Raw genomic sequence first — 57,671 nt, 5'->3', positions numbered from 1 at the left:
TGTTTTTGTCCCAGAACTCAATCTGAGACAACCTCGCCAATACACTTTATCAACAAGCCCACAAGCAGATTATTTACGTATTTCAGTGAAACGTGAAGATGCGAAAGGTGAGCTTGCCGAAGGCTGGGTATCAAATACATTACATAGTTTAGCGGAAGGTTCTGAAATCGAAGTTTCTGCTCCTACAGGTAACTTTTATCTGATAGATAGTAAAAAACGTAATGTATTTATCAGTGGTGGTGTAGGTTTAACCCCAATGATTGCTATGCTGAATCAATTGGTTACTTTAGATATGCCACAACCAGTAACGTTTATACATGCATGTCGTAGCAGTCAAGTTCATGCTATGAAACAACATATTCATGATCTTAAAGCTAAATTCCCTCGTCTAAGCACATTTACGGCGTATGAATTTCCACATGATGGGGATGTATTCGGTGTGGATTATGAAGCAGCTGGTCGTTTAGATTTAGCATCTATGGATGCAGCACTATTGCCAACAACTGCTGATTATTATTTATGTGGTCCGATGCCATTTATGGCTGAACAACACAAAGCACTTGTTGCACGAGGCATTCCTGCTGAAAATATTCATAGCGAAGCATTTGGCACAGGTGGTGTAAAACTTAGCTAATTGATGCTGCGTTTTGTATAAGGCTAGCCTATGATAGACTAGCCTTTTCTATTTATCGCAATAGATTGAGTGAAACAATGCAACTCAATAAATTTACAGATTATGCACTCAGAATCCTGATGTATGTCGCTCGCCCGAGCGAGATACCTTACACTATTGCTGATATTGCAAAAGATTTGCATGTTTCACAAAACCACCTCGTTAAAATTGTACATTTCATGGGTAAACAACAATGGATTGTTACTACACGAGGCAAAGGCGGTGGAATTCGATTAAATCCCTCAGCACGGACACTTCGACTTGGTGAAATTGTCCGTGTTTTACAAGGTCATCAGCAAATTGTGGAATGCAATAGCCCCCCTTGCGTCTTGCGCTCTCAATGTGGTCTGAAAGGCATTCTCGATCAAGCACTTGAAAGCTTTTATCATAGCTTAGATCAATATACTTTGGGTGAAGTGGTTCAACACGGCATACTCCCATCTTCCACTCGATCAGATATTACATTCTTAGAACTGGTCCAAAAAGCTTAGATTTAGGATGAAGATTCGCACGAATCCAATACATCCTTTATAATGCTTATTGCTATTCAAATTCAAAAGTAAGCTTCTATGCACCGTAGTGAAAAATCGAAAGACACCAAAGCTAGACTCGCACCTAAAGAAAAAATCAGTTATGAGAAAAAGACTGATCCTGCATTAACCGCTTATGCAGTACAGTCTTTGAATTGGTTACGCCAAGCTGAATTTTTAATGAGTGCACCAAAACTTGCTTTGTGCGTTGAAGATACAGGCTATGAGATTGCATTTGCAGGTCGTTCAAATGCGGGAAAATCGAGTGCGATTAATGCCTTAACTAATAAAAAGCAATTGGCACGTGCTTCAAAAAGACCAGGTCGTACCCAAATGATCAACTTTTTTAGCTTGGGTAACCCTGATCAACGTTTGGTAGACTTACCTGGTTATGGCTATGCCGCTGTACCAGAAGCAATGAAAATTGTTTGGCAAAAAGAACTAGAAAATTATTTGATTCATCGCAAAAGCTTACAAGGCTTAGTTTTATTGATGGATATCCGCCATCCTTTACAACACTTTGATTTAATGATGTTGGAATGGGCGCATTCTCGTCATTTATTTGTTCATATTCTTCTCACTAAAGCGGATAAACTGAATCGAGGTCCAGCAAATAAAACCTTGCTCGACGTTAAACAACAATTGAAAAAAATGAAGCTCGACTTCTCAATACAACTATTCTCTTCTCTTAACCGAATTGGTCTAGAGGAATTAGCGAGCGTTATGGGTGGTCGTTTAAATTACACACTTGATCAAACGGTGGAATTTGACCTCGATCAAATCCCAGAAGCATCAGAAATTGACGATAAAGAATAAATTATGCATTTCATGCAACTTGATGCATAAAATAATTTTTAATTGTCCTGAATTGCTAAACACAAACACTAGGTAGTTTTCATATACTGCTTAGTGTTGGTTCATTGCACTATCGATTAGGACTAAAGATGAAATTACTATCATTTGTGAAGAACAAAGTTCTTGGTTCTTCGATTGACTATAAAATTCTCCCTCGAAAAGTAAAATTTGATTGGGAAAAACCCCTGTAGATTGGATTCCAAATCAACCTTTTGCTAGCTATTTTATTAACGAAATTAATAATATTTTGCCTGCTGGTGAGTTCTGGTTTTGCCGTTTGTACAACAAAGTACTTCCCGAAATCACTGATGAAAAATTAAAAGAAGATGTACAAGCTTTTATTCGTCAAGAAGCGATGCATGCTGTTGCTCATACCTCTGCGAATAAAGAATATCTCAACCAACGCAACATCGATATTCAACGCAACTTAGGCATCATGGATTTCTTATTTACCAAAGCTTTAGCTGATAAGCCTTTTGGTAAAGAAGTTCCTAAAATATTAGATCATCAATGGGATTTATTCCGTCTAGGTGTGATTGCAACCGTTGAGAACATGACGTGTGTTCTTGGTAAATACGCACTCTACAACAAACGTTGGGAAGAACTTGGTGCTGATCCTGAGATGATCGATTTAATTAAATGGCATGGTTCTGAAGAAATCGAGCACCGTACCGTTGCATTTGATCTTTATCGTCATTTAGGTGGTAGCTATATTGCACGTTACTACCTCAGCGTTGCGGTAATCGTTCTGGTACTTGGTTTGTGGGTAGATGGTGCTGCTCACATCATGAGCCAAGACCCTCGTTTTGCAGATAAAAAACCAAGTATATTCAAACCATGGATATGGTTAGAATGGTATAAGATTGGTCGTAAAGACAATCAAATTCTTCCAAATCCAATCTGGCTAGTATCACAACAAATTGATTATTTGATGCCTTGGTATGATCCTGTGAAAGAAGGAAGTACCCAAGATGCTGTGAATTATTTAAATAATTCACCTGCTGCTAAGCGTGCACTACAACATGCTGCATAAGTGAAGAGAAAGAAAAAGCAGGAGTTTTCTCCTGCTTTTTTTATGTCCGTACAACTCGATTAACTTGGCTCTATTTCCGTTTGCTTTGCATAACGATCGACAACCACACTGATCATCATATCTCCCTGTACATTAACTACCGTTCGAACGGTATCCAGCAACCGATCTATCGGCAGTAAAATTGCAATCGCTTCCGCAGGTAAACCAACTGATTGCAACACCATTATCATCGTTACCATGCCCGCACTTGGAATCCCTGGCGCACCTAATGATGCAATCATTGCGGTGAGACAGACAATAAACTGTTGGGTTAGGGTTAAATCCAAACCCATTAAATTGGCAATAAAAAGTGCAGCTGCAGCCTCATAAAGTGCGGTACCGTCCATATTTAACTGCGTACCCAAAGGAATTACAAAGCCTGCCGTTTGCGGTCTTACCCCTAAATTCTCTTGTGCGCAACGCATACTCAGTGGCATGGTCGCTGAACTAGAGCTTGTTGCAAATGCCGTCACCAATGCAGCTCGCGCACCTCTGAAGAACGTCAGAGGATTCATTTTTCCAAAAATCCAAAGCAGTGTAGGTAAAACCACTAAGCCATGAAAAATCGTTGTCCCAGTCACCACGAATGCAAACTCAGCAAGACGACTTAATACAGATAAATCCTCAGTCGCAATCAACTTCGCCAATAATGCAAAAATCCCAAGTGGCGCGAGTTTCATTACCCAACTGACAAGCATCATCATCATTTCAAAGAATTGTTGGCTGAGTTGACGAACTGTATTAAAACGCTCACCACCTTTAACGAGAGCAACGCCTAAGAAAAGTGCAAAAACCACAACAGCGAGTACATTCCCTTCACTAAATGCTTTAAAAGGATTGATTAAGGTATTTTGAATAAAATTGGTAAGAAAACTAGAAGGTGTAAGCGTATCAGGCGTTTGATGATTTTGCATTGCTGACTGAAAAAGTGTGATATCAACCCCCTTCCCAACATCAAAAAGATGTGCACAGCCAATCCCTAAGATCAATGCAAGCGTTGTAGTAGTCATACAACTCAAGGCGGTAATCTTCCAAACTCGACCAAACTCCCCTCCAGCTTGTAAATTTGAAACCCCTACAACGATAGAACTAAATATCAAAGGGATCAGCAACATCTTTAACAAACCAATAAAAATGCTACTTAAAATACCTAAAACATATAACGTTGTTTGAGCAAAATCAGCCTGAGGATAGCTAGTCAATAAAAGTCCTAACCCTACTCCCGCGATAGCTGCAATTAAAATTTGGGTATTTAAATTCATTGTGCGTATTAAAAATGAATGCAGTACAGCTACTATGGCATGCTCAAATCTAAGAATCGAGCAATTTTTTGTCACAAGCTTATGACAAAAAAGCCATCATAATGATGGCTTTAATACGATTTCATGCAGAATAATTTCACATTATTGCGTTTCTATTTCTCTGAGCCGAATCAAACCTTCTTGTACTGTACTACAGACTAATTGTCCGTTTTGCCACATTTTTCCAAAGTTCAAGCCACGAGAACTTGCACTAATCGTTGCCTCCATGTCATACAACATCCAATCATCTGCACGCAGAGGTCGATGGAAATAAATCGTATGATCAATACTGGCACATTGTAGATTTGGGGAAATCCAAGACAGACCATGAGGACGCAATGCTGTTGTCATCAAGGTAAAGTCAGAATAAAACGCAACAATCGCTTGATGAAGTGAAATTTCATCAATGTTCGATGGGATTCGATCATGAGTACGAATATAGTGTGCGTAAAAAGGAGCTTCTGGCTGAGGTTGAAACGGATTCATAGGCTGAATTGGTTTAATTTCAACATGACGTTCGCGCATAAAGCTGGCGCGAACATTTTCAGGCACGAAATTCAACATACTTTCTTTCAGTTCTTTTTCTGATTTCAGTGCTTCTGGAGCTGGATACTCAGGCTCTTTATGTTGATAGTTCAAACCTTCTTCAGGATTGGCAAAAGATACCATCGCTGAAAAAATTGTACGCCCATGTTGAATTGCTCGCACTTGACGACTTGCAAAACTTTTTCCATCACGCAATGGATCAACTTCATAAATAATGGGTGCATTTACATCCCCACCATATAAAAAGTAAGCATGCAACGAATGTGCAGGACGATCTGTAGTATACGAAGCAGCTCTTAATGCTTGACCAAGAACCTGTCCACCGAATACTCGTTTACCAACCAAATTGCGGCTGTTACCCCGAAAGATATGATCTTCTATTCTTTCTAAGGTCAAAAGTTCAACAAGTTCTTGAGTCAAAGCATTCATGTAATAACCTTCCAACATCAATCAGGAGAGATCAACGAATTGTTATATTAGTTGATGATTTTGATTGTGCCACAAATTCCAATAAAGATGCTCAGGATAAAATGATTTGTCCGTCACATTAATCCTTATTTATAACCGCTAAAAATACGATTTTTAACGATAAAATCTACCAAATACGCTATATTTTGTCAGAAAATAGCATATCGTTTTATGTAAGAATATCGCAGAATGTCGTGTTCATCATGGCTATATGTCAGGATTATTATTTAGGAGTCTGTAATGTCCAAGACTGGATTTGGTCAAATGTATCGTCAACTTTCGAGTAAGTTACTTGACCTTGTGGTTACCCCACATGTTCTTGGTGAAGTTCCTACAGAATCCACCAAAACAGAGCAGGATACAACCGATTCAAATAAAATTGTATGCTATGTTTTACAAAACTATTCACGCAGTAATGCGCTTGTTGTCGATGGTGAAACTCGTCGCCTTCATCTGAAACCTGCACTAGACCCATTGAGTTTTGGGTCATATCAGGAAAAGAACTCAGTATTATTCCTTCATCATAACGAAAATAATTACTTTAATACTCAAACTTTTCCTAGCAAACTTTTACATCTCATTGAAGCCCTCGAAAAACATCCTGAAACTGAAATAGAACTCGTGCCTGTTACGGTATTATGGGGACGTGCGCCTGATAAAGAAGATTCTTGGTTCAAATTACTATTTTCAGATACTTGGGCAACACCAGGTACTGTTAAACAACTTATGAATATCGGCTTACATGGTCGCCAGTCTTATTTGGAATTCCATGAGCCTCAATCATTGAGAGAGTTGGTAGATTATGCCAAGACCAACCACCCAAATCTCTCTCCTGCGACTTATATCGCTAGCTCATTAGATACTTATTTAGATCAGCAACGTGAAGTTGTTTTGGGCCCTGACTTGTCGGATCGTCGTAACGTCATGCAGTCAGTGGTCAAATCTCGTGATGTTCAAGATGCAATCCGTCGTGAAAGTATTCAACACAAAATCAGTATGCTCGAAGCTGAACGACGTGCTATCGGATACGTTAATGAAATCGTATCCGACTACTCAGCTTCAGCCGTTCGTTTTGCTGATATGGCATTAACCCGTTTGTGGACACAACTTTACGATGGTGTCGAAGTTCATAACTTCAGTACAGTTCGTGAACTCGCAAAAGACTATGAAATCATTTACACACCGTGTCACCGCAGTCATATCGACTACTTATTATTGTCATACGTGATTTATAAACGTGGCTTGATGATCCCGTATATTGCTGCTGGCGACAACCTCAATCTTCCATTTGTAGGTCAATTACTTCGTGGCGGTGGTGCATTCTTTATTCGTCGTTCTTTCCGCGGTAATGCACTATATACATCTGTATTTAAAGAATATCTTTACAGCATTTTGTCGCGCAACACCCCGATTGAATACTTTATTGAAGGTGGACGTTCACGAACGGGACGCCTATTGCCACCTAAAACAGGTATGTTAGCCATGACGATTCATGGTCATCTACGTGGACGTGCCAAACCAATTGTATTCGTGCCAACCTATATCGGTTACGAACGCTTGATGGAAGGTTCAACTTACGTTGGCGAGATGCAAGGTAAGCCTAAAGAAGCAGAATCTATTTTTGGTATCTTAAAAACCTTACGCAAAATCGAACGTATTTTTGGTAAGGTACATGTGAATTTTGGTGAGCCTGTTTTCTTAGATGATATTTTGAAGCAGCATCAAGCAGAAAATATCCAAATCGAGAAAAATGATGCACCTATTCCAGCTGAAATTTCGAAAGTCGTTTCTAGCTCAGCAAATCTAATCTTAGAAAATATTAACCGTGCGGTTGTCATTAACCCTGTTTCATTATTATCTCTGATCTTATTGGCAACGCCGAAGCATACGCTTGATGAAGAAATTTGTGCTAAGCAACTTGATATTTATCGTGATTTAGCGACTCAACATCCTTATGATGAACGCACTCAAGTGACTTCATTATCTGGCAAAGAAATTATTGCCTATGGCTTGAAATTAAAACTGATCAAACGTGTTCACCATGTGCTTGGTGATATTATCGCGATCGAAGACAATCAAGCGGTATTGTTGACTTACTTCCGTAATAACATTTTGCATGCTTTTGTTTTACCTTCACTTGTTGCATCTTTAGTGGAACACAACGGAAAGATCAATAAATTAGATTTAAGTAATGTAATTCGTACTTTGTATCCATTCTTAAAAGCTGAATTGTTTATGAAGTGGCAAGCTTCTGAGTTGCAACAACATATCGACAGCTATGTAAATGCTTTGGTTCAAATTGGTTTAATTTTCCAAGACCATGACGGTAACTTATTTAGCCCTACTCCAAACAGTGAAGAGCACCAAAAATTACTGACCTTGGCAATGCCAGTAAAACAAAGTCTTGAACGTTATTATATGACGTTGGCACTGATCACACAGCGAGGTTCAGGCAATATCTCAACCAAACAAGTTGAGGAGTTAAGCCACTTATTAGGTCAGCGCTTATCGGTGTTATATGAATTCAATTCGCCAGAATTCTTTGATAAGGCACTATTCCAAAGCTTTATTAAAGTTCTGACTCAGCAAAACTATATTCGCAACAACGAGCAAGGCTTCATCGAATATGATGATAACTTTAGTGAAATGGCTGCAGGTGCTCAGCTGGTTCTAGATGAAACCACTTTACAGATGCTGCAACATATTACTACGTTTAGTGATGAAGAATTAGCTGCCGCCTTGGAAGCAATGGCTTCTCAGCAAGCGAAACGCCGTCTAAAACGTAAGAAATCATAATCTCAACGTTCATCTCGAAACAAAAAAGCCAAATCTAAGATTTGGCTTTTTTATCTGTGTCATTTGCGACATTCAAGATATTTTGGGTCATCGATACATCGAAGTCGTTTAATCAATTCTACAAAAAAAGCATCGTAGTATCCTTGTTCAACATATCGATTACGGATTTTCGCAACCAATGCTTCATAACCTTGTTTCTCAAAGTCTGAAATATCCGCCCAGTAATAAGCAGGCAAGTGATTTTCCCATTGAATCGCCTGTGCGGCCAATACATTACTATTTTTGACAAACCATGTACGAACATGATGCCCAAAATTTGCAGGATATGATTTTGGTTTAATCACAATATTCCTTGCAAAATAAGCAACTGGGAAATTCACAACCTGTGTTGCTTCACCAAACTCTTTCTTGAGATTGTAAGGCAAAATTCCATAAGCAGGCGCTGCTAGAATATCAATCTTATGTTGTTTAAATAAATCAATTGCATTTGAAAAATCAACATAAGTCGCTTTAGCAGCAACACTTTGGACTAAAGCTTGTTGTGGTGGGTTATCTTCTAGAATCCCTATGCGCTTGTTTTTGAGTTGGGATACTTTACTGATCTGTTGAGTATTCATGATCATATATGCCGTTCCGATTGGAATCATACCAACCACTTCATACTTCGAACTGATCATTCTTTTTGCAACATTCGAATTATTCATGAGTTGCAAAAACATTCGTGCAACACGATTATTCGAAATTAAGCCAATTCCACCAGTGCTTCCCATAAATGAGTTGTAGCGGTAGGTATTAAAGTTTGATGCGACTAAACCTGTACATTTATTTTGCTCAAAAGCCTGAATCGCATCTTTTTCAATTTTAAAATAACTGAATTTTAATTGAACTTGGCTTTGCATGGCATGCAAACGTATATCTTGCAGACGACGGCTGATATCGCCTTTGGAACTCAATGGCTCAAACACACACCAAACCTGCTCACCAGCCCAGCTTGTTGTTCCCATAAATAACAGCAAAATTAAATAAATTATTTTTCTCATATACAACCTTCAACGCCTCACTGCAAACTACGTGCAAACTTAGGCAGTTCCTTAACGGAATGTGTTGGTAAGTATCTATCAAGATTCATACCAACTCTTCAATCATGATCGCAGTTTAATCTAATTATTTTTCATTAATATGTACGAACAGCGCGGCTTCATAGTCATTAAAGCAAATCAAATGGTCAAATTCAAAACCAGTTTTAGCAATTCGAGTCGCATAAATACGCTTTCCAGTGTGCTGTTCAGACTCCAATTTCAATGCTGTCAAACCTAATTTTCGCTGAAACCAAAGCAAAATTTCATGCATCGCTATAGGTCTATTATTACTGAGAATATAACTTGATTCAGGACTTTCCAAAGTCGCCAACAAAGCTAAAAATCGAGCTAAATCATTTATATGAATACGATTACTAAAGTGAATCGTCGGATAGCTCTGTGTACGCTGGGCAAGCTTTTTTAAACGCTCAACGGATACACCATAAATACCTGTTGGACGAACAATCACAGCCTGTTGTGGATAGTAGGATTGCCATAATAACTCCATTTTTCGTAATAGCTTACCTTGTTCATCTATTGGACGTATATCAGACTCATCATCCACAAGCTCTCCTGAGTTTTCACCATAAACGCGTGTTGAAGAGACGATAATGATCCGTTTGACAGGATGATGTTGTAAAGCTTTAGCAATTGGTTCCACACTATCGACATAGATATGTTGATAAGCATCAATTCCACTTTCACTTGGTGAAAGAATCACATACACCACATCAATTGGTTCAAATTCACTTAAATCAAGATGATGGGCATCTTGAATATGGTGTGTTGCGTAATGATCTGTTTTTTCAGTACGGCTAATTGTGCTAATGTGGTGACCTTGCTCAAATAAATGTTTAGCGACACGCTGAGATGTTTTACCATAACCAATAAATAAAATATGCATACCGATCCTTGACCAAAAAATGACTTCAGTCCAGCAATTACAAGGCGTTGGTGCTGCCGCAGCAAGCCTACTAGAAAAGCTCCATATTTTTAGCACGGATGATCTACTGTTTCATCTTCCGCGTGACTATGAAGATCGTAGCACTATTATTCCAATGAATCAGCTGGTTGTTGGACGTAGTTATTTGCTTGAGGGGGAAGTTAAATCTATTGATTTCCCACCAGGAAAAAAGAAATCCTTTGCTGCATTGCTACAAGATGATTTTGGCAAAGTCACCTTACGCTTTTATCATATTTATAAAGGTTTAACGGATCGTATAAAACCAGGTGCTCGTTTAAGAATCTTTGGTGAAGTGCGTATCGGTGCACGAGGCTTAGAACTTTATCATCCTGAAATACAAGTTATTCAACAACATACCGCATTACCCAAAACTCAGTTAACAGCGATATATCCAAGCACTGAAGGTCTAACACAACCTAAGTTGCGTGAATATGTTCGCCAAGCACTGGAACATCATAGCGATGCTTTACCTGAATTACTGCCCGCCAAATACAGTAATGGCTACGAATTAAAAGAAGCTCTGCACTATATTCACGAACCACCGATTGATGCCAATATGGTACAACTCAATCAAGGCTCACATCCTGCACAGCAACGATTGATTTTTGAAGAACTGGTCGCGCATCAAATCAGCTTACTTACACGTCGTGCTTATATTCGACAAATAGCAGCACCTCGCTTTAGCAGCAGCAAAGTTTTAGCAAAGCGCCTTTTAGATGCCCTGCCTTTCCAGATGACCAACGCACAAAAAAGGGTTTCTAAAGAAATTCTACATGATCTGAAGCAAGAACAACCCATGCTGCGTTTAGTTCAAGGAGATGTGGGTGCAGGTAAGACATTGGTTGCAGCCGTTGCAGCATGCCATGCTTTAGAAGCTGAATGGCAAGTGGCGCTGATGGCACCCACCGAAATCTTGGCTGAACAACACTATTTAAATTTCAAACGTTGGTTTGAGCCTTTAGGCATAAAAGTAGCTTGGCTCTCAGGTAAACAAAAAGGTAAAGCACGAACTTTAGCAGAGCAGGAAATTAAAGAAGGTCACTCACAACTCGTTGTCGGAACGCATGCCCTATTCCAAGACAATGTAGAATTCTCGAAGTTAGGCTTAGTGATTATTGATGAACAACACCGCTTTGGGGTAGATCAACGACTTGCATTACGCAATAAAGGCGTTGATCAATTTACACCACATCAATTAGTGATGACAGCGACCCCTATTCCACGCACACTCGCAATGAGTGCTTATGGTGATTTAGATACCTCAATCATTGACGAGCTACCACCTGGACGAACCCCGATTCAAACTGTCACGATTCCTCTTGATCGTCGAGAAGAGGTTTTACAACGTATCGCCAGCAACTGTCGTGAAGGTAAACAAGCCTACTGGGTTTGCACTTTAGTTGAACAATCTGAAACCTTGGATGCCCAAGCAGCAGAAGCAACTTTTCAAGAAATTAAAGAACGCTTCCCTGATCTAAATGTGGGATTAGTACACGGCAAAATGAAAGCTGATGAAAAGCAAGCTGTCATGCAAGCCTTTAAAGACAACCAGTCACAACTTTTGATTGCCACCACAGTGATTGAAGTGGGTGTCGATGTGCCCAATGCATCCATTATGGTGATTGAAAATGCGGAACGACTTGGACTTTCTCAATTACATCAGTTACGTGGTCGAGTTGGTCGCGGTGCAACAGCTAGTTTTTGTGCCCTACTCTACAAAACGCCACTATCACAAAATGGACAAGAACGTCTTTCCATCTTGCGTGAAAGCAACGATGGCTTTGTGATCGCTGAAAAAGATTTGGAAATACGTGGTCCAGGTGAATTACTAGGTACCAAGCAAACTGGTGATATGGGGTTTCGTGTCGCACGCTTAGAACGTGATGACCATTTGCTCACCCAAGCACATTATGTTGCTGAACAATTACTCAAAGATTATCCACAACATGCTGAAGGACTATTAAAACGCTGGCTACCTGAAGCACCTCGATACGCTTATGTTTAAATTATTGAGCCGAGGAGCACAACAAGTTGCTGATTATTTCACAGCATGTCACTTATGCGATATTGGTGTCAGAGCACACCATGGTGTTTGTCAAAGTTGCTGGCAACAATTACCATGGTTAAAACATAAAATCGAACGACATCAGCAAGATATACTTGTTGCCTGTCATTATGAATATCCGATCAGCCAACTCATTCAACAATTTAAATACGAGCAACAGTTACATCATCTTCGATTACTTAGCGGACTATTACTGGAACTTAAGCTGCCAAAAGTACATGCCATCGTACCAATGCCTATTTCAAATGATCGACTGATGGAAAGAGGTTTCAATCAATCACTTTTAATCGCTAAGGAACTGAGCAAAGTATTGAATATTCCAGTATGGCAGCCCGTGCAACGACTAGCCCAACATTCTCAAAAAGGTTTAAGCCGCTTAGAGCGACTGGAAAATATAGAAGATCAATTTGTCGCTAAAACACATCTTCAATTGATTTATAGAAAAGTGCTGATTATTGATGATGTCGTGACCACAGGCAGCTCTATCAATGCCCTCAGTCTAGTATTAAAACAGTTGGGGTGCCAACATATATACTCAGCCTGTTTAGCCGCTGGTGGTGTTAAACAGGCAAATCATGATGTTATTGCTTAAGACACCAAGGAATGACAACCTCGGTAGTTAATGGTGCAAGCAAAATAGACTCTTCATGTAAATCAATCCATTTCATTTCCGCGATTTCAGCCGCAATTTCAGGTTGTTGATGGAGTTCGACAACAAACAGATGGCTAATTAATTGATGATCAGGTTCATTTGCTGTTGCTGTCTCATATCGCCCCAAATACTGCTTGATGTCACAAGTAGACCCAATCTCTTCTAAAATTTCGCGCTGAATTGCTATTTCAGGCGCTTCATTGGGTTCAAGCTTTCCGCCAACTTGCATAAACACACGCGTGTTCTTTTTTCTTACCAATAACAACTCATTTTTGTCATTCATGATAATGGCAGCAGCGACAGTGATTGTTTTCAAAGGTTATCCTCAAGCTTGAATTTCATTGCGAGACGTCCATTTCGGAACTGCGGGTTGATATTTCTGAAATGCCGCTAAAATATCATGAATATTATCAGACACAATCAAGGTATCTACAAATCGAGCTTGGCTAAAACCATGCTCAACTGAAGTTTGTAACATTTTAATCAGATCATCATAAAAGCCATTAATATTTAAAAATGCACAAGGCTTTTGGTGAATCCCTAATTGATTCCATGTCCACTGCTCGAAAATTTCTTCCAAAGTCCCTGCACCGCCAGGTAATGCAATAAAACCATCTGCCAATTCAGCCATCTTGGTTTTTCGTTCATGCATATCTTTCACAACATATAGTTCGCTAAGTTCAGCATGCGCAAGCTCACGATCAACCAAAGCTTCAGGAATAACACCAATCACTTTGCCACCTGCTTCAAGCGCACTATTGGCAACCACACCCATTAAGCCAGAACGACCACCACCATAAACAAGGGTCAAACCTTGTTCAGCAATTATTTGACCTGTTGCTTGAGTGATTTGTTCATAAACCACATCATTACCGAGAGAAGAACCGCAAAAAACACATATAGAATTCATACAATTAAAACCGTTTTATATAACTGTCATGCTGATAAAGTAGGCTATGAAACAAGATTTTTGACAAAATAGCGTTTAGGCAAGTGTTTTTAGTTCAATCCTTGTCTAAAATACACGCTGACTTTCATAAACTGCGCGAGGAAAAAAGACATGCTTGAAGCCTTTTATGCCACAGAGCGCGGTAGTCTAGAAGATGCAACGATCAATGGGAGTTTTGATCTGCATCCTGAATTAGTTTGGATTGATTTAATCGCTCCATCACAAGAAGAACAACAATGGGTACTTGATGCTTATGAGCGCAACTTACCTACTCTTAAATCACTTGAAGACATTTCCTCATCCGCACGATTTTACCGTGATGATGATGGTATTTTGCATATCAGCACATATTTTTTAACAAAGAATAAAAATTATCAGGTAGATGGTGATACTGACGACTCATTACATATGCTTGCAATGGTACAAACCGTCGCATTTATTTTGCATAAAGATCGTTTATTTACCATGCGTGGTGAGAAGCTCGTCGCTTTCCGTGCATTCCGTGCCCGTGCGCGTCGCAATGACTATGATATGGACTATAAAGATCCGACGTGGATCTTATTAGGGTTACTAGAAGCAAAGCTTGATGAACTTGCGGATATCTTAGAAGATATCCACAAAGACTTAGAAAGATACTCCACAGAAGTACTCAATAATCATCATCGTGAAAAGATCTTAGATCTAGATGACATGATTACACGCCTAGCACAACAAGAAGATATGCTTGGAAAAGCACAATTATGTTTGATTGATTTGCGTCGAGTTCTTACCTTTTTATCTCGCCCGCGTGCATTAGGCAGTCATATCTATGATGCAGATATTCGAGAATTAAGCGAGGATGTACGCTCACTGGTCGAGCACGATGCTTTCTTATTCCAAAAAGTACGATTCTTACTCGATACCACTTCTGGGTTCATTAACACTGAACAGAATGACACGATTCGTCGATTCTCTATTTTACCAAGTATGCTTGCACCACCTATGCTGATTGCAAGTATTTATGGGATGAATACAGATGAATTACCATTTGCTCACGGAAGTTTAAGCTTTCTCATCGTCGCTGGCATATTAATGGCTTTCTTAGTACTACCAATGGTCTACTTCAGATGGAAGAAATGGATATAAAATGAAAGGGTTATTCCTTTGTATAGGCATAACTCTTTCGATACCCACAACTTTTGCCTGCGCACCGCTTTCCCCTAATGATGTGTTTATTGCCCGCGTTAAGTCTGTTCAGAAGATCAATTCAATTAATCATACTAAATTTAAATTACAGCACCCTGACTTTGTATTTAAAAATTTGTTATCTAAAATCATTTCACCAAGACCTAAAGAATGGATGAGTGATTTTCCAATTAAAACGATAAAAACGAATGACTTAATTATGGGCTTAGCATACCCATCAAATCATAATACATCCCAAAAATATCAAATTGTTTCTTTAGCATTATTAGATTGCAAAGAAAATACCATATCGATTGATCTTCCTATTGCACCATTTACCGCATGGAATAGAAGAATTAAAGGCTGTAATAATGAATCATCTATCAGATTACTAGATGGTTTTTTAGAACATGACGAAAGCTTTTATTTAAAAAAACTACATCAAAAATATCCAACTTGCGAAGCTCTTTTTTCAGCTTATCCCAAATAATACCAATAAAAAAGAGAGCTAAAATAGCTCTCTTTTTCTAATCCACAAAATCAATTAAATTAACTTCAAGTCATCTTGTAGATGGCAAGCTTGGATGATCTTTAACATCTTTTCAGAAACATTTTTAAAATGTAATCCTTTACTCTCTGGAGTTTGACGTAACCATTGCACCAAAACAGCCAAAGATAAAGTATTACCATTTTCAAGCTGAGCAAGGTCAACAACTAAAGGAAAACTTTGATGTTGCTGAATATATGCTAAACCTGATTGATAAACTTGCTCTGCATTTTCAAAATCAATCGTCTTAGGAACGACGAGTTGTTGGTCGATATATTGAATCACCCGTCACCTACTTATTTTTTATTTACAGCTGCATCAGCATCTGGTTTAAAGGTCGCAATCGCTTTATCAATATTTCCACCATTGCGCTGAACTGTAGCAGCAAACTGGTTACGGAATTGTAAGCCTAGATCAATACCAGAAACATTGATATTACGCACTTTCCATTGATCTCCTTTGTCCGTTAATTGGAATGACACAGGGATCTTCTCACCATTATGCATAAAGTCTAAAGTCACCACAGGATTTTTGCTGTTAGTCGACTTAAACGGACGCATTGTATAACTTTCATTAGTATATTTCGCGAAAGCACCACCATAGTTTTCGATAATCACTTCACGGAAGTTTTTCTCAAATTGAGCACGTTGTGCAGCATTCGTGTATTGGTTATTTGCATAAGTACCCAATACGATACGAGTAAATGCTTGCGAATCTACATATGGATCAAGATTTTGACGGATAATCGTTCTGACCAAAGCTGGATTGTTTTGCAACTTCGGTTTATCAGCTTTCAAACGAGTAATTAAACCATCTGCAACACGTTTTACGAAATCAGGTGGGGTCTCTTTTGGCGCTGCAAAAGCGGCACTCGCAAGCATTGTCGATAATACGCTTGCTGTCAGTGTCTGTTTCAATAATGTATTCACTTCAATCTCCTAACCTGAATTACTCAACAAACGAAGGTTCTGCATCATCCGTAGCAGGTTGAGAAGCTGAACTTTCTGTTGATGAGCTTGATGTGGATTTACCCGCACCACCAGTAATAAATTTACTGATTAAATCTTCTAAATCCATTGTGCCTTGAGTGTTTGAAACGACGTCACCACGTTTCAAGTAGTTGACACCACCACCTGGTACGACTTTCAAATATTTTTCACCCAATAAGCCATTGGTTGCTACCATTATATAAGCATCTTCGTCCAGACTCGTGATGGAGGTCATGTTACCGATCAGTTGCTGTTCCATTTCTTTTTGTTTCGCAGCATCAGCTTGTTGATAATCAGAGCTATAGCGTAATTCCTCAAGTGCATTCTTCTGAACTTCTTTTAACTGCTCAGCATTAAAGCTCGTTAACTTACCATCTAATTCGAATTTCACAGTCGCTAAACGTGTGATTGGATCTAATGTAATAGATTCAACACGACCAATCGTTACACCACTCATCGTAACTTTTGCACGTGGTTTTAAACCATTCACATTGTCAAACTGCGCTGTCATGCTGTAGCTATCACGTAAATTTGTGCCAACTAAACCACTGACTTTCATTGCAAGAAAAAATAGAGCGATACCGAAGATAATGACAAAAATACCTACGGCCAGCTCACTAGTACGTGATTTCATTAAATCCCTCCGAACATGACCGCAGTCAACACGAAATCAAAACCTAATACACAAAGTGAAGAATACACGACCGTTCTCGTCATCGACGTCGCAATACCTTCTGGAGTTGGATCGCAGGCATAACCTTGATATACCGCTACCCATGTACAAATCAATGCGAACACTACGCTTTTGATAATGCCATTAACAACATCATGTCCAAATTGCACACTACTTTGCATTCCACCCCAAAATGAACCTTCGTCCACTCCGAGGAAATCAACACCAACTAATTTTCCACCGACAATACCAATTGCAGCAAAAATGACAGTCAGCATCGGTAAACTTACAATACCTGCCCATAAACGTGGTGAAACGATTTGCTTTAACGGATCAACACCAATCATTTCCATACTGGCAAGCTGTTCGCTCTGTTTCATCGAACCGATTTCAGCAGTAAGCGCCGAACCAGCACGTCCTGCAAATAATAATGCAGCGACTACAGGTGCAAGCTCACGAAGTAATGTCAAAGACACCATCGTCCCTAACATTGCTTCACTACCGACATTCACCAAAATCGAATAGCCTTGTAAACCCAGTACCAAACCAATGAATAAACCAGAGACAGAGATAATCAATAATGACATCACTCCGACACGGTACATTTGGTAGATAAAACGCTGAAATCCGCCTTTGGATGGCATTGAAAATAAAATCTGAATCAACATTAGTGACGCTGCACCAATGCCTTTCACCCGCTCAATAACGAGTCTACCTAACCAGGCAATCGTATTCATGGACGAACCTCGTTATCTAAATAAGCTTGATGAGTAAATTGATATTCGACAGGTCCTTCAGCTGATCCTGTTAAAAATTGGCGCACAAATGGTGAAGCATGATTTTCTAATTGTTCAGGTGTACCTTCACCCTGAATTTTACCTTCAGCAACAACATAAATATAATCAGCAATCGATAAGGTCTCTGCCACATCGTGCGATACGATAATCGTTGTTAAATCTAATGCTTCACGTAAAGAACGAATTAATCGAGTTAAAACACCTTTCACAATCGGGTCTTGCCCAGCAAAAGGTTCATCATACATAATCAATTCTGGATCAAGTGCAATCGCACGTGCTAAAGCAACACGACGATTCATACCTCCAGAAAGTTCTGATGGCATTAATTGTTCTGCACCGCGTAAACCAACAGATTCAAGCTTTAAGGCAACAAGCTCTGCAATGATATGTTCAGGTAACTTCGTATGAGCTCGTATCGGAAATGCAACATTTTCATATACCGACATATCAGTAAACAGCGCACCACTTTGAAATAACATTCCCATACGCGCACGAGCTGTAAATAGCTCAGGACGAGACATTGCTGCTATATTTTTACCATCGATTAAAACCTCACCCCGATCAGGAGTTAATTGTCCACCAATGAGTCTTAATAATGTTGTCTTACCTGTACCTGACGGCCCCATGATTGCAGTAATCTGACCACGTCGAATTTTGAGACAAACATCATCATAAATGACACGTTCCCCTCGATTAAAGCTCAAGTGTTTAACTTCAATTAAGGCTTCAGTATCGCGAGGAGTTTTATTATTCATAAGGGCATTCATTCCTGCACTTTTTATGCACGCATACTATACACTGAAAGATTAAGCACTTGTTTTTATTTTGATAAGGGATGTATCAAGATTATTTAATTTATGTAGTTATTCTTAGACGCGGATTCACTCGCAACATGCATCGTATTATTGGCATTAAAACTGTCAGAATTGTTTTCATCAAACAATGCATATGCAAAGAATAATCCATTACATAACATGAGAATGACAAATAGACACGGTAGCCCTTCATTGCAAACGAAAGACCATGCTTGAGCAACAAAACTGTTATTTTGCTTAATATTATTCATTTTTTATATAAAATTTGAACTAAAACACATTTTTCCAGATTCTACATGAATATCAAGTAATAAAAAAGCCAGTTTTTCAACTGGCTTCTTCATTTTATCGTTTTTTAACGATTAGAAGTCGTTTTTACGACGACGGTCGCCACCGAAAGTTTCTTCACGTGTACCGCGTACTGGACGATCTTCACCAAATTTACGCTTAGGACGGTCTTCACCACCGAATGTACGTTTTGGACGATCTTCACCACCAAAGCTACGCTTTGGACGGTCACCGAAGCCACCTTCACGTTGAGGTGCTGGACGATCACCAAAATCACGTTTTGGACGATCACCGAAGCTACCTTCACGACGTGGTTTATAATCTACACGATTACCACGGTTGTCATCATTCGAGTCAAAACGTGGTTTATCGTTGTAGCCACCTTCACGACGTGGACGATCAGAATTGAATTCACGACGTGGGCGATCTTCACCACCAAATGTACGCTTTGGACGATCATCAAAACCACCTTCGCGGCGTGGACGATCAGAATTGAATTCGCGACGTGGACGATCTTCACCACCAAATGATGGACGTTCACCACGTGGTTTATCATCAAAGTTACGACGTGGACGGTCTTCAAAACCACCTTCACGACGTGGACGATCAGAATTGAATTCGCGACGTGGACGATCTTCACCACCAAATGATGGACGTTCACCACGTGGTTTATCATCGAAGCTACGACGTGGACGATCATCACCACCTTCACGACGTTTGAAATTGCTTTCGCCTTCAAAACGACGACCGCCACCAAAACCACCACGACCACGACCGCCGCCATCACGACCACCGCGACCACGACCGCCGCCATCACGACCTGAACGTGCAGGAGGTGGAGATGGCTCTAAACCTTCAATTTCAGACACATTTAAACGTGCATCTAAATAATCTTCTAAAGCACGGATTTTGCCACGCTCACGATAAGTCGCAAGTGTAATCGCTTGACCTGTACGACCCGCACGACCTGTACGACCAATACGGTGTACATAGTCTTCATTTTTCATCGGTAAACCGAAGTTAATTACGTGAGAAATGGTTGGTACGTCTAAACCACGTGCTGCAACATCAGTTGCAACTAAGATTTTTGCACGACCTTCACGAATACTACGTAAACGACGGTTACGAACTGTTTGTGGCATAGCACCATGCAATGCAACAACTGAGTGGCCTGCTTCAGCCAATTCTTCAGCAAGCATGTCTGTATCTTCTTGCGTGCTTGCAAATACAACAGCTTGATCTACTGACTCGTCAGATAACCAGTGTGTAAGTAATTTTTTCTTATGCTCAAAGCCATCAGTCCAATGTAATGTTTGAGTTACATCAGTATTAGTACTGTGGCCTGTTTCGATTGCGATACGTTGTGGATCATTCATCATACGTTCAGCAAGACGAATAATACGATCAGCAAAAGTAGCAGAGAACATTAATGTTTGATTACGGTTTGCAGCTAACTCACCAATTGCTTCTAGATCTTCAGAGAAACCTAGATCAAGCATACGGTCAGCTTCATCGACGATTAAAGATTCAACTTTATCAAGTTTCAATTGACGACGATTAACCAAGTCAAGTAAACGACCTGGAGTAGCAACAATAACTTGCGCGCCTTTAAGCTGTTGAATTTGCTTACCAAAAGGCATACCACCCATAATTGCAGCAATACGAACACCTTTCATATGACGTACAAATGCAATCGCATCTTGGCTTACTTGTTGAGCCAATTCACGCGTTGGGCATAAAACTAAAATGCTTGGTTGGGTAATCGCTTTCATGCGCTCTTTAAATGGCACGAAAGTTTCTTGACCAGTTAAAGCGTTTAATGTTGGGAGTAAAAATGCTGCTGTCTTACCAGAACCAGTCTGGCTAGAAACTAATAGATCTTTTCCTTCTAACGCAGCTGGAATCGCTTGTTCTTGCACAGGAGTTGGACTAGTAAAACCTAAACCTTCTAGGGCTTGTTGTAAGGTTTCGTGCAAAGAAAATTCGGCAAAAGTTTTGCTCATAGAGAGTTTCACCCTAATGGGTGCTCCATTTTAATAAATACAAAAAATAGACATCGGCAAAAAGCGGCAAAGCGACTCAAGCTGAAAATATATGAAATTCAGCGGCAATCCGAATAACGACGATGTGGACTAACGCACGCTTGATTACTGCCTCAACCTGAAGAATCGCTAAGCGATTTGGGCGCAAGATGTGGTCCTCTCTATGGACAGCGTGCGCATAATATGAATAGAACTAAATGTTCAGGTAATGAACTGGAATTTAAGTGCGTGGGCGGATTATAGCAGAATAATTTTAAAAGTCACCCTTTTTAATAGGTTTTTCTACTGGATCACCTTTATTATTTGTATCTGACCGATTAAAGAAGATGAAATTATAAAAATAACTCCTTCATTATGATCAGATCATAATAAAAAACCCTCAAATTATTGAGGGTTTTTTAATCTAAAATTTATTTTGCAGCTTCGCTCCATGCTGGAACTACTGCTTGCATTAGTGGTTTTAACATTTTCATTGAGCAAGCAATGACTTGACCATTTTCCATTGAATCATTACCACCACGAGCATCCACAACCACACCGCCCGCTTCTTTAACAATTAATTCGCCTGCAGCGATATCCCATGGTTTTAAACCTAATTCAAAGAAACCATCAAAACGACCCGCAGCAACATATGCCAAATCTAAAGCTGCTGAACCTGCACGACGAATTTGAGCGCCAGATTTTGTGACTGCCAATAACGAAGCAAAGTGTTGCTCTGCATAAGAAACAATTTCACCATTACGCTTCGCGCGATAAGGATGACCGACTGCTAGGAATGTTTTATCTAAAGTATCTTTGACATTCGCACGAATACGGCGTTGATTCATCACTGCACCGCGACCACGACTAGCTGAAAATAACTCATCACGTACTGGATCATAGATCACACCGTGTTGTGTCACGCCTTTGTGTTGTACAGCGATAGAAATACAAAAGTGAGGGAAACCATTGATAAAGTTTTGAGTACCATCTAAAGGATCAATCACCCAACACCAATCAGCGTCGTGACCTTTACCTTCTTGCATACCAAACTCTTCACCTAGGAAGCTATGATTTTTATAGCTTTTGCGAAGTGTATCTATTGTAAGTTGTTCCAAATAACGATCAACACGTGTTACTGGACCATCAATGCCTTTTTCTTCAACTTGTAAATCGAGTTTATGACGATTTTGATGTGCCTTTAAAAGCTCTTGACCAACTGTTTGAGCCGCACGCGCAGCCATAACCACCATAGGTTCCATTGAACACCCACTACAAATTTGAAGATTTTGACAAAGAATAATGCATAAAAGCCCTTACATTCTATCAAATATAAGGGCTTTTAGGGGAAAAATGTTTACGAAAAATTATTTCCGTTTTTTATCTAAAACCAAGCACGTTCAATTGATGCTAAAATTCCATGCGTATCCAAACCACAATCGGCAAGCATTTGTTGATGTGTAGCTTGATGTAAAAACTCATCTGGCAAACCCAAATTCAGGATTGGCTTTACAATTTTTGCTTGTGCGAGGAATTCATTCACTGCACTTCCCGCACCTGCCATCACGGCATGTTCTTCAACAGTTACGAAAAGCTGAGTTCGTTCAGCAAGTGTTCGTATCATTTGTTCATCCAATGGCTTCACAAAACGCATATTTACCACACGCACACCTATTGCATGCTTATTCGCAAATTGTTGCGCTGCTTCGACTGAAGCTGCCACTCGACTCCCGAAAGCCAAAATACTGATCTGCTGATCTGCATCCAAATTAAATTCTGCAACGATTTCAGCTTTACCAATTTCTAAAGCAGCCATTTGTTGTTGAATTTCTACACCTGTTCCAGCACCACGTGGGTAACGAACTGCTGTTGGACCTTTATAATGATATGCAGTGTGTAGCATTTGACGACATTCATTTTCGTCTTTTGGCGCCATAATCACCATATTAGGTACAGTACGCATATAGGCATAATCGTATGCACCTGCATGCGTTGGACCATCTTCGCCAACCAAACCAGCACGATCAATACCAAAGGTGACATCTAAATTTTGCAATGCCACATCATGAATCAACTGATCGTAGCCACGTTGCAAGAAGGTTGAATAAATCGCGACAACAGGCTTTAAACCTTCACACGCCATACCCGCTGCTAAAGTGACTGCATGCTGTTCAGCAATCGCAACATCAAAAAAGCGTTCAGGGTATTGCTGTGCAAACTTCACCATGCCAGAACCTTCACACATTGCAGGTGTGATCGCTAATAAACGTGCATCTTGTGCAGCTTCGTCACATAACCACTGTCCAAATACATCTGAATATTTAGGTGGTGATTTTTTAACTGGTGCCGAAGCAGTAGGTGTAATCTTAGTAATGGCATGATAGGTAATCGGATCTGCTTCTGCTGGAGCGAAACCTTTACCTTTTTTAGTGTAAACGTGAACTAATCGCGGACCTTTGCGTTTTTTTAATGCGTGGAAGACTTGAGCAAGTTGTTCAACATTGTGCCCATCAAAAGGTCCGAAATAGTCAAAACCAATCGCTTTAAATAAGTTATCAGCTGCATCTGTTGCAGATTGATGCAAACGCGAATTGTATGTCCATTTTGGATGTGGCTGAACATAAGCTTCGCCCTGTTCATTTACATTGACCAATTGACCAGTTTCCCAGATCGCAGCGAGATGTTTTGCAAAACCACCCGTGCTGCATGAGATCGACATATCATTATCGTTCAATACCACGATTAGATCAGCATTATGTGCAACAGCATCATTCATGGCTTCAAAAGCCATCCCTGCTGTCATTGCACCATCACCGATAATCGCAACAACTTCGCAAGGCTTTTGCTGATAACGGCGAGCGAGTGCCATCCCTAATCCAGCAGAAATTGCTGTTGAAGAATGTCCTACACCGAAAGTATCAAAATTAGATTCATCACGTGCTGGAAATGCAGCTAAACCACCTTTACTACGAATTGTGGTAATACGTTCTCGACGCCCAGTCAGGACTTTGTGTGGATATGCTTGATGTCCTACATCCCAAACTAAACGATCATCTGGTGTATTGAAACAGTAGTGCAAAGCAACTGTCAGTTCAATCACACCTAAATTTGCGCCAAAGTGACCACCACTTTGTCCTGCTGCATACAAAATATATTGACGCAACTCATCTGCCACTTGAGGGAGTTGGCTTTGCTCGAGCTGACGTAATTGCTCAGGATGATCGATTTCATCCAACAATGGCGTAACAGGGCGTTGAGTTGGAATTTCGGTATACAACATAATGTGGCAAAGCCTTTTTAAGCCTGGCAAATCCGAAGCTGGGTTAAATGGGGGTGATCATACAATTAAACATGATGCACCTTCAATCAGCCACATGTGCGAATGATGTAGTGCTGAACATTCTCTTGCATACATTTACAGTATAGCCATCAGATTATCCTGAATTATGTCACTGTTTATCAACTATTATTATGTGCTTTGTATGAAAAAGAAAAACTTGTGTGAAAAATCAGACATTCTAATTCACGCAATCTTCACACATTAGGCTATACTTTGACAGTTTTTCTGATAATGGTGAATAAATCTGTGCCGATTGAATTTATTGCAACATCAAAGCTACCAACTGCTTTCGGTGACTTCAATATTTCCGTGTTTCAAGACCCAAAGACGGGTGAAGAACATGTGGCGCTTTCTAAAGGTTTAGAAACTCCACCAAATACTCCTGTTTTAGTTCGTATTCACTCAGAGTGTCTTACGGGCGACGCTTTTGCCTCACTGAAATGTGACTGTGGTCCTCAACTGCAAGCAACCCAACGTTTGATCAATGAAGCAGGTCAAGGTGTCATCCTTTATTTACGTCAAGAAGGTCGTGGCATTGGATTGACCAATAAAATCCGAGCTTATGCACTTCAAGATCAAGGGCATGATACGGTTGATGCTAATCTTCTGTTAAATCTTCCTGCTGATGCACGTCGTTATGATATGTGCAGCATTATGCTCGATCATCTCCAAGTCAAAGAAGTTAAGTTGATTACTAACAACCCTCTAAAACTTAAAGCACTGACCGATCTTGGTATTAATGTTGTTGAACGTGTACCACTTACTGTTGGAAAAAATCCGTTCAATGAGCAATATTTAAAAACCAAACGTGAGCGTATGGATCATCTCTATCAAAAAGATGACTTCTGATTCACGTTCTTAAACGTTTAAAAATAAAGCAATCAAGGGATTTTTAATCAGAATGATTAAAAATCCCTTATTTTTTTTATGGTTTTATGTTTTGATGTTACTAATACATAGATCACCTCAAGAGGATCATCATGCAGCATCCAACTTCAGCTGATATTCAACGTGTTCGTGAATTTTTACTTGATCTACAAGCACGAATTTGCGCAGGTTTAGAACAACAGGAACGTGCAGGCGGTGGAACCGCTGAGTTTATCATTGATGATTGGGAGAGAACCGAAGGCGGTGGTGGTCGCTCTCGAGTTCTACAAAATGGTGAAGTAATCGAAAAAGGTGGGGTGATGTTTTCCCACATTAACATCAGCAAACTACCTGCTTCAGCGACAGAACGCCATCCACAGATTGCTGGTGCAAAAGCACAAGCCTTGGGCGTTTCATTAGTCATTCATCCTAAAAATCCTAATATTCCAACCTCACATGCTAATGTTCGTTTATTTGTAGCCGAACCTGAAGGTCAAGATCCTGTGTGGTGGTTTGGTGGTGGCTTCGATCTGACACCTTTTTACCCAGATGATCAAGATATTCAAAATTGGCATCAAACCGCTTATGACTTATGCAAGCCTTTTGGTGAAAATGTTTATGCAGAACATAAACAATGGTGTGATGATTATTTCTATTTAAAGCATCGTGATGAACAACGCGGCGTAGGTGGACTGTTCTTTGATGATCTCAATCAGTGGGATTTCGAAACTTGTTTTAAATATATACAAGCCGTTGGAAATGGATACTTAGAGGCGATCTTACCTATTTTTGAAAAGCATCGTGAGCAACCCTATACAGAAGCACAACGAGAGTTCCAACTTTATCGTCGTGGGCGTTATGTAGAATATAATTTGGTTTATGACCGTGGCACTTTGTTCGGCTTACAAACTGGTGGGCGTATTGAATCAATTCTAGTAAGTTTACCGAATCTAGCAGGTTGGTCGTATCGTCCAGAATGGGATGCTGACTCGCAAGAGAAACGACTTACAGACTATTATTTAAAACCAAGAGATTGGTTAGGTTTAACAAAATAATCCCTACTCTACATCCCTGTTTTTATAAATCAGGGATGTGTTTTATTTGTACATTCATTTAAGTTCTAAATATAAAGATCTCAGTGTTGTTAATAGGGTTATGAATTAAATCTGATCTAAAACTTTGCATCAATGACTTACTCAAACTTTGAGGCTGTTTGATCAAAGTAATCAATAACTGTAAAAATTGTCCGTGTGACAATCACTACGATGATTAATATTTGCAATGCTTTCGGCATGTCTAACAAGAAAGATACTCATAACATAATTTGTATAAATCTCAGCAAAATTCAGTCTTATCTGAACATGTTCTGAAAATTAAATCAGCCTGTCATATGGTGCGAGATGTAAATCAATATTGCGGCACACCATGTATCTTTAATAAACTTTGACCACCGCAATCAAGCTGATGACTCATGACGAAACAATTTGCTGTTATTGGAAATCCAATTGAACAATCCCGCTCACCAGAATTGCATCATGCTTTTGCAGCAAAAACCGGCGTTGATTTAAATTATAAAAAAATTCTTGCTCCGCTTGATGGTTTCGAGTCCGCAGTTAAAGCGTTCTTCGATCAAAATGGTGTTGGCATGAATGTCACTGTTCCATTTAAAGAGCAGGCTTTTGCGTTATGTGACCAACTCACTGAACGTGCCAAGATTGCCAAAGCAGTCAATACTTTATGGATGCAAGACGGTCAACTATATGGTGATAATACCGATGGGCAAGGTTTAGTTGCAGCGATACAAGCTTTGAATTGGAACTTAACAAATAGCCGTATTTTGATTTTGGGCGCGGGTGGCGCAACACGCGGTGTGATTTATCCACTAGTTCAAGCTGGTGCAAAACAAATTGTGATTGCCAACCGTACATTAGCCCGTGCAGAACAATTGGTTGAAGATCTAAAAACGGCTGTGCCCGATACTAAACTACATGCAATCTGCCTAGATCAACTGACAGGTGAGTTTGACATCGTCATTAATGCGACTTCGGCAAGTTTAACGGGTGAAGCTTTGCAATTACCTCAAACACTTATTTTTCATCACGCCTACGAAATGGCATACGGAAAACCATCAAGTTTCCTTGATCAAGCCCTTATTAGACAAGTTCCTTCTACAGATGGATTCGGCATGCTAGTGGGGCAAGCCATTGAAGCTTTCTCTATTTGGAATGGCGTGAAACCTGAATTAAAAGACTTCTTATAAATCAAACCATAAAAAAGAACCTGCATGATGCAGGTTCTTTTTTAACTGAATTATTTTGTGCTTATCATTTTCTGATAAACATCTTTGAAGATTTCATAATCAATAAATTCATTATGTTCAATTTTCAGTGCCTTCAATGATTTATCAGAAAGCTGATTTTTACGTGCGTCTATATATACTTGCCCCAGCACATTCGCTGTTTGCTCCAACAAGATCTTTTCTTCGCTCGAAATACCATTGGTTTGTTCAAACTGGATTTGATATTGTTTCGCAAACAATTGCTGTGGTTGCTTATATTGAGCTTTTAGCTTTTTCCATTGCTGACGGTCTTGGTCACCACGCATTGCATCTGTGACTAAACGATTTACAGCTTGACCCAACTTATCATCAAACTGATCTTCTTGCTCCAAATGGTGTTTTTTCTGTAAGCTTTCGATCTGTTTTAGAGCCTTACCTTCAGGACTATATACCTCTTCATCTGAGAACCAATAAGCATAAACACTTGCGACTTCTTGTAGCTCTTGAGAAGTGTAACGTTTTGCAAGGATTGGATTACTCTCAACCAATTTAGCAATGAACACAGCTTTGTAGGTTTGTTCATATGACTGTGTAGCATCGTAACGCTGCTCAGCAATTACTTTGAGCTGATCATCCAAAGATAATGTATAAGGCTGTGCTGAGCGCTCTTGAATGCCTGTTTGACCTAATTTTTCAGAGAAACTGCCGATCGCTTGTTCAAGGATAGAACCCTTACTCGCTTCCGCCCATGTTTTAGCTTGCTTTAACTGAGCTTGATCAATCGGGGTTGCTTTACCGTAATTTGTCACCAGCATATCTGCTTTGATATTAAAGCTCGACTTCAGCTCAGGCAGTGCATAATTCAAGTCATAATCAAGTTTGACTGCACGTCCTTGTGCATCCAAGCCAACATCCATCACGAAAGGATTACGCTTTTCAACGGGTGGTAATGCTTTTTGAATATCTGCTTGATGCTTCAGCCAAAGTGCTTTAAAGCCCTGATCATCAATAAATTGATTTTGATCGTATTGAACAAACTCTTTTTCAACTGCGACCAATTTTTCAATATAAGACAAGAAACCCGATGGCGTTTTCTGTTCACCCAAAACATCAACATCGTACATGGTTTGACAATACTGAATATCACCAAAATTTGTTTTGGCAGCATTTTGTAATGCTGTACATTGCTCGGCTGTTAACACTTGTTCTGTTGCAGTAGCAGACTCTGCAACGGCATCAGCCTCTTCTGTGATATCTTCAGCTTCTTGAGCCACATCCTCTGCTGCGACTTTGGTTGCATCTGCCTCTTCAGTATATTCATCCTCTGGCTCTTCTACTCCAAAGTGTTGATTCACTAAACGATACAACTCTTGGCTCACCACACTCGCATCATCAGCTGCTGCCTTTGAATTTAATAAAGTGCCACTTTGTTCAGCCTTTGAAGCAGTGTCTGTTTTGTCTTGCTCTGAAATCAATTTTTCAAGATTTTGCTCATCAAATTTCAAAATACTTTGCATTAAGTATTTTTCATTCACTTTGCTATATAGATTCGCTTGCAGAACCAGCTCTTCAATTGTGGTTTTTAAACGAATTTTCTCTACCACACCCGCAGCTTGATCAGCAGAACTCACCGACAAAGTTTGGATACTGTTTGGATCAGCTAAACGATAGTAAATAGCACTCGATGCTTTGATGTATTCTGCAAATTTCTTGTAATCAACTTGTTTAAACAAACCTTGGTATTTTGAAAAATCTAAATACGCTAAATTGTTCTGATTTTCTTTATTCACCAAGTACGGCATCAATGCAAAATAATTGATGTAGAACTTGTAGTTATTTAAATCCAAAACCATCGGAACTTTCGCTTGAACCAATAAGGTTGGTTTTTCATAACGAGCAGTGAGGTTAAACGAGCCCATCTTTTGTCGATAATGCACAGATCCATCATACTCAAATTGCATATCATTTAAAATGTTAGCCATTACTCGAGCAAATTTATCAAACTTGCTATTGCCCAAACCTTTCGGTTGCTCTGCCAAAGCTTTATATAGTGCTTGTTTTTGTTTTGCATCCAAATTGACTTTTTGCTCGCGCAGATATTGATCAACCTTTTGTTTCAAAGCAGCATCTAAAACATCTTTCTGTTGATCTGCTTCAGCTTTATGCTGATCAAGGTCAACATGAATATTAAATTTCCCCCGATAGTCGTAGCTCGGATATTCGTACATCGCATTGATGCTATTTATTGCTTTTTGCTCTAAACTAGAAGAGCTTGAATTGGTTTTAATGACATGCTGAGAACAACCTGAAATACTAAGACCAAACAAACATAATGTTAAATATTTTAAACGCATAGCTTTATCAAACACCTTTATATCGTTATATTTTCAATTACTAAATGGATCATTTTCATATTCAAAACGAGTCTAAAACTTTAACAGAAAATTGAATTTTCAACTAAGTGTTTTTAGCCTTAATTAGCTTTTCTGACAGTCTTTTCCACAGTGTTTATCAATGTATTTTCATCACCACTGTGAATAATCAAAGTACTGATACAGATAATCCACAACGATTCAAATACAGGATTAAGATTATGCCAGCTTATAAAGCCCCGCTCCGTGATATTCGCTTCTTAATGAATGAAGTGTTCGATTATCCAGCACATTACCAAACTTTGACAAGTGGTCAAAATGCTGATGCTGATACAGTTGACATGATTCTTGAAGGTGCGGCTGATTACTGCGAAAACGTACTTTCTCCAATCAACCAGTCTGGCGACGAAGAAGGTTGTACTTTTAACAACGGCGAAGTAACTACTCCTAAAGGCTTCAAAGAAGCATACGACCAATTCGTAATGGGTGGTTGGCAAGGTCTTTCTTATCCAGAAGAGTTTGGTGGCCAAGGCTTACCAATGTCTTTAAACCTTATCAAATCAGAAATGATGGGTACTGCGAACTGGTCGTTCACGATGTATCCTGGTTTAAGTACAGGTTGTATGAACACCATCATGCAATTCGGTACTGATGAGCAAAAAAATACATATATGCCTAAACTCGTTGAAGGTACTTGGTCTGGCACAATGTGCTTAACTGAGCCTCAATGTGGTACTGACTTAGGTCAAGTAAAAACTAAAGCAGAAGCTGCTGCTGACGGTACTTACAAAATCTCTGGTACAAAAATCTTCATCTCTGCAGGTGAGCATGATTTAACAGAGAATATCATCCACATCGTACTTGCACGTCTTCCAGATTCACCTGCTGGTACTCGTGGTATTTCGTTATTCATCGTACCTAAGTTCATCCCAACTGCTGATGGTGGTGTAGGTGAGCGTAACACGGTTTCTTGTGGTTCGATCGAACACAAAATGGGTATCCGTGCTTCAGCAACTGCTGTATTGAACTTTGATAACGCAACTGGTTACTTAATCGGCGAAATCAACAAAGGTTTACATGCCATGTTTACCTTCATGAACACTGCACGTATTGGTACAGCTGTTCAAGGTATCGCACACGCTGAACTTTCTTTCCAAGGTGCTTTACCTTATGCGAAAGACCGTATGTCTATGCGTGCACTTTCTGGTAAAAAAGAGCCAGAGCGTGTTGCTGATGCGATCATTCACCACGCAGACGTTCGCCGCATGCTTTTAACTCAAAAAGCTGTAGCTGAAGGTGGTCGTGCAATGATTTATCACGCTGCCAAACTTGCAGATAAAATGGCTGATGCGCTGGCAAGTGGTGATCAAGCTGCTTATGAAGCTGCCGATGACAAACTTGGTTTCTATACTCCAATTCTTAAAGGTTTCTTGACTGAATTAGGTTTGGAAGCTGCAAACCATGGTATCCAAGTATATGGCGGTCATGGTTTCATCAAAGAATGGGGCATGGAACAAATCGCACGTGATGCACGTATCTCAACATTGTATGAAGGTACAACAGGTGTCCAAGCACTTGACTTATTAGGTCGTAAAGTGCTTTTAAGCTCAAAAGGTAAAGTTGTTCGTGACTATACTGCTGAAATCTTAAAATTCTGTGCTGCACATGCTCGCAACAAGTATTTACGTCGCTTCGCTTGGGACTTAACTAAGCTTTGCGCTCAATGGAATACATTAACTGTTCGCATCATGCTTGCAGCGCGTAAAGACCGTGACATCGTATCTTCTGCTTCTAATGATTTCTTGATGTTCTCTGGTTATGTAATGATGGCTTACTTCTGGGCTCAACAAGCTGTAATCGCTTCTGAAAAATTAGAAGCTGGTAACGGTGCTGAAACTCCAGAATTCTATAAAGCAAAAATCAAAGTTGCAGATTTCTACTTTGACCGTTTATTGCCACGTGCTCAAGGTCATGCAGAATCAATGGTATCGACTTCTCGTACATTGACTTCTCTTGCACCAGAACACTTCAGCTTCGATTACTAATCGAAACTGCATAAAAAAGAGCGCTTAAGCGCTCTTTTTTATATTTGAATCCATCATGATTTTACTTTTTCAAAAACATAGGCTTTCTTAGGAAACGGATATTCGTTAAAAAACTTCCGATTTTGTCCGTGATCACCATTCCAAATCTTGTCTAAATTCATCACCAAATCTTGATTCGCATTAATTTTATAGTACAAATTCACATCCGCTGCATCACAACGAATCATGATTTCATTTTGATCTTTATGAACATGCCAATGAACCTGCTTACAGGTCTGTTCAATTTTGGCAATATTCTGTGATGAATCAGTGCCCAAACGTCCAAAGCTGGTATTGGTCCAAAATACAGATCCATCATCTAGTAAATTAATAATATATTCGGCTTCGTTTTCATTGTTCACACATCCAGCAAAAGGATCAGAACATGGAATACGCGCATGATAACGCCCGGCATAGATCAAATCTTGCGGTGATGGTTTTTCTATATGTTTCGATGCAACATGAGGAATGGTTGCCTGACCTGCTACTTTAGTTAAAGCAACACCTTCACTGGAAACTGCTTGATCATCTACAAGCACAGTCGATACAGCCGCCTCAACAGGTTTAGGCTGGGTTTGACTGTGTGATACCGCTGGTTCAGTATGATGACCATCACATGCTGTCAAACCTAAAACCAATAGAGTTCCTACACTGAGGGGCTGTAAGAATAACCGAAACTGCATATTCATCATTCTCTAACATCAACATCGTTCATTTTATTCAAGACCTCTCCACCCCGTGTAAATCATAAAGAACAGGATATACATTTACACATCTACAAAAGGAATAGAAATAAAGTAACGATGAGTCTGAAATCGCAGGTTGCTATCGCAAGATGCGTTAAGTCGGTGCATTTTAGGCGATAGTGTCGGTTTTTCCATCAATTCTTTACATACCGTAACTATTCTCTCGCTTACAGAAACTTTAAAAAAATGAATTTGACCCTATCTCTAATATAACAACAGCACATTATCTCAATTTTTTGATTTTTCCCTGTTGTTTCATTTATTTAAGGAGAAAAACTCGATGGCCAATTCTGGTTTATATCGCTCAAACCAACAAAGCATGATCGCTGGTGTAATGGGCGGTATTGCTGAACGTTTTGGTTGGAATGCGAATTTACTACGTTTAATCTTTGTGATTATTTCAATTATGAGCGCCGCTTTCCCAGGTATTTTGGTGTATTTAATCATGTGGTTAGTCATTCCAAAAAGACAGGCGAATCGAGTTGAGCACGTACAAGGTTACAACCAACCTGTCAAAACAGTGTATGAAGATCAAGGAATCAAACGTTAATCTTATTTTTTAGTTTGGTCGCTACGGTTGGATTTACCCCTATACAACCGTAGCTTTTTTTTGCTCACAATACAGATGATTGTTGTTTGATTTGCTGATGCAAAGCCGCAATCATATCAGCCCGACTAATAATTCCAATTAAACGCAGTTCTTCGACCACAGGAATATAATTAAAAGATTTTTCAACAAAATAAGGTACAAGATCTTGAATCGGTTGTAATGGATCAACTTTCACAACTCGACGACTCATAATCTGTTTCACATAATGTTGCCAAGAATTGCGCGGATCAGTGGCTCCTTTGAACCACTCAACAACTTCGTACAATGCTAGAGTTCCAACCAATTGCTCTTGATCATTCACAACTGGCAAACTCATTAAATTAACCGATTTAAACTTATCCAAAGCCTGATGAATATCGTCATTCTCATATAATTTGATTACATCACGGCTCATAATATCCTGACACACGAACGAATGATTTAATCGCTCATTCGCATGCTCTTGTGCTTCTAAAATGATTTTCTCTAAATCGTATTGGCTGATATCTAATAGTTCAGTGTGTTGCTCTAAGGCATATTCGATATCTTTGGGTTGAATCGATACTTTTTGAGTAGGTGTTGGGTCTTTGGAGCGTTCATTCAGATGAGGCATAGTCGGATAATTTCGCCCAATCAGTCGATTAAAAAACACTGCAAAAACAAGTAATAAAACTGAGTTGAGTAATACAGGGTAAAGGATAAAATGAAAGCCGAGCTTATGTACAGCTTCTCCACCCAAAACCGCAGTAATGGCTACAGCACCACTTGGTGGATGTAATGAATCTGTGGTCATCATCATAAAGATAGCCAATCCAACAGCCACACTAAATGCTGTGGTTAAATCAGGTAAAAGCTGGGTGCAAGCCACCCCAATAAATCCCGCTAAAGTATTACCAACCACCACATTCCAAGGCTGTGCTAATGGACTATTTGGAACTGCAAATAATAAAACGGAAGATGCACCCATCGGCGCGATATACCAGGCATTCATCCCGCCCAATACATACCAACTAATCAAAGAAGAAATCGCCAAACCACACAGTGCGCCAAAGCCTGAGAACAAACGTTCTTTCACTGGAAGAACTTTATAATTAGGTTTTAGTAAATTTATCCAGTCTAATTGGGTCAAGTTCACAATGCACCTTGCTGGTTGGATGTTTTGATTTTCGAACGAAGCAAGTATACGCGCAAAGCCAAATAAGGTGTATTCAAGTTACATCTTAAAGATATGAGATAATCTGATAATCTATTATTCAAGCAATTTTTACCAAATATTATAAATTAACCAACACCGATGATTAATCAATTCAATACTGTGCTAGAGAACTGTTTTGTATAAAACTGAGTTTTTAACACTGCTGCTGTGTGCATTAGCAGCATTACTACATGGTCTGAGTGGTTTCGGATTTCCGATGATCAGTACAGCAGCATTGTCTCTGTTTCACCCTCTACAGACTGCCATCGCGATGGTACTTATTCCTTGTATTATCATGAATCTGAGTGTGTTAGGGACGCATGAAAAAGCCCCGATCTCCCTATTATATTATGTAAAAAATTACTGGAGTCTTATCGGTAGTAGCCTGATTGGAAGCCTGTTTGGCGTCATGCTACTGCTTTATATTGATGAAAGTTATCTCAAGCTGTTGTTAGGGATGGTCATTTGGCTCTATGTATTAGATCAATTTAGATCGCAACCTTTGCACCTACGTCGCTCAATTAAAAACATGCTCATATTTGGGTTGCTTGCAGGTGTGATCGGAGGCGCAACCAATGCGATGGCTCCATTTTTGATGATGTATTTGTTAAGTACACAGCACAGTAAAAATGACATCGTGATGATTACCAACATTAGCTTTCTTGCCAGCAAATTAATCCAGCTCTCGATACTCTACCCAACGCTTTTGACCTTTGATCAGGCACAGATATATCTATTGTGTGCAATTACGATTTTTTCATTATTTTTTATTTATCTTGGTTCTAAGATCAGAATTCATATTTCTCAACAAAAATTCAAACGCCTTATTTTAGTCATTTTGACTGTACTCGGTACCAATGCACTGTGGCAGGGAATCAACATGATTTAAAAAGATTTTACATAGATGGCAGAACTTAATATTTACTTCTAGTTCTTTAAGACTTTATGGTTATTCAGTTGTATACGCTATCGCAACTAGAACAACTCAAATAAGGATATTTTATGAATGTTCCTCACCTCGAAACACCCACCAATGCCATGCCCAAAGGCTTAATCCGTGGCTGGGTGATTATTGCAATTGCAGCACTGCTGTCTTTCGGTTTATATGAAATTTTGCCTTATGACCAAAATGCCAATAAAGGTCTAAGTCTGTTGTTATTTATCGGTATTTTATGGCTGACTGAAGCCATTCACATCACCATCACGGCATTGCTAGTCCCTGTGCTCGCGGTTCTCGTCGGTATGCCGAGTGTGGGAGGAGATGGTGAGATTGAAGCCATTTCTACCACTAAAGCACTGAGTACTTTTGCTGATCCTACGATTTTCCTATTTTTTGGTGGTTTTGCCTTGGCAACTGCATTGCATGTGCAAAAACTAGATCGAAAAATTGCCATGTGGATTATTGCAATGTCTAGAGGGCATCTGGGAGTAGCTGTTTTAGCCATCTGTTTGGTCACAGCCGTTTTGTCGATGTGGATTTCAAATACTGCTACAGCGGCTATGATGCTTCCACTTGCATTGGGTTTGCTTTCACATTTTGATGCGCAAAAAGAACGTAAAACTTTCGTATTCATCCTCTTAGGTATTGCTTATTCAGCAAGTATTGGCGGCTTAGGTACTTTAGTTGGCTCTCCACCCAATGCGATTGCAGCGAAAGCATTAGGCTATGATTTTGCAGACTGGATGAAAGTCGGTTTGCCTATGATGCTCATCATTTTCCCTGCGATGTTATTTAGTTTGTATATCGTGCTCAGACCTAAACTTAATCATCGTGTGGAATTCAGAACAGAAACTATCCCTTGGAACCGTGATCGTATTCTAACCATGTTAGTTTTCGCTATCACTGCATTGGCATGGATTTTTGGTAAAAGCGTCAGCGAACAGTTTGGAATTACTCAACCTGATACATGGATTGCAGTACTCGCAGCCTGTATGGTCGTGATCTTAGGAATCGCCACTTGGAAAGATATTGCAGACAATACGGACTGGGGCGTATTAATGCTATTTGGTGGTGGCTTAACTTTAAGTGCCGTTTTAAAAGACTCTGGTTCTTCTTTGGTACTTGGGCAAACTCTGGCAAATGCATTTGGTGATGCCTCACCATTCCTAGTCATCGTGATTGTAGCTGCATTTATTATTTTCTTAACTGAATTTACCAGTAATACAGCCTCGGCTGCTCTGCTGGTTCCAGTATTTGCAGCAATCGCTGATCAAATGGGAATTCCAAAAGAAATTCTTGTGGTTGTCATCGGAATCGGTGCTTCATGTGCGTTTATGCTCCCTGTAGCAACACCACCGAATGCGATTGTATTTGGTACGGGGCATATTCAACAAAGTGAAATGATGCGAATTGGCTTTATCCTCAATATTTTATGTATCGCACTGGTTTCAATATTTGTTTACTGGTTTTTCCTCTAAATACAAAAAAAGCGCTACGGCGCTTTTTTTATCGCTTTAAATAAGAGAGAAGATCAAACGTATTTTTCATTCAAATATCGCCAATAACGTTTAGGCAAATATTGCACATGTAATTTCAAATTTTGACGTTCTTTAATGTTGATACTATTAAAATAATCTTTCCAAAGTTGATCATATAATTCTTCTTGTTCATCTAATTCTAATTGGAAGTTTTGACTCGCACCATTTTCGATATTACGGTCAATCTGATGAGTATCTAAAGACACCTCGTGAATTTCACGTAAATCATAATACAATCCATATTTACGTTGTTCGTCATAAATCAACCAACGTTGATCTTGATAACGACGCTTAAAATGCGGCTGTATTAAAGGCAGCACATTAAAATCAGGGCGAACCAAACTTAAAAACAATCCATCTGTGGTTTTCTTAAAACGCACAAATGCTTCCATACGATGCTTTTCTCGCCCGACCTTTTTCGTCCATTGCGATATCGCTAAAACACTGGGATGCGAATAATTCTTCTCAACTGAATGTTGATGTCGAAAGACATAGATACAGTAATTAAATAAATGCTGATAGGCATCCAAAGATTCCGATAAATAGGCAAAATAAAATTGTTTCAAAGATGAATGCGATAATTTCTGCTGTAAAGCTGACCAAACACGTGCTGCATGTTGCTCGTGATTTGGAATTTCAACCACCGTGGCAAATAAACCATGCTGTGCGCCTTGGTTTAAACGCAGTTGCACGTGAAACTCTTTGAATTGAAAAGCACGAAATACGCAGTTGAGTAAACCGACCATAGAGCCATCAAAATAGTAATAAACCACACCATCACTGAGCATGTTTAGAATCCTAAACTCAACTGAGGTGACAGTTGTTTCACGTACTTGGATGAACCCTGCGTTAGTATTTGCTGACGAATATCAGTCGTAGAAAGTTCCTTTTGAAAGCGTGGACTGTCTTCACAGCGAATAAAAAACTGGGCACGTGAATACGCCACACCGAGTTGCTTCAATAAATCAGTATGTATCTTGCCAAAACGACGCGCTTGCACGATTTTCTTGGCTGACTTTACGCCGATACCTGGTACACGAAGGATCATACGATAGTCAGCACGATTTAAATCCACTGGAAACTGCTCGGGATGACGCAACGCCCAACTCAGTTTTGGGTCTACATCCAAATCTAAATGTGGGTGTTTTTCATTGACGATTTCATTGACTTCAAAACCATAAAAACGCATCAACCAATCACTTTGATAAAGACGATTTTCACGCAACAAAGGTGGTGCTGAACCGACAGCAGGAAGATAATTATTTTCTGTGTTGATTGGAATATAACCTGAGAAATAGACACGTTTGAGTTTAAATTCTTTGTAATGTCGATCTGCCATTACAAGTACGTCTTGATCGGTTTCTTGATGTGCGCCAACCACCATTTGCGTGGTCTGTCCTGCGGGTACATATTTCGGCACATGCTTAATAATTTGACGTTCATCTTTGAGTTGAATCAGTCGATCTCGTACGAGTCCCAAATCTTTTTGTACTTCTTGATGTGATTTTTCAGGAGCAAATGCTTTTAACCCAACCTCGGTTGGCATTTCTAAATTGATGCTCATACGGTCAGCATAAAGCCCTGCTTCATGAATTAGTTCAGGCGATGCACCTGGAATAGTTTTGAGATGAATATAGCCATTAAAATTTTCCTCTAGACGTAGCTTTTTCACCACTTGGAGCATCCGCTCCATCGTATAGTCTGCGGATTTAAAAATGCCTGAACTCAGGAATAATCCCTCTATATAATTACGACGATAAAAATTAATGGTCAGATCAACCACTTCTTGTACGGTAAATGCAGCACGTTTGACATCATTGGAACGGCGTGACACACAATAAGCGCAATCAAAAATACAGACATTACTGAACAAGATTTTCAGCAATGAAACACAGCGCCCATCTTCGGTATAGCTATGGCAAATCCCTGCCCGACTGGCATCACCTAAACCTTTGTCTTTATTTTTACGGTCACTACCACTAGAGGAACAGGACACATCATATTTAGCTGCGTCCGCAAGAATTTGTAATTTTTCACGAATGCGATCAGACATATCAAACACCTCTGTGACAACATCATTTCAAAGCTAACATTTCATGATTTGAAAATTAAGATCGATAAAGATGTTATGCGTCATGAGGTGACGTTTATGTGAATGGTCTTCCATTCAGAACTTTGCCAACTGGGAAAATATGTCGGCTATTGGGTCCGTTTTGAATTAACTCGAAAATTAAACAAAAGCGTTTAAATAATTTATTATCAGAACTTGTCGCTGAAACGCTCGAATCCTTTGCACTGCACCCGAAAATCCTTATACTTAACCACAATTTTTGTTTGATTCCAGTGGATGCACCATGAGTCGTGCTATATCGCATATTGATACATTTCAGGGCTTAATTCTTGCCCTACAAAACTATTGGGCGGAGCAAGGCTGCGTCGTATTACAACCATATGATATGGAAATGGGTGCAGGGACATTCCACACTGCAACTTTCTTACGCGCATTAGGTCCAGAAACTTGGAACGCGGCTTATGTTCAACCTTCACGCCGCCCGAAAGATGGTCGTTATGGTGAGAACCCAAACCGCTTACAACACTATTATCAGTTCCAAGTGGTACTTAAGCCAAACCCAGACAATATCCAACAGCTTTATCTTGATTCGTTAAAAGCGATCGGCATCGATACACTGACTCACGATATTCGCTTCGTAGAAGACAACTGGGAATCTCCAACACTAGGCGCTTGGGGCTTAGGTTGGGAAGTTTGGTTAAATGGTATGGAAGTGACTCAGTTCACTTACTTCCAGCAAGTCGGTGGTGTTGAATGCTACCCTGTTACTGGTGAAATCACATACGGTTTAGAACGTCTTGCAATGTACCTTCAAGGTGTAGACTCAGTTTACGATCTTGTTTGGACCAAAGGTCAATTCGGTACTGTGACTTATGGTGATGTATTCCATCAAAATGAAGTAGAACAATCGACCTATAACTTCGAATATGCGCCAGTCGATAAATTATTTGAATTATTCGATTTCTATGAAGCTGAAGCAGCTCGTTTAATGGAAGCTGAACTTCCACTTCCTGCTTATGAGCAAGTGATTAAAGCATCGCATAGCTTTAACTTATTAGATGCGCGTGGTGCGATTTCTGTAACTGAGCGTCAACGTTATATTTTACGTGTTCGTACCTTAGCGCGTTCAATCGCTCAAAGTTATGTGGCTGCGCGTGCGAAACTCGGTTTCCCAATGGCAGAACCACATTTACGTGATGAAGTATTAGCGCAGTTAAAAGCACAAGTTGAAGCAGAAGCAGCACAAAACAAAGCCAATGCATAAATGGGAAAAAATCTGATTTAGGAAAATAAAATGCCAAGTGTTGTGATTGAAGTAAGACGTGAATATTCAACTGAACAAGAAATAGCAATCATTGATGCTGTTCAGTCTGCTTTAGTCCAACACTTTCAAATTCCTGAAAAAGACAAACATATCCGTTTTTTCGCTCATTTACCGCATCGTTTTGCCTGTCCACCACATCAAGATCAACCTGAGTTTTATACTCAAATTAGTATTGATGCATTTGCTGGACGTTCTGTGGATGCAAAGCGCAATCTTTATCAAGGGATTGTAAATAACCTTGAATTGCTCGGTATTCCACCAAAATATGTGACGATTATTATTCGAGATATTCCCTTAGAAAATTGGGGTATCCGTGGCGGTCAGGCAGCGTGTGATGTTGCATTAGGATTTAAGGTAGATGTTTAGATCATCTTGCTTATGACAGATAAATATTTTTAGAAGACATTTGAAATGACACATACCGTACTATTTGAATTGGGCTGTGAAGAACTTCCACCCAAAAGCTTAAAAACTTTACGTGATGCTTTAAAAGCTGAAACTGAAAAAGGCTTAAAAGATGCAGGCTTAAATTTCGCTGCAATCGAAGCCTATGCTGCACCACGTCGTTTAGCGCTCAAAATTGTTGATATCGATGCGGCTCAAGCAGATACACAAAAACGTTTTGACGGCCCTGCTGTTCAAGCCGCTTATGATGCTGAAGGCAAACCGACCAAAGCACTTGAAGGCTTTATGCGTGGTCAAGGCATCACGGTTGATCAGCTTTCGACGTTCCAAGCAGGCAAAGTTGAAAAAGTTTGCTTCTTGAAAGATGTGAAAGGTCAAAGCCTTGATGCTTTACTGCCACAAATTTTACAAACTGCATTAGACAACTTACCAATCGCAAAACGTATGCGTTCTGCTGCAAGTCGTACTGAATTCGTGCGTCCAGTAAAATGGGTCGTATTGTTGAAAGATGATCAAGTGGTTGAAGCAATCATTCAAGATCATAAAGCAGGTAATGTGACTTATGGTCACCGTTTCCATGCACCTGAAGCCGTGACTTTGGCGCATGCAAATGACTACCTTGCTGTTTTAGAAAAAGCTTATGTCGTTGCGAATTTTGAAAAGCGTCAAGCAACCATTCAAGATCAAGTGAAAAAGTTAGCTGATGAAGTTAATGCAACTGCGATTGTCCCAGTAGACTTACTTGATGAAGTCACCAGCTTGGTTGAATGGCCAGTTGCATTACGTGCAACTTTTGAAGAGCGTTATTTAGCTGTTCCTCAAGAAGCCTTGATTACCACGATGCAGGACAATCAAAAGTATTTCTGTTTGATCAATGCTGAAGGTAAATTACAGCCTTACTTTATTACTATTTCAAATATTGAGTCGAAAGATCCGATTCAAATTATTGAAGGCAATGAAAAAGTTGTACGCCCTCGTTTGTCGGATGCAGAATTCTTCTTCCTACAAGACCAAAAGCAACCGCTTGCATCTCGTAAAGAAAAACTCGCAAATATGGTATTCCAAGCACAATTGGGTACGCTTTGGAATAAATCAGAACGTATTGCTAAATTAGCTGTAGCATTGTCACCAATTACAGGTGCAAATGCAGCCGATGCTGAAAAAGCAGCGTTACTCGCTAAATGTGATTTGACCTCTGAACTTGTGGGCGAATTCCCTGAACTTCAAGGGATTGCAGGAACTTATTATGCTCGCCTTGAGGGTGAGAATCATGAAGTTGCTGAAGCTTTAGGTGAGCAATACTTACCTAAGTTTGCGGGTGACGTATTACCACAAACCAAGACAGGCACAACGATTGCGCTTGCAGATCGTTTAGATACGCTGGTTGGTATTTTTGGTATTGGTCAAGCGCCAACAGGTTCTAAAGACCCATTTGCATTACGTCGTTCTGCAATCGGTATCTTACGTTTGATCATTGAAAATGAACTTGATGTGACGATTGAAGAACTGGTTAATTTTGCGCTTCAAGGTTATGGCGATATAGTTAAAGATCATGACAAGACACGTGCGGATGCCGTTGCATTCCTTGAAGGTCGTTACCGTGCCAAATATGAAGACCAAGGCGTTGCAGTTGATGTGATTCAAGCGGTTCAAGCACTTGCTCCAAAATCTCCTCTTGATTTTGACAAGCGTGTGACTGCGGTGAATCACTTCCGTACATTGCCAGAAGCGGCTGCATTGGCTGCGGCAAATAAACGTGTTGCCAATATTCTTGCAAAAGAAGCAACACCTGAAGGAAGCGTCGTTGAAGCGAACTTGGTTGAAGCTGCTGAGAAAGCACTTTTTGCAGAGTTATCAGCTTTAACACCAGTAGTTCAGCCTTTACTTGCTGCGCGTAATTATACCGAAGCATTGTCTAAGCTTGCTGCGCTTCGTGCGCCAATTGATGCCTTCTTTGAAGGCGTGATGGTCATGGCTGATGATGCTGAATTAAAAGCCAACCGTTTACGTTTATTGACTCAGTTGCGTGATTTGTTCACGGCAATTGCGGATGTAAGTGTGCTGCAGGGTTAAGTATTTATAGTTCTTGATCTTTCAAATAAACCCCGCTATACAATAGCGGGGTTTATTTAGTTAGGTGGTTATTAATGATGCAAACAAAAATTTGCGCTATGATGTTCTCACTCATAATCTATCCTACCACCTGTTTAGCTCTATCAAAGCAATCACATACTCTTGCTGCAGTAAATCACCCCAATGGTTACGATGCTCCCGAAGGAAGCATTGCTATACTCAAACGGAAAAAGAATATCTGTACAATATCGATCACACTTTATGGTGAGACTGGAAAAATTATTTACCTTTGGCATTTTAATGCATCAGGACTAAAACAAGCTCAGCGGACAGAATATAATTACACTGATGGTGGCTTAGCCATGCTCCCTGAGAATCAAGGCCAGTTTTTAGAATATGTCCATTCAAATCAAAAATTAAATCCTCATGCACAAGAAGTACAATCTGAATTTAAAAAAGTCCGTGGATTCTTTCCAAATCAATTAGTAAGCTGTATATAAATTAAAAATTAGATGAAAGAGGCCTTAGCTTTATTAAATATTGGACATCTAAATCAAAAAACTACTCCCGTATTGATACAGTTTTTATGATTAATTCCAAACTAGTAATTGTGCTCTTATCATATAGATAGTCTCTTTTTAATTAACGTTACGAACATTATCAATTTCACATCACCTACATTCTTTTCTTGAACTTGGCGATAAGCTATAAAACTTGAATTGCAACATTATTGCCAAAAGGATAAAAGATGATGAAAAAAATATCTGCTCTGTGTTTAGCGACTACACTGATCGCATCGTCTTCTCTCTGGGCAACCGAAAATACAACAGCCACAAATGCAAACACGACTACGGCTGAAAAAACACTTCCTTATGGTGACAACCCGAGCCTTGGTCGAGTATTGCTATATAAAACAGGTAAAGGGCTACAAAACTTAGGTGATTCAATTCAAGGTGCATCTGAAAACACCTCACAAAAAATGAGTGAGAGATGGAAAAACACCAAAGAATATACCGCTGAACAATCTGAAATCGTTCAGGAACAAACACAAAAAGCCAAACAATACACTGCTAAAAAATGGCAAGACACCAAAGATGCGGTTGTTGGTACAAATGATGGAAATGTTCCTATTGAGCGTGCTGAACTTAGTCAGCCATCATCAAATTAATACGATTGAACAAAATTTATAGGAATGAATGAAACAATGACAGTTATGCCTTTTAAAACCATTTTGCTTCGTTTAGTCAGTAGTATTGGCTTTACTGCGTGTTCAACGCTCTCTTCTCAAGCCGAGCAGCCTTTACAACAACTGCAACTGGTTCAGAACATTGATGCCCTACCCGATACCAAGACCAATGCCGCATCCTTAAATAAATACAAGAATCATTGTATGATCCAGTTTACAGGTTATTTTGATGGTGGGCAGAGTACGGAATCATGGGAATTTAAAGGCAATCAGTTAAGTCGGGCTTTTTCTGAGACCTATCAATATGTGCCGAATCGTTTATTCAATGCGACCACTGAAAAACCTTTATTAGATCAGAAAACCCGAAAAACCACAGTATTTGACATTCAGAAACCTGAGGTAAAACATAACTTTGACAAGTTAAAAAGCTACTTTAACCAAACCGTTTTGGACCAATGTGGCTAAGTTTGCCATCTCCACAATTTCTATCCAAAGTGTTTTTAAGCTGTAATCTAGTTGTAAAGTTTTGCTGAAATCCATAGCTTTCTCTCATTTGCTCGATATGATTCATTTGCGTTCATGAAGTGCCCCAACATGGCACATATTTAAAGGAAACCGCAATGAAGAAAATGATCAAAACAGCTATCGTGACAACAACTATTCTCGCTTCTGCTTCTGTTTTTGCACAAAATGTAGGGGTAAATGCGAATGGATCTGCTCAAGTGAATGTTCAATCTGGTGGATTGGTAAAAGGCATTACAGGTGCAGTTGCTAACACAGCACAAGGCGTTGGTCATGTAGCACAACATGTTGGTCATGCGGCCGTGAACACAGGTGTGAATGCATCTCAGAAAACTGTGGGTACTGCTGCAAATATAGGATCAAAAGTGATTCATACCACGGGTACTGCCGTGAAAAATACGAAAGATTATGCTGTAGAGAAAGCCGTAGATGGTCGAACATTTGCTGCTGACAAAACGGCGGATGTGAAAAAACGTATTGCGGACAAGCAAGCAGCTTCTAAGGCGCTAAGCTTAGAAGCTCAAACCAATGCAAAAGCGCAGCTGAATAATAAAACAGCAGCGGTAGATGCCAAAACAGGCTTAAATGCAGATAAGAAAAATCTGCAAGCAGGCACTAACGTGGGTGTAAAAGTTTTAGGTGTAAATGCCAATGTAAACACCAATGCTAAAGTCGGCATTAATTAATTACTTTATACCCATCTAATAAATAAAAAGCCCTTAGCAATGTAAGGGCTTTTTTTGTTTAACAGAGTTGTAATCGACTCTGCTCAGCAGAATGACTCTCAATAAAATGCGTCAGACCATCATCTTCACAACTTAAAGTCAGTTGCTTGTAACTAAGATTATAAAAATCTGGATATTGTTTAAATATCAGTGGTGATTGATCTAAAGGTAAAGCATCACCAAACTTGATCAGTTTATGAATTCCCCGATCATTCATGGTCAAGAAATAATATTCATCGTTTAAATTTAACTCAACTAGCGCATTCGGCTTTAAGTGCAAAGGCACAAGGTATTGTGAATTTTCCTGAATATGCTCTGCACTATAGCTTTCAAGTTTTAAACTAACCAAGTTAAAAACCAAGAATTGGTTTTGTGGGGTACAGACGTTGGCAGCTGCTGTTTGAATTTTTTGAACAAAATGTGCATGCGCACCTAATTTATGTAAATTTTGCTCAGTTCCCTGTTGCAATTTAAACAACTGCTGAACGAGTTTTTGTTTCATTACAGCATCAAAATATCGTTCATCAAGTGCAAAGTCATTATTTTCTAAAATCTTTAACAATGCTTGTTGATGCTTCGATAAGGCAGCATCCAAAACATGACGATAGTAGAACTTACTTTGTTTTTTCACTTCACGCACACGACGATAAAAATACGTCAGCTCAAACGGCTTTTCTACAAAATCATGTAACAGTTGCGAGCTTGCCAATACCGAAAGTGCTTCATGTGCTGTAAAAGGCAAATGAATAACATCCATCTGTGGCAACAAAGGTTTTATTTTTAAGAAATGCTCTTTATCTTCAGCAAAATAGGGATCATAGACAAGAATATACTCCCGAGATGCGTCGACCTCATCCGCCTGAATCTGCATATTTTGATGAATAGATGCATCAAAAAATTCTGCATAACGACGATCTTCGACAACTTCTGGGTCAATCGAAAATTGTGGAACAAATGCCACAATTTTTTGCATATTCAACAAGTTTGAGTATTTTATTGCGGCATAGCCACCCATTGAACCGCCATAGCCCACTCGCTTTTCAAACTGTTCAAGAATTGGCTGAATCTGTTGTTGCATCTGCAACATGCTGGCCTTAGGAAACCATGTTTTTAATTTCGGCATTATGCCGATGACATTGTATTCATATTTAATTAATGATTTTTCAGCATTGATGGACATTCCTTTGGCTCGACTAATCAAATCGCCAAAAGAAACCACTAATGTGTCGCTTGAACCTTTCAAAAAAATAACGCGAATATGTTCATCTTCAAATATTATTTGCTTATCCATGCTCACACTGAAAAGTTGATCCTAGGTTGGTATCAAAAAGTCACCAAATCATGACTTTGCCAAACCCAAATTGCCGAGTATCTTATTTTATAGAGATAGAACAGATTAAAAAGCGCAAAAAATGACACAATCCCTGCATCCTTCGGCGCAAAAAGGCTTCAGTTCAGGTGCTGAACTTTACCAACAGGTTCGTCCCAATTATCCACAAGAAATAGTGGTTTGGCTGCAAGATCGTCTCAAAATAGGTGAAAGTTCAACTGTTATAGACCTAGGTTCTGGGACTGGCAAATTCTTACCTTACCTGATTCAAACAGGTGCCAAAGTGCTGGCTGTTGAGCCTGTAAATGAAATGTTAAAGCAGCTCCAACAAAGCTACCCTGATATTGAGTGCTTTCAATCATCAGCAGATTCACTCCCCTTCAAAAATGCTTCTATTGATCGTGTTCTTTGTGCGCAATCATTTCATTGGTTTGCAAATCAACTCAGCCTTTCTGATATCCATCGAGTCCTCAAACCATCAGGTCATCTAGGATTAATTTGGAATCAAAGAGACATCAATGTTGATTGGGTTCAAGCTTTAGCAGATGAAATAGCACCTTTTGAAGGAGATACTCCACGTTATCATAGTGGGCGTTGGAAAGAAGTTTTCGATGATCAGGATTTATTCAAATTAAATAGTTTGCAGACCTTTCAACTGATACATTCTGGTACGGTAGAACAGGTAGTCAGCAAACGCTTATTGTCCACCAGTTTTATTGCAGCAATGCCCTATCCTGAACAACAACAGTTCAAAGCGAAATTTGAACAAATTGTATTTGATTTTACAGGACGATCTCCGCAAGATCAGATAGATTTCCCTTATATCACCTATGCCTATCACTTTCAGAAAATATCAAATTAATCAGGGATGAATATGTCCATGCCAACCGTTAAAACCACTTATGTCCTTGCAGCATTGTTTAGTTCAGTCCTTTTTCTCACAGGCTGTAACAAAGACAAAGAACCCACAGCAGCAACTGAAAATCAAACCAGCTCTAGTCAAGATGCGATTGGTCAATTGAATCAGACACCGATCAAGCAATTTCCTACGACCGCAGATGATGCACATGATATAGCTGTGTTGGATGACTATGATCGTCGCTTTACTGAGATGACTGATAGCATGGAAATCGAACTTGCCAAAATGAAGCAAGAAAATACGTTGACACCAGAGTTTGAAGCACAACGCCAAAAAGACAATGTGAACTCTGCACTCACAATGCTTAAAGATTTAGATCTAAAAACTGAACAAGGACGCTATATTCAAGGTTTGTTATATGATTATTGGGAAAGCCAAGCAAAGGCACTACAAAATACGACAGACACCAATCAGCAAGTTAATCAGTTAAATGAATATTTACATGCACAAAGTCAACTTCATCATTGGCGAAGTGCTCAAGCTACAGAAAATAAAAGCAATTAAATAAAAAACGAGGGTTATCCCCCTCGTTTTCTTGGATTAATTTGAATTAGATTTTCTGCTTTTCAATCCATTGAATCGAATTCACTCGAAATAACTCACATGCACCATCGCCAATATCTGTAGGTGATAGCGAAGACTTCCATACTAAGTCTTTATCACGGACTTCAACCAGTTCACCTTTTAACTGGACCAAATCACCACGTTTCACTTGTTTAATTTGTTTGGCAATTTCAGGATTGGCAGGAATGATGTGCATGTTCGATACCATTTGCATGGCTTGATCCGCAGGCACGGGAAGTTTGTCCATTTTCCAATTCAAATAGCGGTCATATTGACTGACTGAAATATTACGTGCGATTTCAGGATGCGCGAACAATCCCCAACTGACAGCATAATCAATCGGTGAAAACTTGGCTTGCTCATCATTTTGATAAACTTTAGATCCTAAAATACGAAAATTACCGTAAAAAGGCTGCAATACCGAAATCGATTGGTCTTTCACTTGAGGGGATAAACCTTTCGCAATATTGTATTCCACTCCACTGGCAGAAGCATGTGCCTGACCCAGTGCAGCCACCATGCATAAACTCATCCATAGACGCTTTTTCATGGCTTTTACTTCCTCAAAAATATGACTGATAGCAAATAAACTCGTTTGAGCTTTCATAGTATGCTTAGACCATGAGAAAAGTTGCTTTTTTTGGTAACAATCAAATAATCTTTAGTCATATTTTTGTGCAGTGTTTAGGGTCTGTTGACATTTCACATCTAGCTGCGACAGCCCCCCATTAAATCTACGAATGGATTCTCTATGATTTATCAGTTTTATCAACGCCGAATCTTTCCGCATTTACTCAATCAAGTCATGCAAACGGGCAGTTTGATGGATAAACGACGCGAATTACTCATTCCGATCGAAGGTGAAATTCTCGAAATTGGTTTTGGCACAGGTCTCAACATTCCATTTTATGGCAATGTAGATACCCTGTATGCGCTTGAGCCAAATCCAGATATTTATCATTTGGCGATTGAGCGTGTTCAGAATGCACCTTTCCACGTGAAACACGTCCAATCCAGTGCTGAAAAATTACCATTTGCTGATGCATCGCTAGACCATATTATTTCGACATGGACGCTGTGTAGTATCCCCAAACTGGAACAGGCATTAGCTGAAATCTATCGTGTGCTTAGACCTACAGGAACATTTCATCTCGTTGAGCATGTCAAACATCCAGAATCGGTAAAAATGCAATCTTTACAAACCTTACTGACTCCGATTCAGAAGCGCATTGGAGATGGTTGCCATTTAAATCGGGATATCGAACGGAGCCTAGCGCAAGCAAAATTCAAATTTATTGAAAAGCAATATTTTGATGCCGAGGGGATTCCTGCGATCGCACAAAAGATGCTACTTGCTCGAGTGCAAAAGATTTTGTTGAATCCTTGAACTAATCATCAAAGTCGATCCGTAAAGTTTCAAAACGGACTCGACCTTCTCGAACAGCTTGAGCAATCGCCTGTTGTCCTTTGCTCAAGCGCGCACCACCACTTTTGATATCTAATAAAATCACTTCAATATCTTCTGCATCACCATCACCGTCACGAAAATCGGTATAGCCATCAAACACCACATAATCGACAGGATCACCAAGAAATTTGGCATCACTAGGTAAATATTGAAACTCAGGTAAGATCGGGGCAAATTGCTCAGCCATTTTTCCTTTTAAGACTGCACGACTGGTATTCACACTACGCTTTTGAGCATCTAATAATGCCTGTTTATGCTCTAGTTCCAATTCAGCAATATATTTCTCATATTCAGCTTGAATACGACCATTGCGGCTATTTGATAAAATGAGGGTGGTAATCACAACCCCTATACAGCCACCAATCAACATCGCAAGCCAAACCGACATAAGTCATTCCTTTTTCAATAACGCTGCTATTTAACTGCAACATTAAACTTTTGTCATGTGTAGCACACTCTGTTCAAAAAGATGCTAAGGTATAGTGGAATACAAAACACACGTTAAAAAATCTAATTTCATGAAGACAATATTAATCGCAAATCAAAAAGGCGGCTGTGGTAAAACAATGACGGCGATTACGCTCGCCACTGCGCTCTCACAAAAAGGTTATAAAGTCGCTCTCGCAGATGCAGATAATCAAAAATCATCCTTACAATGGCTCAAACAACGCCCCGACTCTGTCACTAATATTCAAAGTCTCGATTGGCGACATGAGAAATCAATCGGCGAAGCTCCCAAAAATCTCGATTATTTAATTATTGATGCGCCTGGCGCTTTATCAGGTGAGCATGCTGAACAATTGGTGAGCGAAGCACATGCGATTGTGACACCATTACAACCTTCATTTTTCGATATTGATAGTACACGCCGTTTTCTCAAGCATCTTCACGAGATTAAACGTATTCGCAAGGGAAAAGTACAAATCTTATTGGTCGCAAATCGAGTCAAACCGAATAGCGCGAGCTCTAAAGATATTCAAGATTTCTTTAACAAGATTGAACAAGAACCTGTGGCATGGATATCAGAAAGAAGTGCCTATGGAACATTGGCGATGCAGGGTTTAAGTGTTTTTGATAAACCACAAAAAAACTTTGTCAGCATCCAACATCAATGGCAACCTGTTTTAAACCAATTGGTCGATGACCCGAGCGAATGGTTCTAAGCACTGTATCTAAAGCTAATCTTTTGATCTTTAATGCTGAAATCCTATAGTGAAAATTTCACTCAGGGTGTTTTTCAGTTAATATGGTTTCAATTATCTTTTGGCACTAGAGAAAACCATGGTGCAACAATACGCTCCAACACTACAACGCGTTTTGCTGTTTGGATTGTTTTTTGTTTTATTGTTTTTGGGCTTTAGTATTCTTAAATACTTTATTGTCCCTGTTCTTTGGGCGGCTATTATCGCCTATATGACATGGCCCGTTTATTTATGGGTACAACGTCGTTTTTTTGGTGAGAACCGCCCTACACTGAACGCTACTATTATGATTACACTTGTAATTTTAGTGATTGGTATCCCATTTATTTTTGCGATTTTCATGCTGCAACTCGAAGGTCGTAATTTATATTTTAATCTACAAAAACAATTATTTTCAGGACACATTCAAGTCCCAGATTTTATTCGAAACCTCCCTATCATTGGCAAAGACATCAGTCGTACAGTCAATGAATTAAGTGCTGATCCGAATAGTATTACCAAAAATGTCGCTGAATGGATTCAAGGTCATCTCAGCTACGGTCGTTTTGTCTTGAGCGAGATTAGTCGTAACCTCGTCAAACTTACGTTTGCCATTATGACCTTGTTCTTCTTTTATCGGGATGGTCAGCTGATTCTGTCACAAGTGAGTCGTGCACTTGAAATGGTGATTGGTCCTCGTGTGCATCATTATCTTGAAACGATTTCAGAAACAACACGTGCAGTCGTTTACGGTGTAGGTTTAACCGCTGTAGCTCAAGCAATTTTGGCAGGTCTAAGCTATTTTGTAGCTGATGTACCCAACCCAATGTTGTTGACTATGGTGACATTCATCTTGGCATTAATTCCTTTTGGAACCCCAATTTCTTATCTCAGCGTCGGTTTATGGTTATTTGCTCAGGGTCAAACAGTTGAAGCAGTCGGTGTTGTGTTATGGGGCTTATTAGTCGTCAGCAGCTCAGATAATGTGATTCGACCACTCGTGATTTCAGGAGCAACAAAAATCCCATTCATCTTAATCATGTTTGGTGTATTGGGTGGTATTGCCAGCTTTGGATTGGTCGGCTTATTTATTGGTCCAGTGATTTTGGCAATCTTATTAGCGATTTGGCGCGAATGGCTACATGAAAATGTTCAAGAACCTATTGCTGCGATCGAAACGCCACCAGAAACCAAATCCTAAATGCGATTTTGACCATTTATCTTGTCATACAGAATCTAGCTTGCGCGTTATCTCAGACTTTGTTTGAATCAATCAAATAAAGACAAAATAGATAAGGATAATTCGCAATGCTTTCAACCTTAAAACGGTATACAGTTTTTAGTGCAATCATGATGAGTATCAGCGCATGCTCATCAATTCCCTTAGACAATAATGCCGCAAAAATTCAGAAACAGCCCACTAGCTACGACCATAAATATTTAATCCCAATCCATCAGGTAAGCGCCGATGGTATAGGTGCTTCGATTGGCACAGTATCCTTCCAAGAAAGTCCAAGTGGTCTGATCATCACCCCTGCATTGTGGAAACTTCCATCGGGTGAACATGGTTTTCATATTCACGAGAAACCGTCATGTGAAGCTGCAATGAAAGATGGAAAAATGGGTGCAGCACTGGCAGCGGGCGGTCATTACAATCCTGACAATATTGCCCACCACGGCACACCAGAAAATGGTCATTTAGGTGATCTACCTGCACTCACTGTCAATGAAAAAGGCTTTGCAACCCAAGCCGTTATCGCTCCTCGATTAAAGCTCTCCGATATTCAGGGACGTGCGATTATGATTCATGCAGGTGGGGATAATTATTCTGACACACCTAAACCCCTTGGTGGAGGTGGTGAAAGAATTGCTTGTGGTGTGATCAAATAAAGATTGTGGGTATCTCAAAAGATATCCACAATTTAGGATTTTATTCACTTAATTTATCTATAAAGATGACTATAAATAAAAGATGAGCACGAATTTTGCTTAGTTTTATTAAATGAAAAATCAACAAAAATAGGTTGAAAAATTGACTCAATATCTTGATCAGCACATCATTTTAGCTACGCAATATGGCTATATGATAATGAATCAACACATAGCAGAATATAGTCGTGAATAGTCTTTATCATCTTTTTAATCGATTCCGATCAAACTCGATTCTACTGTATTGCCTACAAATTTTGATTGTGTTGACAGGCACTACATTGGTGTTGCACGGATTGGGACTAGGTCAATTCATTGTTCCTGTTACATTAGGCGCAATTGCGGCTGCCCTCACAGACTTCGATGATCGTCTGAGTATTCGGCTACGCAATTTGGTCTATGTCTGTGTACTGTTCTTTAGTGTTAGCACCATTTTAGAATTTCTAGTACCTTATAAATTTTGGTTTATCGTTTACCTTAGCCTGTCCAGTGCAGCACTGATTCTCATGGGGGCTTTAGGTCAACGTTATGCGACGATTTCATTTGGTACGATTCTCCTTTCGATTTACACCATGTTTGGTCTAGGAGAATATGCAAATTGGTATCAACAACCGAGTTATTTTGTCATCGGTGCTGTGTGGTACGGATTGACCTCGATCTTATTTTTTATGATTCGACCAACCCTACCCTTACAGGAGAAGATTTCAACGATTTTCAAAGAAATGGGTGAGCTGCTACAGAGCAAAGCCAAGTTGTTTGATCCAGATAATGTCGATAATGTTGAAACACTGTTATTTGAACTCTCACAAAAAAATGCACAGGTGGTGAATAGTCTAAATCAAGCGAAGCAATCCTTACTTTCTCGACTTAAATCCTCACGCATCAATAACAGCAGTATCTATTGGCTAAACTTATATTATTTTGCGCAAGATATTCATGAGCAAGTCACCTCTAATTATTTGCACTATGAAAAAATTCATCAGAACTTTAGCCGTAGCGATTTAATTTTTCGTATCCAAAAAAATATGTTTCTACAAGCAACTGCCTGCAAAAAACTGAGTCAGGCTTTGCTACATAAAAGTACTTATCAAAATACCCCACTCGCTGATGCTGCGCTTGCCCAATTAGAAGCATCCATGCAAGACTGGATTGCTCAACATCCAAATAATCTTGAAGTTAAAAACCTAGAACTGATTCTGAATAACTTAAAAAGTATTCATGAACAATTTGCTCAACTGCAATTTCCACAAAACATCGAAATACGATCAACACAGCATCAACAAGCTCATCTCAACTTACTGGATGAGGATATTCAAGGCTTTCAGGATTTATTGTTAAAACTAAAACAGCATCTAAGTCCTCAGTCTGCATTATTTCGTCACGCAATTCGCTTAGCCATTGTCTTTGCTGTAGGTTATGCCGTGTCCTTGATGCCTTTTGCAAAAAATGGCTATTGGATTTTATTGACCAGTTTATTCGTTTGTCAGATCACTTACTTTGCCACCAAAAGTCGCTTAAAACTTAGAACGATTGGCACGTTGTTGGGTGTGCTTTTAGGTGTGCCCGTTCTTTATTTTGTACCTAGCATCGAAGGTCAATTGGTTATTACTGTAATTTGCGGAGTATATTTTTTCTATTTGCGTCAGAAAAAATATGCACTCGCAACAGTGATGGCAACGCTAATGGTGTTGTTAATTTTCAATTTAAAAGGCGCAGGTTTCAGCATTATTTTGCCGCGTATCATTGACACGTTGATCGGCTGTGCAATCGCATGGCTAGCGGTTAACTTCATATGGCCAGATTGGAATTTCCGAAATATTCCTGAAAATATCCGCAAAAGCAGTCAAGCAACGCTCAATTATTTGCATGCAGTCGTCCAGCAATATCATCAAGGTCGCTCCAACGATCTTGAGTATCGAAAAGCTCGTCGTGCCGCCCATAATGCTCAGATTGAATTATCTAATATGATTTCTAGTCTGAGTACAGAACCTGAACCAAACCAAGAACTCATTCACTATGCATTTCGCTATTTGGTCTATAGCCATAGTCAGTTGAGTTATGTATCCGCACTGGGTCATCAACGTGAGCAAATTCAAGATCAAGATATTTTGAAATTATTAGACCAGAGTGAAATATTACTCAATCAAACATTGATCGAAAGACAAGCACTTCCAGAAAAGCACATCGAAGAGATGTTTAGTGAAATTGATCGTTTAAATTCAATGGCTCAAGTCTCAGAACAACAGCAACTATTGTTAAAACAAATGACGCTATTGCTTGAGACTCTGCCTGAATTGGTGATGTTAAAAAATAGATTACTTGAACTAGAAATTAAGTAGCGCGTTTAGCTCAACGCTATTTAATGAATGCCTTGTTGCAGCCTTGTTTGCATATATTGTTTAAGTACCATTCGAGGTATGCCAAACCAAAAAGTTATCAAGGCAAAACTCGTCAATACAAATGCCCAAATATGAAAATAGGTATATAGCAGACGAACCACTTCAATAATTGAGAAGAAACTCACCATCATCAATATTGAAACCGCAGCCGCGACCGTTCCTTTCGATACGTCAGAGGACATCAATGCAAAACGATAAATCACTGAAAAGCTAATCCCTTCACCAAAACTAATTAAGGTCATACCGATCAGCAAACAAGGCACTAAATAGGTTTGCCAAATCACACCGAGCATCAAAAATAAAGTACCTACTAGCATAATCGGCAAACCCATTAAAATGGTTTTACCAAGTGCGTAACGATCCATAATTTTGATCAGAACGATATTGCCTGCAATCAAACCAAAAAACACAGGAAACTGCGCCAAGCCATATTGCACACTACTCAGCTTTAATTCATCTACAAGAATAATCGGTGACAAAGCAATCCATAACATCAGTGGCATTCCTACAATCGGTAATGCAACACTTAAACCTAAAAACTGGCGATTACTAAATACTTGTTTGAAATCATCCCAAATATAACGAAAGGGTTGTTTCGCTTGTTTACGACTTTCTTTCGAGGCTGGCATAAATTTATTTAAGCCGAACCAACTGAGAAAAGAAATAAAAGCAATCGCCACAAAGCCCCAGTGCCATGACACATAATCAATCAGGAACGCGCCCAACACAGGTCCAAGCAAAGGCGCAAGCAAGGAGATATTTGCCATCAATGCCATGACTTTAATGGCATCACGCTCTTCAAAAGTTTCTTGAATTGCCGCATATCCAACTGCTGATATCACACTTAAACCAATACCCTGCAAGAAGCGCAAGGTCAGGAATTGTTGAATATTATGGGTCAATAAAATCAACAAACAGCAAATCGTAAAAAAAGCTACACCGGCCAATAGGACTTTCTTACGTCCAAGCCGATCTGAAAGTGGTCCCAGTAACCAAGCGACACTAGCACCACCCAATAAGTAAAATGACATTGAAGATGGTGCCCAAGTTGCGCTAACTGCAAATTGCTCCGTGATCGCCAACATCGCTGGCTGAATCAAGTCATTACCGATATAAACTGAAAACTCAAATAGCACTAAAGCCAATGGAAACATGAGCGTTATACGGTTTAACGTCATGCTTTGATTATTCGTCATCATGTCTTATTCACAAAAATAACCAATTCGTGTGCCGTCCATTTCTCTGAAAAAAAGAAAATAGATTCCGCACCACATCATTTTATGGTTTTGATTTAAATTAAATTTTGATTTCCATGCAGTGAGAGCGCATGTAAAAGTGTGAAAACACCGTATTCACAAGGTGTATTAAGAAAACAATTTATTTACGTGAGATTGGTAAAAAGTTTTACCTATTGGAAAAATTACCAAGCGCAACTTTAGCACTTTTTAAAAATGACCGCAATTTAAGCAAAGCAAATCAATTGTGTGGATATGTGAATAACCAAAAAGTTATCCACAATTCTGCTCAACTTTCACACGACCTTAAAAGATAACTCACCATTTAAGGACATAGCTCAAACTGGAAAGTCTTGGTATTCCCTCCTCGAGCACATTGATAGCTTTGCTTTTTATTCACCACTTTCCAAGTCTCTTGATCACGTTTTAACTGATATTCAGTGCGAATAGCCGCTACCGAATCATCTAACTGCGCTTGCTCTACGGTAATCTCAGCATCTGTAGGATTTTCCGCACTATTAAATTGCTGATCAATTTTGAGATTAGTTTCATCATGAAACAAATTGGGTTGGTCAAGTAGTACCGCATGCATCGCTGTACTTTTTTGCACAGCAGCTTGTTGTTGCGACTGAGCAATCGGTTGATTACATGCAGTCAAAAAAATTCCACATCCTAAAATGATCCAAAGTTTATGCATTTTGTAGTCTTCCGATTTGCAATATTCTTTTATGCTACTATGCAAAAATGAACTGTCGAATAACAAAATGTATGCGACATATGAGAGATTTGTTGTATTTATCAATGCTTTGATAACAATTGTGATCCTCAAAATAAAACAAACCCATAACATCAATATCAGAAATTTTTAGGCATACACACATGTCAGATTTAGCAAAAAAGTTAACTCTAATTTTAATCATAAGCAGTTCAGTAATTGCTTGTTCAAAAAAGGAAGAAGCGCCTTCAGGTGAGGCTGCAATGGCCACTGAAAGTGTTGCCGCAGCGCAAGATACATCTCAAAGTCAGATTGCAAAAAATCCTGAGCAATTGCTCAGTGATCAGCAAAGCACCCTAGAACAAAGCCGACAATTAGGGTCTGTTGAGAATTACCGAGAGTTAATTACACTCGCGCACAATTGAATCATGG

The 57,671-nt window shown here is 39.5% G+C and carries 55 protein-coding genes and 2 pseudogenes (2 of these 57 cut by a window edge); 31 read left to right on the top strand and 26 right to left on the bottom strand.

Annotated features, from left to right (window positions below; translation table 11 throughout):
* From hmpA to Q9Q86_RS15425, 4 genes and pseudogenes are all read left to right on the top strand, one after another.
* Nucleotides 1–634 carry the 3' portion of an NO-inducible flavohemoprotein gene (gene hmpA, locus Q9Q86_RS15440; RefSeq protein ID WP_112987450.1) on the top strand. 578 nt of this gene lie to the left of the window's left edge, so the window shows 634 of its 1,212 coding nt (coding positions 579–1,212); the start codon falls outside the window, past its left edge; the stop codon is at nt 632–634.
* A gap of 77 nt (nt 635–711) precedes the next feature.
* Entirely contained in the window at nt 712–1,164 is a 453-nt protein-coding gene (locus tag Q9Q86_RS15435; protein ID WP_004964344.1) for an Rrf2 family transcriptional regulator, read from the top strand.
* A 78-nt stretch (nt 1,165–1,242) separates the two neighbouring features.
* Nucleotides 1,243–2,019 (top strand): ribosome biogenesis GTP-binding protein YihA/YsxC, encoded by a 777-nt coding sequence (yihA, locus tag Q9Q86_RS15430; RefSeq protein WP_112987451.1) that lies wholly within the window; start codon nt 1,243–1,245, stop codon nt 2,017–2,019.
* Between the two features lie 128 nt (nt 2,020–2,147).
* A pseudogene (locus Q9Q86_RS15425) lies at nt 2,148–3,091 on the top strand (metal-dependent hydrolase).
* Nucleotides 3,092–3,150: 59 nt separating this feature from the next.
* Here the strand turns inward: Q9Q86_RS15425 and Q9Q86_RS15420 are convergent.
* Together Q9Q86_RS15420 and Q9Q86_RS15415 are read right to left on the bottom strand one after the other, a co-directional pair.
* Nucleotides 3,151–4,392 carry a dicarboxylate/amino acid:cation symporter gene (locus Q9Q86_RS15420; RefSeq protein WP_112987452.1) on the bottom strand — a complete coding sequence of 414 codons (1,242 nt, stop codon included), beginning with the start codon at nt 4,390–4,392 and terminating at the stop codon, nt 3,151–3,153.
* A gap of 141 nt (nt 4,393–4,533) precedes the next feature.
* The gene (locus Q9Q86_RS15415) at nt 4,534–5,406 is read right to left on the bottom strand and encodes an acyl-CoA thioesterase II (protein WP_004909395.1); all 873 of its coding nucleotides are present in this window, start codon (nt 5,404–5,406) and stop codon (nt 4,534–4,536) included.
* Nucleotides 5,407–5,685: 279 nt separating this feature from the next.
* Here Q9Q86_RS15415 and plsB point away from each other — a divergent pair, with 279 nt between their 5' ends.
* Entirely contained in the window at nt 5,686–8,241 is a 2,556-nt protein-coding gene (plsB, locus tag Q9Q86_RS15410) for a glycerol-3-phosphate 1-O-acyltransferase PlsB (protein ID WP_112987453.1), read from the top strand.
* Nucleotides 8,242–8,300: 59 nt separating this feature from the next.
* Here the strand turns inward: plsB and Q9Q86_RS15405 are convergent, their stop codons facing one another.
* The gene (locus Q9Q86_RS15405) at nt 8,301–9,281 is read right to left on the bottom strand and encodes a putative solute-binding protein (RefSeq protein WP_112987454.1); all 981 of its coding nucleotides are present in this window, start codon (nt 9,279–9,281) and stop codon (nt 8,301–8,303) included.
* A 124-nt stretch (nt 9,282–9,405) separates the two neighbouring features.
* Nucleotides 9,406–10,224: an NAD-dependent epimerase/dehydratase family protein gene (locus Q9Q86_RS15400; protein WP_112987455.1), complete on the bottom strand. Its 819-nt coding sequence runs from the start codon at nt 10,222–10,224 to the stop codon at nt 9,406–9,408.
* Between the two features lie 19 nt (nt 10,225–10,243).
* Between Q9Q86_RS15400 and recG the strand changes: the two genes are divergently transcribed.
* The gene (gene recG / locus Q9Q86_RS15395) at nt 10,244–12,289 is read left to right on the top strand and encodes an ATP-dependent DNA helicase RecG (protein ID WP_112987456.1); all 2,046 of its coding nucleotides are present in this window, start codon (nt 10,244–10,246) and stop codon (nt 12,287–12,289) included.
* Nucleotides 12,282–12,941: a ComF family protein gene (locus Q9Q86_RS15390; protein ID WP_112987457.1), complete on the top strand. Its 660-nt coding sequence runs from the start codon at nt 12,282–12,284 to the stop codon at nt 12,939–12,941. The genes recG and Q9Q86_RS15390 overlap by 8 nt, the downstream gene beginning before the upstream one ends.
* Here Q9Q86_RS15390 and Q9Q86_RS15385 read toward each other — a convergent pair.
* Nucleotides 12,931–13,317 carry an NUDIX domain-containing protein gene (locus tag Q9Q86_RS15385; protein ID WP_005403262.1) on the bottom strand — a complete coding sequence of 129 codons (387 nt, stop codon included), beginning with the start codon at nt 13,315–13,317 and terminating at the stop codon, nt 12,931–12,933. The genes Q9Q86_RS15390 and Q9Q86_RS15385 overlap by 11 nt on opposite strands.
* A gap of 9 nt (nt 13,318–13,326) precedes the next feature.
* Nucleotides 13,327–13,911 (bottom strand): TIGR00730 family Rossman fold protein, encoded by a 585-nt coding sequence (locus Q9Q86_RS15380; RefSeq protein ID WP_004964372.1) that lies wholly within the window; start codon nt 13,909–13,911, stop codon nt 13,327–13,329.
* A gap of 150 nt (nt 13,912–14,061) precedes the next feature.
* Here Q9Q86_RS15380 and Q9Q86_RS15375 point away from each other — a divergent pair, with 150 nt between their 5' ends.
* A complete protein-coding gene (locus Q9Q86_RS15375; RefSeq protein ID WP_112987458.1) occupies nt 14,062–15,075 on the top strand; it encodes a magnesium and cobalt transport protein CorA in 1,014 nt (337 codons plus the stop codon).
* Nucleotide 15,076: 1 nt separating this feature from the next.
* Nucleotides 15,077–15,604 carry a hypothetical protein gene (locus tag Q9Q86_RS15370; protein ID WP_112987459.1) on the top strand — a complete coding sequence of 176 codons (528 nt, stop codon included), beginning with the start codon at nt 15,077–15,079 and terminating at the stop codon, nt 15,602–15,604.
* Nucleotides 15,605–15,658: 54 nt separating this feature from the next.
* Here Q9Q86_RS15370 and Q9Q86_RS15365 read toward each other — a convergent pair whose 3' ends face one another.
* From Q9Q86_RS15365 to dxs, 9 genes are all read right to left on the bottom strand, one after another.
* Nucleotides 15,659–15,946, bottom strand: a complete 288-nt coding sequence (locus Q9Q86_RS15365) for a lipid asymmetry maintenance protein MlaB (protein ID WP_004964385.1) — start codon at nt 15,944–15,946, stop codon at nt 15,659–15,661.
* An 11-nt stretch (nt 15,947–15,957) separates the two neighbouring features.
* Nucleotides 15,958–16,590, bottom strand: coding sequence for a phospholipid-binding protein MlaC (locus Q9Q86_RS15360; RefSeq protein WP_004909421.1), 633 nt, complete (start codon nt 16,588–16,590; stop codon nt 15,958–15,960).
* A 19-nt stretch (nt 16,591–16,609) separates the two neighbouring features.
* Nucleotides 16,610–17,284, bottom strand: a complete 675-nt coding sequence (locus tag Q9Q86_RS15355; RefSeq protein ID WP_004909422.1) for an outer membrane lipid asymmetry maintenance protein MlaD — start codon at nt 17,282–17,284, stop codon at nt 16,610–16,612.
* Nucleotides 17,284–18,060, bottom strand: coding sequence for a lipid asymmetry maintenance ABC transporter permease subunit MlaE (mlaE, locus tag Q9Q86_RS15350; RefSeq protein ID WP_004909424.1), 777 nt, complete (start codon nt 18,058–18,060; stop codon nt 17,284–17,286). The genes Q9Q86_RS15355 and mlaE overlap by 1 nt, the downstream gene beginning before the upstream one ends.
* Nucleotides 18,057–18,875, bottom strand: a complete 819-nt coding sequence (locus Q9Q86_RS15345) for an ABC transporter ATP-binding protein (protein ID WP_004909426.1) — start codon at nt 18,873–18,875, stop codon at nt 18,057–18,059. Before Q9Q86_RS15345 ends, mlaE begins: the two co-directional genes overlap by 4 nt.
* Nucleotides 18,876–18,970: 95 nt before the next feature.
* Nucleotides 18,971–19,186 carry a hypothetical protein gene (locus Q9Q86_RS15340; protein ID WP_004964390.1) on the bottom strand — a complete coding sequence of 72 codons (216 nt, stop codon included), beginning with the start codon at nt 19,184–19,186 and terminating at the stop codon, nt 18,971–18,973.
* Between the two features lie 111 nt (nt 19,187–19,297).
* Complete coding sequence (locus Q9Q86_RS15335; protein ID WP_004964392.1) at nt 19,298–21,226, bottom strand: DEAD/DEAH box helicase; 1,929 nt, start codon at nt 21,224–21,226, stop codon at nt 19,298–19,300.
* 449 nt (nt 21,227–21,675) lie between these two features.
* Nucleotides 21,676–22,506: an inositol monophosphatase family protein gene (locus Q9Q86_RS15330; protein WP_004951734.1), complete on the bottom strand. Its 831-nt coding sequence runs from the start codon at nt 22,504–22,506 to the stop codon at nt 21,676–21,678.
* Nucleotides 22,507–22,628: 122 nt separating this feature from the next.
* Complete coding sequence (gene dxs / locus Q9Q86_RS15325; RefSeq protein WP_112986996.1) at nt 22,629–24,524, bottom strand: 1-deoxy-D-xylulose-5-phosphate synthase; 1,896 nt, start codon at nt 24,522–24,524, stop codon at nt 22,629–22,631.
* A 306-nt stretch (nt 24,525–24,830) separates the two neighbouring features.
* On the opposite strand from dxs, the gene ribA reads away from it, so the two are divergent.
* The 3 genes from ribA (at nt 24,831) to aroE (ending at nt 27,711) form a co-directional block, all read left to right on the top strand.
* A complete protein-coding gene (ribA, locus tag Q9Q86_RS15320; RefSeq protein WP_005403269.1) occupies nt 24,831–25,433 on the top strand; it encodes a GTP cyclohydrolase II in 603 nt (200 codons plus the stop codon).
* Nucleotides 25,434–25,564: 131 nt separating this feature from the next.
* Nucleotides 25,565–26,506, top strand: a complete 942-nt coding sequence (gene hemF, locus Q9Q86_RS15315) for an oxygen-dependent coproporphyrinogen oxidase (RefSeq protein WP_112986995.1) — start codon at nt 25,565–25,567, stop codon at nt 26,504–26,506.
* A gap of 416 nt (nt 26,507–26,922) precedes the next feature.
* Nucleotides 26,923–27,711, top strand: a complete 789-nt coding sequence (gene aroE / locus Q9Q86_RS15305) for a shikimate dehydrogenase (protein ID WP_087539563.1) — start codon at nt 26,923–26,925, stop codon at nt 27,709–27,711.
* 50 nt (nt 27,712–27,761) lie between these two features.
* Here the strand turns inward: aroE and Q9Q86_RS15300 are convergent, their stop codons facing one another.
* Nucleotides 27,762–30,083 (bottom strand): hypothetical protein, encoded by a 2,322-nt coding sequence (locus Q9Q86_RS15300; protein WP_112986994.1) that lies wholly within the window; start codon nt 30,081–30,083, stop codon nt 27,762–27,764.
* 239 nt (nt 30,084–30,322) lie between these two features.
* Between Q9Q86_RS15300 and Q9Q86_RS15295 the strand changes: the two genes are divergently transcribed.
* On the top strand, nt 30,323–32,146 hold the full coding sequence (locus Q9Q86_RS15295; RefSeq protein ID WP_004909455.1) for an acyl-CoA dehydrogenase C-terminal domain-containing protein: 1,824 nt from the start codon (nt 30,323–30,325) through the stop codon (nt 32,144–32,146).
* A 53-nt stretch (nt 32,147–32,199) separates the two neighbouring features.
* Here Q9Q86_RS15295 and Q9Q86_RS15290 read toward each other — a convergent pair whose 3' ends face one another.
* Nucleotides 32,200–32,868 (bottom strand): hypothetical protein, encoded by a 669-nt coding sequence (locus Q9Q86_RS15290; protein ID WP_112987000.1) that lies wholly within the window; start codon nt 32,866–32,868, stop codon nt 32,200–32,202.
* 343 nt (nt 32,869–33,211) lie between these two features.
* On the opposite strand from Q9Q86_RS15290, the gene Q9Q86_RS15285 reads away from it, so the two are divergent.
* Nucleotides 33,212–33,481, top strand: coding sequence for a PspC domain-containing protein (locus Q9Q86_RS15285; RefSeq protein WP_004760601.1), 270 nt, complete (start codon nt 33,212–33,214; stop codon nt 33,479–33,481).
* A 64-nt stretch (nt 33,482–33,545) separates the two neighbouring features.
* On the opposite strand, the gene Q9Q86_RS15280 is transcribed toward Q9Q86_RS15285, so the two are convergent.
* On the bottom strand, nt 33,546–34,655 hold the full coding sequence (locus Q9Q86_RS15280; protein WP_039908578.1) for an HPP family protein: 1,110 nt from the start codon (nt 34,653–34,655) through the stop codon (nt 33,546–33,548).
* 196 nt (nt 34,656–34,851) lie between these two features.
* Here Q9Q86_RS15280 and Q9Q86_RS15275 point away from each other — a divergent pair, with 196 nt between their 5' ends.
* Both Q9Q86_RS15275 and Q9Q86_RS15270 read left to right on the top strand, forming a co-directional pair.
* Nucleotides 34,852–35,604, top strand: coding sequence for a sulfite exporter TauE/SafE family protein (locus Q9Q86_RS15275; protein WP_112986993.1), 753 nt, complete (start codon nt 34,852–34,854; stop codon nt 35,602–35,604).
* Nucleotides 35,605–35,717: 113 nt separating this feature from the next.
* A complete protein-coding gene (locus Q9Q86_RS15270; RefSeq protein ID WP_004909459.1) occupies nt 35,718–37,133 on the top strand; it encodes a DASS family sodium-coupled anion symporter in 1,416 nt (471 codons plus the stop codon).
* Between the two features lie 53 nt (nt 37,134–37,186).
* Here the strand turns inward: Q9Q86_RS15270 and Q9Q86_RS15265 are convergent, their stop codons facing one another.
* Both Q9Q86_RS15265 and Q9Q86_RS15260 read right to left on the bottom strand, forming a co-directional pair.
* On the bottom strand, nt 37,187–37,981 hold the full coding sequence (locus tag Q9Q86_RS15265) for a TIGR03915 family putative DNA repair protein (RefSeq protein ID WP_112986992.1): 795 nt from the start codon (nt 37,979–37,981) through the stop codon (nt 37,187–37,189).
* A 2-nt stretch (nt 37,982–37,983) separates the two neighbouring features.
* A complete protein-coding gene (locus Q9Q86_RS15260; RefSeq protein WP_004757055.1) occupies nt 37,984–39,246 on the bottom strand; it encodes a putative DNA modification/repair radical SAM protein in 1,263 nt (420 codons plus the stop codon).
* A 301-nt stretch (nt 39,247–39,547) separates the two neighbouring features.
* On the opposite strand from Q9Q86_RS15260, the gene glyQ reads away from it, so the two are divergent.
* The 7 genes from glyQ (at nt 39,548) to Q9Q86_RS15225 (ending at nt 45,460) form a co-directional block, all read left to right on the top strand.
* A complete protein-coding gene (gene glyQ / locus Q9Q86_RS15255; RefSeq protein WP_005403278.1) occupies nt 39,548–40,528 on the top strand; it encodes a glycine--tRNA ligase subunit alpha in 981 nt (326 codons plus the stop codon).
* A 30-nt stretch (nt 40,529–40,558) separates the two neighbouring features.
* The gene (locus Q9Q86_RS15250; protein ID WP_005403279.1) at nt 40,559–40,954 is read left to right on the top strand and encodes a tautomerase family protein; all 396 of its coding nucleotides are present in this window, start codon (nt 40,559–40,561) and stop codon (nt 40,952–40,954) included.
* 45 nt (nt 40,955–40,999) lie between these two features.
* Complete coding sequence (gene glyS / locus Q9Q86_RS15245; protein WP_112986991.1) at nt 41,000–43,066, top strand: glycine--tRNA ligase subunit beta; 2,067 nt, start codon at nt 41,000–41,002, stop codon at nt 43,064–43,066.
* A gap of 74 nt (nt 43,067–43,140) precedes the next feature.
* The gene (locus tag Q9Q86_RS15240; RefSeq protein WP_005403281.1) at nt 43,141–43,566 is read left to right on the top strand and encodes a hypothetical protein; all 426 of its coding nucleotides are present in this window, start codon (nt 43,141–43,143) and stop codon (nt 43,564–43,566) included.
* Between the two features lie 251 nt (nt 43,567–43,817).
* Complete coding sequence (locus tag Q9Q86_RS15235) at nt 43,818–44,234, top strand: hypothetical protein (RefSeq protein WP_112986999.1); 417 nt, start codon at nt 43,818–43,820, stop codon at nt 44,232–44,234.
* 36 nt (nt 44,235–44,270) lie between these two features.
* Nucleotides 44,271–44,717, top strand: coding sequence for a hypothetical protein (locus Q9Q86_RS15230; RefSeq protein ID WP_112986990.1), 447 nt, complete (start codon nt 44,271–44,273; stop codon nt 44,715–44,717).
* A 155-nt stretch (nt 44,718–44,872) separates the two neighbouring features.
* Nucleotides 44,873–45,460, top strand: coding sequence for a hypothetical protein (locus Q9Q86_RS15225; RefSeq protein ID WP_112986989.1), 588 nt, complete (start codon nt 44,873–44,875; stop codon nt 45,458–45,460).
* A gap of 58 nt (nt 45,461–45,518) precedes the next feature.
* Here Q9Q86_RS15225 and Q9Q86_RS15220 read toward each other — a convergent pair whose 3' ends face one another.
* The gene (locus Q9Q86_RS15220) at nt 45,519–46,790 is read right to left on the bottom strand and encodes a hypothetical protein (RefSeq protein ID WP_112986988.1); all 1,272 of its coding nucleotides are present in this window, start codon (nt 46,788–46,790) and stop codon (nt 45,519–45,521) included.
* 121 nt (nt 46,791–46,911) lie between these two features.
* Between Q9Q86_RS15220 and Q9Q86_RS15215 the strand changes: the two genes are divergently transcribed.
* Together Q9Q86_RS15215 and Q9Q86_RS15210 are read left to right on the top strand one after the other, a co-directional pair.
* Nucleotides 46,912–47,691 (top strand): class I SAM-dependent methyltransferase, encoded by a 780-nt coding sequence (locus Q9Q86_RS15215; protein WP_112986987.1) that lies wholly within the window; start codon nt 46,912–46,914, stop codon nt 47,689–47,691.
* Between the two features lie 18 nt (nt 47,692–47,709).
* Entirely contained in the window at nt 47,710–48,252 is a 543-nt protein-coding gene (locus tag Q9Q86_RS15210) for a hypothetical protein (RefSeq protein WP_112986986.1), read from the top strand.
* A gap of 46 nt (nt 48,253–48,298) precedes the next feature.
* On the opposite strand, the gene Q9Q86_RS15205 is transcribed toward Q9Q86_RS15210, so the two are convergent.
* Complete coding sequence (locus Q9Q86_RS15205; protein ID WP_112986998.1) at nt 48,299–48,862, bottom strand: hypothetical protein; 564 nt, start codon at nt 48,860–48,862, stop codon at nt 48,299–48,301.
* Between the two features lie 201 nt (nt 48,863–49,063).
* On the opposite strand from Q9Q86_RS15205, the gene Q9Q86_RS15200 reads away from it, so the two are divergent.
* Entirely contained in the window at nt 49,064–49,699 is a 636-nt protein-coding gene (locus tag Q9Q86_RS15200; protein WP_039047069.1) for a class I SAM-dependent methyltransferase, read from the top strand.
* A 1-nt stretch (nt 49,700) separates the two neighbouring features.
* Here the strand turns inward: Q9Q86_RS15200 and Q9Q86_RS15195 are convergent, their stop codons facing one another.
* Entirely contained in the window at nt 49,701–50,168 is a 468-nt protein-coding gene (locus tag Q9Q86_RS15195) for a Holliday junction resolvase-like protein (protein WP_004909502.1), read from the bottom strand.
* A gap of 130 nt (nt 50,169–50,298) precedes the next feature.
* Between Q9Q86_RS15195 and Q9Q86_RS15190 the strand changes: the two genes are divergently transcribed.
* From Q9Q86_RS15190 to yccS, 4 genes are all read left to right on the top strand, one after another.
* Nucleotides 50,299–50,943 carry a ParA family protein gene (locus Q9Q86_RS15190; RefSeq protein ID WP_004909505.1) on the top strand — a complete coding sequence of 215 codons (645 nt, stop codon included), beginning with the start codon at nt 50,299–50,301 and terminating at the stop codon, nt 50,941–50,943.
* Nucleotides 50,944–51,064: 121 nt separating this feature from the next.
* Nucleotides 51,065–52,162: an AI-2E family transporter gene (locus Q9Q86_RS15185; protein WP_112986997.1), complete on the top strand. Its 1,098-nt coding sequence runs from the start codon at nt 51,065–51,067 to the stop codon at nt 52,160–52,162.
* Between the two features lie 107 nt (nt 52,163–52,269).
* Nucleotides 52,270–52,851, top strand: a complete 582-nt coding sequence (sodC, locus tag Q9Q86_RS15180; RefSeq protein ID WP_004964458.1) for a superoxide dismutase family protein — start codon at nt 52,270–52,272, stop codon at nt 52,849–52,851.
* A 227-nt stretch (nt 52,852–53,078) separates the two neighbouring features.
* Nucleotides 53,079–55,229, top strand: coding sequence for a YccS family putative transporter (gene yccS, locus Q9Q86_RS15175; RefSeq protein WP_112986985.1), 2,151 nt, complete (start codon nt 53,079–53,081; stop codon nt 55,227–55,229).
* Between the two features lie 20 nt (nt 55,230–55,249).
* Here the strand turns inward: yccS and Q9Q86_RS15170 are convergent, their stop codons facing one another.
* Together Q9Q86_RS15170 and Q9Q86_RS15165 are read right to left on the bottom strand one after the other, a co-directional pair.
* Nucleotides 55,250–56,485, bottom strand: coding sequence for an MFS transporter (locus tag Q9Q86_RS15170; RefSeq protein WP_169040466.1), 1,236 nt, complete (start codon nt 56,483–56,485; stop codon nt 55,250–55,252).
* A 364-nt stretch (nt 56,486–56,849) separates the two neighbouring features.
* The gene (locus Q9Q86_RS15165; protein WP_004951657.1) at nt 56,850–57,221 is read right to left on the bottom strand and encodes a hypothetical protein; all 372 of its coding nucleotides are present in this window, start codon (nt 57,219–57,221) and stop codon (nt 56,850–56,852) included.
* A 182-nt stretch (nt 57,222–57,403) separates the two neighbouring features.
* On the opposite strand from Q9Q86_RS15165, the gene Q9Q86_RS15160 reads away from it, so the two are divergent.
* Complete coding sequence (locus Q9Q86_RS15160) at nt 57,404–57,664, top strand: hypothetical protein (protein ID WP_227540293.1); 261 nt, start codon at nt 57,404–57,406, stop codon at nt 57,662–57,664.
* On the opposite strand, the pseudogene Q9Q86_RS15155 reads toward Q9Q86_RS15160, so the two are convergent.
* Nucleotides 57,631–57,671: pseudogene (locus Q9Q86_RS15155) on the bottom strand (IS5 family transposase) (it continues 672 nt past the right edge of the window). The gene Q9Q86_RS15160 and the pseudogene Q9Q86_RS15155 overlap by 34 nt on opposite strands.

The sequence above is a fragment of the Acinetobacter sp. A22 genome (assembly GCF_030913345.1).
Lineage (GTDB): Bacteria > Pseudomonadota > Gammaproteobacteria > Pseudomonadales > Moraxellaceae > Acinetobacter > Acinetobacter junii.
This window is presented reverse-complemented; position numbering and strand designations above follow the sequence as displayed.

Excerpts from the sequence above, each read along its gene's own strand:
- Q9Q86_RS15435 (WP_004964344.1), top strand. The coding sequence starts at position 712 with ATGCAACTCAATAAATTTACAGATTATGCACTCAGAATCCTGATGTAT.
- yihA (WP_112987451.1), top strand. The coding sequence starts at position 1,243 with ATGCACCGTAGTGAAAAATCGAAAGACACCAAAGCTAGACTCGCACCT.
- Q9Q86_RS15420 (WP_112987452.1), bottom strand. The coding sequence starts at position 4,392 with ATGAATTTAAATACCCAAATTTTAATTGCAGCTATCGCGGGAGTAGGG.
- Q9Q86_RS15415 (WP_004909395.1), bottom strand. The coding sequence starts at position 5,406 with ATGAATGCTTTGACTCAAGAACTTGTTGAACTTTTGACCTTAGAAAGA.
- plsB (WP_112987453.1), top strand. The coding sequence starts at position 5,686 with ATGTCCAAGACTGGATTTGGTCAAATGTATCGTCAACTTTCGAGTAAG.
- Q9Q86_RS15405 (WP_112987454.1), bottom strand. The coding sequence starts at position 9,281 with ATGAGAAAAATAATTTATTTAATTTTGCTGTTATTTATGGGAACAACA.
- Q9Q86_RS15400 (WP_112987455.1), bottom strand. The coding sequence starts at position 10,224 with ATGCATATTTTATTTATTGGTTATGGTAAAACATCTCAGCGTGTCGCT.
- recG (WP_112987456.1), top strand. The coding sequence starts at position 10,244 with ATGACTTCAGTCCAGCAATTACAAGGCGTTGGTGCTGCCGCAGCAAGC.
- Q9Q86_RS15390 (WP_112987457.1), top strand. The coding sequence starts at position 12,282 with ATGTTTAAATTATTGAGCCGAGGAGCACAACAAGTTGCTGATTATTTC.
- Q9Q86_RS15380 (WP_004964372.1), bottom strand. The coding sequence starts at position 13,911 with ATGAATTCTATATGTGTTTTTTGCGGTTCTTCTCTCGGTAATGATGTG.
- Q9Q86_RS15375 (WP_112987458.1), top strand. The coding sequence starts at position 14,062 with ATGCTTGAAGCCTTTTATGCCACAGAGCGCGGTAGTCTAGAAGATGCA.
- Q9Q86_RS15370 (WP_112987459.1), top strand. The coding sequence starts at position 15,077 with ATGAAAGGGTTATTCCTTTGTATAGGCATAACTCTTTCGATACCCACA.
- Q9Q86_RS15355 (WP_004909422.1), bottom strand. The coding sequence starts at position 17,284 with ATGAAATCACGTACTAGTGAGCTGGCCGTAGGTATTTTTGTCATTATC.
- mlaE (WP_004909424.1), bottom strand. The coding sequence starts at position 18,060 with ATGAATACGATTGCCTGGTTAGGTAGACTCGTTATTGAGCGGGTGAAA.
- Q9Q86_RS15345 (WP_004909426.1), bottom strand. The coding sequence starts at position 18,875 with ATGAATAATAAAACTCCTCGCGATACTGAAGCCTTAATTGAAGTTAAA.
- Q9Q86_RS15340 (WP_004964390.1), bottom strand. The coding sequence starts at position 19,186 with ATGAATAATATTAAGCAAAATAACAGTTTTGTTGCTCAAGCATGGTCT.
- Q9Q86_RS15335 (WP_004964392.1), bottom strand. The coding sequence starts at position 21,226 with ATGAGCAAAACTTTTGCCGAATTTTCTTTGCACGAAACCTTACAACAA.
- Q9Q86_RS15330 (WP_004951734.1), bottom strand. The coding sequence starts at position 22,506 with ATGGAACCTATGGTGGTTATGGCTGCGCGTGCGGCTCAAACAGTTGGT.
- dxs (WP_112986996.1), bottom strand. The coding sequence starts at position 24,524 with ATGTTGTATACCGAAATTCCAACTCAACGCCCTGTTACGCCATTGTTG.
- hemF (WP_112986995.1), top strand. The coding sequence starts at position 25,565 with ATGCAGCATCCAACTTCAGCTGATATTCAACGTGTTCGTGAATTTTTA.
- aroE (WP_087539563.1), top strand. The coding sequence starts at position 26,923 with ATGACGAAACAATTTGCTGTTATTGGAAATCCAATTGAACAATCCCGC.
- Q9Q86_RS15300 (WP_112986994.1), bottom strand. The coding sequence starts at position 30,083 with ATGCGTTTAAAATATTTAACATTATGTTTGTTTGGTCTTAGTATTTCA.
- Q9Q86_RS15295 (WP_004909455.1), top strand. The coding sequence starts at position 30,323 with ATGCCAGCTTATAAAGCCCCGCTCCGTGATATTCGCTTCTTAATGAAT.
- Q9Q86_RS15290 (WP_112987000.1), bottom strand. The coding sequence starts at position 32,868 with ATGCAGTTTCGGTTATTCTTACAGCCCCTCAGTGTAGGAACTCTATTG.
- Q9Q86_RS15285 (WP_004760601.1), top strand. The coding sequence starts at position 33,212 with ATGGCCAATTCTGGTTTATATCGCTCAAACCAACAAAGCATGATCGCT.
- Q9Q86_RS15270 (WP_004909459.1), top strand. The coding sequence starts at position 35,718 with ATGAATGTTCCTCACCTCGAAACACCCACCAATGCCATGCCCAAAGGC.
- Q9Q86_RS15265 (WP_112986992.1), bottom strand. The coding sequence starts at position 37,981 with ATGCTCAGTGATGGTGTGGTTTATTACTATTTTGATGGCTCTATGGTC.
- Q9Q86_RS15260 (WP_004757055.1), bottom strand. The coding sequence starts at position 39,246 with ATGTCTGATCGCATTCGTGAAAAATTACAAATTCTTGCGGACGCAGCT.
- glyQ (WP_005403278.1), top strand. The coding sequence starts at position 39,548 with ATGAGTCGTGCTATATCGCATATTGATACATTTCAGGGCTTAATTCTT.
- Q9Q86_RS15250 (WP_005403279.1), top strand. The coding sequence starts at position 40,559 with ATGCCAAGTGTTGTGATTGAAGTAAGACGTGAATATTCAACTGAACAA.
- glyS (WP_112986991.1), top strand. The coding sequence starts at position 41,000 with ATGACACATACCGTACTATTTGAATTGGGCTGTGAAGAACTTCCACCC.
- Q9Q86_RS15240 (WP_005403281.1), top strand. The coding sequence starts at position 43,141 with ATGATGCAAACAAAAATTTGCGCTATGATGTTCTCACTCATAATCTAT.
- Q9Q86_RS15235 (WP_112986999.1), top strand. The coding sequence starts at position 43,818 with ATGAAAAAAATATCTGCTCTGTGTTTAGCGACTACACTGATCGCATCG.
- Q9Q86_RS15230 (WP_112986990.1), top strand. The coding sequence starts at position 44,271 with ATGACAGTTATGCCTTTTAAAACCATTTTGCTTCGTTTAGTCAGTAGT.
- Q9Q86_RS15225 (WP_112986989.1), top strand. The coding sequence starts at position 44,873 with ATGAAGAAAATGATCAAAACAGCTATCGTGACAACAACTATTCTCGCT.
- Q9Q86_RS15220 (WP_112986988.1), bottom strand. The coding sequence starts at position 46,790 with ATGGATAAGCAAATAATATTTGAAGATGAACATATTCGCGTTATTTTT.
- Q9Q86_RS15215 (WP_112986987.1), top strand. The coding sequence starts at position 46,912 with ATGACACAATCCCTGCATCCTTCGGCGCAAAAAGGCTTCAGTTCAGGT.
- Q9Q86_RS15210 (WP_112986986.1), top strand. The coding sequence starts at position 47,710 with ATGCCAACCGTTAAAACCACTTATGTCCTTGCAGCATTGTTTAGTTCA.
- Q9Q86_RS15205 (WP_112986998.1), bottom strand. The coding sequence starts at position 48,862 with ATGAAAAAGCGTCTATGGATGAGTTTATGCATGGTGGCTGCACTGGGT.
- Q9Q86_RS15200 (WP_039047069.1), top strand. The coding sequence starts at position 49,064 with ATGATTTATCAGTTTTATCAACGCCGAATCTTTCCGCATTTACTCAAT.
- Q9Q86_RS15195 (WP_004909502.1), bottom strand. The coding sequence starts at position 50,168 with ATGTCGGTTTGGCTTGCGATGTTGATTGGTGGCTGTATAGGGGTTGTG.
- Q9Q86_RS15190 (WP_004909505.1), top strand. The coding sequence starts at position 50,299 with ATGAAGACAATATTAATCGCAAATCAAAAAGGCGGCTGTGGTAAAACA.
- sodC (WP_004964458.1), top strand. The coding sequence starts at position 52,270 with ATGCTTTCAACCTTAAAACGGTATACAGTTTTTAGTGCAATCATGATG.
- Q9Q86_RS15170 (WP_169040466.1), bottom strand. The coding sequence starts at position 56,485 with ATGACGAATAATCAAAGCATGACGTTAAACCGTATAACGCTCATGTTT.
- Q9Q86_RS15165 (WP_004951657.1), bottom strand. The coding sequence starts at position 57,221 with ATGCATAAACTTTGGATCATTTTAGGATGTGGAATTTTTTTGACTGCA.
- Q9Q86_RS15160 (WP_227540293.1), top strand. The coding sequence starts at position 57,404 with ATGTCAGATTTAGCAAAAAAGTTAACTCTAATTTTAATCATAAGCAGT.